The 46,287-nt window shown below is 61.6% G+C and carries 50 protein-coding genes, 1 other RNA gene and 2 pseudogenes; 25 read left to right on the plus strand and 28 right to left on the minus strand.

The features are described 5' to 3' along the window. Positions 1-469 (plus strand): annotated as a pseudogene (locus tag MOV63_RS19715) (hypothetical protein); the annotation flags it as partial. An 89-nt stretch (positions 470-558) separates the two neighbouring features. Here the strand turns inward: MOV63_RS19715 and MOV63_RS19720 are convergent. From MOV63_RS19720 to MOV63_RS19730, 3 genes are all read right to left on the minus strand, one after another. Then, on the minus strand, positions 559-831 hold the full coding sequence (locus tag MOV63_RS19720) for a DUF2312 domain-containing protein (protein WP_007752220.1): 273 nt from the start codon (positions 829-831) through the stop codon (positions 559-561). An 86-nt stretch (positions 832-917) separates the two neighbouring features. Continuing rightward, the gene (locus tag MOV63_RS19725; RefSeq protein ID WP_046601579.1) at positions 918-1,241 is read right to left on the minus strand and encodes a DUF1244 domain-containing protein; all 324 of its coding nucleotides are present in this window, start codon (positions 1,239-1,241) and stop codon (positions 918-920) included. 24 nt (positions 1,242-1,265) lie between these two features. Beyond that, positions 1,266-2,057 (minus strand): N-formylglutamate amidohydrolase, encoded by a 792-nt coding sequence (locus tag MOV63_RS19730; RefSeq protein ID WP_247036092.1) that lies wholly within the window; start codon positions 2,055-2,057, stop codon positions 1,266-1,268. A gap of 290 nt (positions 2,058-2,347) precedes the next feature. Between MOV63_RS19730 and MOV63_RS19735 the strand changes: the two are divergent. Beyond that, a pseudogene (locus MOV63_RS19735) lies at positions 2,348-2,740 on the plus strand (DUF1036 domain-containing protein); the annotation flags it as partial. After that, positions 2,740-4,179: a pyruvate kinase gene (gene pyk / locus MOV63_RS19740; RefSeq protein WP_038545015.1), complete on the plus strand. Its 1,440-nt coding sequence runs from the start codon at positions 2,740-2,742 to the stop codon at positions 4,177-4,179. The pseudogene MOV63_RS19735 and the gene pyk, both read left to right, overlap by 1 nt. A gap of 69 nt (positions 4,180-4,248) precedes the next feature. Here pyk and MOV63_RS19745 read toward each other — a convergent pair whose 3' ends face one another. From MOV63_RS19745 to MOV63_RS19775, 7 genes are all read right to left on the minus strand, one after another. After that, a complete protein-coding gene (locus tag MOV63_RS19745) occupies positions 4,249-4,992 on the minus strand; it encodes a hypothetical protein (protein WP_247036094.1) in 744 nt (247 codons plus the stop codon). 74 nt (positions 4,993-5,066) lie between these two features. After that, positions 5,067-6,107, minus strand: coding sequence for an alpha/beta fold hydrolase (locus tag MOV63_RS19750; protein WP_247036096.1), 1,041 nt, complete (start codon positions 6,105-6,107; stop codon positions 5,067-5,069). A 19-nt stretch (positions 6,108-6,126) separates the two neighbouring features. After that, positions 6,127-6,747: a hypothetical protein gene (locus MOV63_RS19755; protein WP_038545008.1), complete on the minus strand. Its 621-nt coding sequence runs from the start codon at positions 6,745-6,747 to the stop codon at positions 6,127-6,129. 100 nt (positions 6,748-6,847) lie between these two features. Further along, positions 6,848-6,973: a type B 50S ribosomal protein L36 gene (gene ykgO, locus MOV63_RS19760; protein ID WP_007607121.1), complete on the minus strand. Its 126-nt coding sequence runs from the start codon at positions 6,971-6,973 to the stop codon at positions 6,848-6,850. 123 nt (positions 6,974-7,096) lie between these two features. Continuing rightward, positions 7,097-8,176 carry a 5-(carboxyamino)imidazole ribonucleotide synthase gene (locus MOV63_RS19765; protein ID WP_247036098.1) on the minus strand — a complete coding sequence of 360 codons (1,080 nt, stop codon included), beginning with the start codon at positions 8,174-8,176 and terminating at the stop codon, positions 7,097-7,099. After that, complete coding sequence (gene purE, locus MOV63_RS19770) at positions 8,173-8,670, minus strand: 5-(carboxyamino)imidazole ribonucleotide mutase (RefSeq protein WP_007757842.1); 498 nt, start codon at positions 8,668-8,670, stop codon at positions 8,173-8,175. Before purE ends, MOV63_RS19765 begins: the two co-directional genes overlap by 4 nt. A 10-nt stretch (positions 8,671-8,680) precedes the next feature. Next, the gene (locus tag MOV63_RS19775; protein ID WP_038545001.1) at positions 8,681-8,884 is read right to left on the minus strand and encodes a YdcH family protein; all 204 of its coding nucleotides are present in this window, start codon (positions 8,882-8,884) and stop codon (positions 8,681-8,683) included. 230 nt (positions 8,885-9,114) lie between these two features. Between MOV63_RS19775 and MOV63_RS19780 the strand changes: the two genes are divergently transcribed. Further along, a complete protein-coding gene (locus tag MOV63_RS19780; RefSeq protein WP_038544999.1) occupies positions 9,115-9,291 on the plus strand; it encodes a YdcH family protein in 177 nt (58 codons plus the stop codon). Between the two features lie 152 nt (positions 9,292-9,443). On the opposite strand, the gene MOV63_RS19785 is transcribed toward MOV63_RS19780, so the two are convergent. Beyond that, entirely contained in the window at positions 9,444-9,704 is a 261-nt protein-coding gene (locus tag MOV63_RS19785) for a helix-turn-helix transcriptional regulator (protein ID WP_038544997.1), read from the minus strand. A gap of 113 nt (positions 9,705-9,817) precedes the next feature. Then, entirely contained in the window at positions 9,818-10,588 is a 771-nt protein-coding gene (locus tag MOV63_RS19790; protein WP_247036100.1) for a sulfite exporter TauE/SafE family protein, read from the minus strand. A gap of 117 nt (positions 10,589-10,705) precedes the next feature. Between MOV63_RS19790 and MOV63_RS19795 the strand changes: the two genes are divergently transcribed. Both MOV63_RS19795 and MOV63_RS19800 read left to right on the plus strand, forming a co-directional pair. Further along, positions 10,706-11,359, plus strand: a complete 654-nt coding sequence (locus MOV63_RS19795) for a thiamine phosphate synthase (RefSeq protein ID WP_247036103.1) — start codon at positions 10,706-10,708, stop codon at positions 11,357-11,359. Continuing rightward, the gene (locus MOV63_RS19800; RefSeq protein WP_405029356.1) at positions 11,359-12,504 is read left to right on the plus strand and encodes a tetratricopeptide repeat protein; all 1,146 of its coding nucleotides are present in this window, start codon (positions 11,359-11,361) and stop codon (positions 12,502-12,504) included. The genes MOV63_RS19795 and MOV63_RS19800 overlap by 1 nt, the downstream gene beginning before the upstream one ends. 110 nt (positions 12,505-12,614) lie before the next feature. Here MOV63_RS19800 and MOV63_RS19805 read toward each other — a convergent pair whose 3' ends face one another. Beyond that, positions 12,615-12,950 carry a hypothetical protein gene (locus MOV63_RS19805; RefSeq protein ID WP_247036106.1) on the minus strand — a complete coding sequence of 112 codons (336 nt, stop codon included), beginning with the start codon at positions 12,948-12,950 and terminating at the stop codon, positions 12,615-12,617. 198 nt (positions 12,951-13,148) lie between these two features. Here MOV63_RS19805 and MOV63_RS19810 point away from each other — a divergent pair, with 198 nt between their 5' ends. The 4 genes from MOV63_RS19810 to MOV63_RS19825 all read left to right on the plus strand — a co-directional run bounded on the left by MOV63_RS19810 (position 13,149) and on the right by MOV63_RS19825 (position 16,453). After that, positions 13,149-13,949 (plus strand): inositol monophosphatase family protein, encoded by an 801-nt coding sequence (locus tag MOV63_RS19810; protein ID WP_247036107.1) that lies wholly within the window; start codon positions 13,149-13,151, stop codon positions 13,947-13,949. Positions 13,950-14,085: 136 nt separating this feature from the next. Then, on the plus strand, positions 14,086-15,138 hold the full coding sequence (locus tag MOV63_RS19815) for a flagellar motor protein MotA (RefSeq protein ID WP_247036109.1): 1,053 nt from the start codon (positions 14,086-14,088) through the stop codon (positions 15,136-15,138). Between the two features lie 3 nt (positions 15,139-15,141). After that, the gene (locus MOV63_RS19820) at positions 15,142-16,173 is read left to right on the plus strand and encodes a peptidoglycan -binding protein (protein ID WP_247036111.1); all 1,032 of its coding nucleotides are present in this window, start codon (positions 15,142-15,144) and stop codon (positions 16,171-16,173) included. Positions 16,174-16,234: 61 nt separating this feature from the next. Next, a complete protein-coding gene (locus MOV63_RS19825) occupies positions 16,235-16,453 on the plus strand; it encodes a hypothetical protein (protein ID WP_247036114.1) in 219 nt (72 codons plus the stop codon). On the opposite strand, the gene MOV63_RS19830 is transcribed toward MOV63_RS19825, so the two are convergent. Together MOV63_RS19830 and MOV63_RS19835 are read right to left on the minus strand one after the other, a co-directional pair. Then, positions 16,437-17,720, minus strand: coding sequence for a glucoamylase family protein (locus MOV63_RS19830; RefSeq protein ID WP_247036116.1), 1,284 nt, complete (start codon positions 17,718-17,720; stop codon positions 16,437-16,439). The two genes, MOV63_RS19825 and MOV63_RS19830, sit on opposite strands and share 17 nt — an antisense overlap. A gap of 119 nt (positions 17,721-17,839) precedes the next feature. Further along, positions 17,840-19,636, minus strand: a complete 1,797-nt coding sequence (locus MOV63_RS19835; protein ID WP_247036118.1) for an ABC transporter transmembrane domain-containing protein — start codon at positions 19,634-19,636, stop codon at positions 17,840-17,842. A gap of 187 nt (positions 19,637-19,823) precedes the next feature. Between MOV63_RS19835 and rpmE the strand changes: the two genes are divergently transcribed. Together rpmE and MOV63_RS19845 are read left to right on the plus strand one after the other, a co-directional pair. Continuing rightward, positions 19,824-20,045 carry a 50S ribosomal protein L31 gene (gene rpmE / locus MOV63_RS19840; protein WP_007775493.1) on the plus strand — a complete coding sequence of 74 codons (222 nt, stop codon included), beginning with the start codon at positions 19,824-19,826 and terminating at the stop codon, positions 20,043-20,045. 85 nt (positions 20,046-20,130) lie between these two features. Further along, positions 20,131-20,781 (plus strand): AAA family ATPase, encoded by a 651-nt coding sequence (locus MOV63_RS19845; RefSeq protein ID WP_247036120.1) that lies wholly within the window; start codon positions 20,131-20,133, stop codon positions 20,779-20,781. A 68-nt stretch (positions 20,782-20,849) separates the two neighbouring features. On the opposite strand, the gene MOV63_RS19850 is transcribed toward MOV63_RS19845, so the two are convergent. From MOV63_RS19850 to MOV63_RS19860, 3 genes are all read right to left on the minus strand, one after another. Continuing rightward, on the minus strand, positions 20,850-21,362 hold the full coding sequence (locus tag MOV63_RS19850; RefSeq protein WP_038544967.1) for a DUF1465 family protein: 513 nt from the start codon (positions 21,360-21,362) through the stop codon (positions 20,850-20,852). 465 nt (positions 21,363-21,827) lie between these two features. After that, entirely contained in the window at positions 21,828-22,019 is a 192-nt protein-coding gene (locus MOV63_RS19855) for a DUF1192 domain-containing protein (RefSeq protein WP_247036121.1), read from the minus strand. Next, positions 22,016-23,314, minus strand: coding sequence for an MFS transporter (locus tag MOV63_RS19860; RefSeq protein ID WP_247036123.1), 1,299 nt, complete (start codon positions 23,312-23,314; stop codon positions 22,016-22,018). Before MOV63_RS19860 ends, MOV63_RS19855 begins: the two co-directional genes overlap by 4 nt. A gap of 189 nt (positions 23,315-23,503) precedes the next feature. Here MOV63_RS19860 and MOV63_RS19865 point away from each other — a divergent pair, with 189 nt between their 5' ends. Beyond that, entirely contained in the window at positions 23,504-23,671 is a 168-nt protein-coding gene (locus tag MOV63_RS19865) for a hypothetical protein (protein WP_167551677.1), read from the plus strand. 21 nt (positions 23,672-23,692) lie between these two features. Here the strand turns inward: MOV63_RS19865 and MOV63_RS19870 are convergent, their stop codons facing one another. From MOV63_RS19870 to MOV63_RS19890, 5 genes are all read right to left on the minus strand, one after another. Beyond that, entirely contained in the window at positions 23,693-24,610 is a 918-nt protein-coding gene (locus MOV63_RS19870) for a PhzF family phenazine biosynthesis protein (protein WP_247036126.1), read from the minus strand. A gap of 112 nt (positions 24,611-24,722) precedes the next feature. After that, the gene (locus MOV63_RS19875; protein ID WP_247036128.1) at positions 24,723-25,169 is read right to left on the minus strand and encodes a hypothetical protein; all 447 of its coding nucleotides are present in this window, start codon (positions 25,167-25,169) and stop codon (positions 24,723-24,725) included. A 130-nt stretch (positions 25,170-25,299) separates the two neighbouring features. After that, a complete protein-coding gene (locus tag MOV63_RS19880; protein WP_247036130.1) occupies positions 25,300-26,331 on the minus strand; it encodes a class I fructose-bisphosphate aldolase in 1,032 nt (343 codons plus the stop codon). Between the two features lie 185 nt (positions 26,332-26,516). Next, the gene (locus MOV63_RS19885) at positions 26,517-27,722 is read right to left on the minus strand and encodes a phosphoglycerate kinase (protein WP_247036132.1); all 1,206 of its coding nucleotides are present in this window, start codon (positions 27,720-27,722) and stop codon (positions 26,517-26,519) included. A 170-nt stretch (positions 27,723-27,892) separates the two neighbouring features. After that, the gene (locus tag MOV63_RS19890; protein WP_247036134.1) at positions 27,893-29,740 is read right to left on the minus strand and encodes a potassium/proton antiporter; all 1,848 of its coding nucleotides are present in this window, start codon (positions 29,738-29,740) and stop codon (positions 27,893-27,895) included. A gap of 1,105 nt (positions 29,741-30,845) precedes the next feature. Between MOV63_RS19890 and MOV63_RS19895 the strand changes: the two genes are divergently transcribed. Both MOV63_RS19895 and MOV63_RS19900 read left to right on the plus strand, forming a co-directional pair. Beyond that, positions 30,846-31,751, plus strand: coding sequence for a retron St85 family effector protein (locus MOV63_RS19895; RefSeq protein ID WP_247036145.1), 906 nt, complete (start codon positions 30,846-30,848; stop codon positions 31,749-31,751). 1 nt (position 31,752) lies between these two features. Continuing rightward, the gene (locus MOV63_RS19900) at positions 31,753-32,718 is read left to right on the plus strand and encodes a retron St85 family RNA-directed DNA polymerase (protein ID WP_247036150.1); all 966 of its coding nucleotides are present in this window, start codon (positions 31,753-31,755) and stop codon (positions 32,716-32,718) included. 264 nt (positions 32,719-32,982) lie between these two features. Here the strand turns inward: MOV63_RS19900 and gap are convergent, their stop codons facing one another. Together gap and tkt are read right to left on the minus strand one after the other, a co-directional pair. Continuing rightward, the gene (gene gap / locus MOV63_RS19905) at positions 32,983-33,993 is read right to left on the minus strand and encodes a type I glyceraldehyde-3-phosphate dehydrogenase (protein ID WP_247036151.1); all 1,011 of its coding nucleotides are present in this window, start codon (positions 33,991-33,993) and stop codon (positions 32,983-32,985) included. Between the two features lie 45 nt (positions 33,994-34,038). Beyond that, entirely contained in the window at positions 34,039-36,021 is a 1,983-nt protein-coding gene (tkt, locus tag MOV63_RS19910) for a transketolase (RefSeq protein ID WP_247036152.1), read from the minus strand. Positions 36,022-36,363: 342 nt separating this feature from the next. Here tkt and MOV63_RS19915 point away from each other — a divergent pair, with 342 nt between their 5' ends. From MOV63_RS19915 to MOV63_RS19955, 9 genes are all read left to right on the plus strand, one after another. Further along, a complete protein-coding gene (locus tag MOV63_RS19915; protein ID WP_038544942.1) occupies positions 36,364-36,636 on the plus strand; it encodes a DUF4164 domain-containing protein in 273 nt (90 codons plus the stop codon). 25 nt (positions 36,637-36,661) lie between these two features. After that, entirely contained in the window at positions 36,662-37,039 is a 378-nt protein-coding gene (locus MOV63_RS19920; protein ID WP_038544939.1) for a cell division protein ZapA, read from the plus strand. A 64-nt stretch (positions 37,040-37,103) separates the two neighbouring features. Beyond that, positions 37,104-37,262, plus strand: a non-coding RNA gene (gene ssrS, locus MOV63_RS19925) — 6S RNA. A gap of 508 nt (positions 37,263-37,770) precedes the next feature. Further along, a complete protein-coding gene (locus tag MOV63_RS19930) occupies positions 37,771-39,270 on the plus strand; it encodes an ATP-binding protein (RefSeq protein ID WP_247036154.1) in 1,500 nt (499 codons plus the stop codon). Beyond that, on the plus strand, positions 39,267-39,710 hold the full coding sequence (locus tag MOV63_RS19935; protein ID WP_007751932.1) for a response regulator: 444 nt from the start codon (positions 39,267-39,269) through the stop codon (positions 39,708-39,710). Before MOV63_RS19930 ends, MOV63_RS19935 begins: the two co-directional genes overlap by 4 nt. A gap of 9 nt (positions 39,711-39,719) precedes the next feature. Beyond that, the gene (locus MOV63_RS19940) at positions 39,720-40,748 is read left to right on the plus strand and encodes a sensor histidine kinase (RefSeq protein ID WP_247036156.1); all 1,029 of its coding nucleotides are present in this window, start codon (positions 39,720-39,722) and stop codon (positions 40,746-40,748) included. Between the two features lie 263 nt (positions 40,749-41,011). Then, positions 41,012-42,295: a hemolysin family protein gene (locus tag MOV63_RS19945; RefSeq protein WP_247036157.1), complete on the plus strand. Its 1,284-nt coding sequence runs from the start codon at positions 41,012-41,014 to the stop codon at positions 42,293-42,295. Continuing rightward, positions 42,292-42,894 carry a 5-formyltetrahydrofolate cyclo-ligase gene (locus MOV63_RS19950; protein ID WP_247036159.1) on the plus strand — a complete coding sequence of 201 codons (603 nt, stop codon included), beginning with the start codon at positions 42,292-42,294 and terminating at the stop codon, positions 42,892-42,894. The genes MOV63_RS19945 and MOV63_RS19950 overlap by 4 nt, the downstream gene beginning before the upstream one ends. A gap of 2 nt (positions 42,895-42,896) precedes the next feature. Further along, on the plus strand, positions 42,897-43,721 hold the full coding sequence (locus MOV63_RS19955; protein WP_247036161.1) for a TIGR00282 family metallophosphoesterase: 825 nt from the start codon (positions 42,897-42,899) through the stop codon (positions 43,719-43,721). A 58-nt stretch (positions 43,722-43,779) separates the two neighbouring features. Here the strand turns inward: MOV63_RS19955 and MOV63_RS33065 are convergent, their stop codons facing one another. The 3 genes from MOV63_RS33065 to MOV63_RS19965 all read right to left on the minus strand — a co-directional run bounded on the left by MOV63_RS33065 (position 43,780) and on the right by MOV63_RS19965 (position 45,128). After that, a complete protein-coding gene (locus MOV63_RS33065; protein ID WP_366518618.1) occupies positions 43,780-44,070 on the minus strand; it encodes a PIN domain-containing protein in 291 nt (96 codons plus the stop codon). After that, entirely contained in the window at positions 44,051-44,212 is a 162-nt protein-coding gene (locus MOV63_RS19960; protein ID WP_247036163.1) for a hypothetical protein, read from the minus strand. Before MOV63_RS19960 ends, MOV63_RS33065 begins: the two co-directional genes overlap by 20 nt. Before the next feature lie 313 nt (positions 44,213-44,525). Continuing rightward, positions 44,526-45,128 (minus strand): hypothetical protein, encoded by a 603-nt coding sequence (locus MOV63_RS19965; protein ID WP_247036165.1) that lies wholly within the window; start codon positions 45,126-45,128, stop codon positions 44,526-44,528. Between the two features lie 204 nt (positions 45,129-45,332). Here MOV63_RS19965 and MOV63_RS19970 point away from each other — a divergent pair. Continuing rightward, positions 45,333-46,287: DEAD/DEAH box helicase (locus MOV63_RS19970; protein WP_247036167.1), on the plus strand; the 955-nt coding region annotated here is incomplete at its 3' end.

Here is a 46,287-nt window from a genome sequence, read left to right on the forward strand (position 1 = left end):
GGTTACCTCGGCCCAGCCGGCTCCGACCCAGCCAGCACAGACCCAGCCAGCACCGGCCCAGCCTGCTGCGGCAATGGCGGCGGCTCCGATGCCGGTCCAGAAGCCCGTCGAAACGGCGTCGGTTTCTCCGAAAGTGATCCATTCCAACAAGGGCGCGCAGTTCGGCGATGGTTTCGATACGCCGCGCAGCCCGGTCTCCGCTTCGACAAGCGCGCTTCCGATCCCTGCAAAGGGTGGCCGTACGTCCGCGCCGCAGGCTGCAAGCGGCGGCCCGCTGACGGGCGACGTTCTGGCGAAATGGGCCCTCAACAACAATCGTGCCGGCGCGGCCGCCTCGATGAAGGCACCGCGCGTCGTCAGCCGCACCCTCAACAACGAATATTCGGCAGGTTATTCCGGTGGAGGCTTCAGGCCGGTTGCCGCCACGGTAGCGATCGACCCGAACCGTTTCAGCGGCCCGAACAACTGATCGCCGGATTGATCGAAGACCATAAAAAAACCCGCCGAAATGGCGGGTTTTTTCATGCTTGGTGCCTGGCCTGCATGTCTTGCGAAAGATCAGGCGGCATCCTGGTCGGCTGGGGCTTCGATCATGCCGAGTGCCTGGAGGTAAGTATCGAGGATCAGATCCTCTTCCATGCGCTCCTGATCGTCCTTCTTGCGAAGGGCGATGACCTTCTTCATGATCTTGGTGTCGTAGCCCATGCCCTTGGCTTCGCCGTAGACATCCTTGATGTCGTCGGCGATGGTCTTCTTTTCTTCTTCCAGTCGTTCGATACGCTCGATAAATGCGCGAAGCTGGTCGCGGGCGACGCCATGAGCATCAGACATCGGGGCCTCCTGATCGTGTAGATTTCAATGAATGGTCGTCAACTGCCGAAAAGCCGCCGCAAGGTCAAGCGCAATCGGCAAATCGATCAGCCATGGACGGGCTTGTTCACGTCGAATGCGGCTTTTTGTGCATCCGAGGCCTCCGCCTGGTGCAGATTTTTCCAATCCTCATAGGACATGCCGTAGACGATCTCGCGGGATGCGTCCTTGGAGAGGTCGATGCCGGCACCGTTGGCGGCATCGCGATACCAGTTCGACAGACAGTTGCGGCAGAAGCCGGCGAGGTTCATCAGGTCGATGTTCTGCACGTCGGTACGCTCGCGCAGGTGCTGGACGAGACGGCGGAAGGCGGCGGCCTCGAATTCGGTCTGCTGTTCTCTGGTCAATTCTATTGGCGTGAGTTCGCTCATGGCGCATCTCCGAGTGTCGTCGCGTCAGACCGGATAGGGGCCGGTGCGCGAGGGAAAGATCCTGTATTCATGCAATGTGGGGTCGGCGTTGAGCGTCTTGAAGACTGGCGCCAGCCTTTCCGCCCAGGCGGCGATGCCGGTCTCGTCGCCGATCAGGTCCTGGCGGACCTCGAGAAGCGCGTGCGGAATTCCCGACACCATGCAGTGCCGGTACATGGTGTCGCCTTTCAGCGCACCGTCATAGGGCTCGTTGTCGCCGACGACGATGTCGCCGGGTTCACCAAGCAGGTGCAGGAGGGGCGTCACGGCGCGATCGTCGCTGTCCCAGAGCACAGCTGCGTGCCAGGGGCGGACGACGCCCTTCCAGAACGGGGTGAAGGAATGCAGCGACAGGACGAGCGGCGCGCGGCCGGAGGCGCCTGCCTTGGCGATGGTGCGCTCGACGGCCCGGTGATAGGGCCGGTGATAGGTATCGAGGCGGAAATCCCATTCTTCCTGCGTGATCGGATGATTGCCGGGGATGATCGCCCCGTCAGAAATCTTCATGATCAGGGTCGGATCGTCCTCGCCGCGGTTCGGATCGATCAGCAGGCGGGAAAAACAGCCGAGCACGGCCGGCACGTTCAGCATCGCCGCCAGCTGGCGGGTCAGCCCCTCGACACCGATGTCGAAGGCGATATGGCGATGGAAGGCGCTCTCCGGAAGACCGAGGCTGCCATGGGAAGCGGGCAGGCGGTTCATCGCATGGTCGGCGAGCAGCACCATGCCGCTGTCATAATCGCCTTCTATGATCTCGAAAGGAATGAAGTCCTGCATCGCCGTCGAAAATGAAGTGGTTGCGAAAGGTGGGTCGAGAGACGGGTGTTGATGACATGGGGAAAGTCGCGACGCAAGCCGTGCTGGCATCGCGATCAGCATGGGTTGAGGTCGTGAGACGGACTAATCGATTAGAGTTACGTTGACTTTCCGACTCCGCCGCGCGAAGAAAGTGCTTCACGAATAACCATGGAGTCCTGACGGAAACCGTGTCGAAAAAATCCCCAAAAGCTTATCTTCGCTCCCTCGTTTCCGCTCCGGCGCTTGCCGCCATGGTCGCCTCCGGTATTCCGCTTTTCGCGGCGACTGCCGCGCATGCGGATTTCCGCGTTTGCAACGCCACGCAGAACCTCGTTGGCGTGGCGATTGGCTACCGCGCCACCGAAGGCTGGACCACGGAAGGCTGGTGGCAGGTTCCGGCCTCCACCTGCGCAACGCTGATCGAAGGCGAACTGCAGTCGCGCTACTACTATCTTTATGCCGAGGATGCAGCTCGAGGAGGCCGATGGACCGGCAATGTGAACATGTGCGTTGCGGAGAACGAGTTCAAGATCGTCGGCGTCAACGATTGTTTTGCCCGTGGCTTCCAGCGCATGGGCTTCAAGGAATATGACACGGGCCGTCAGGGAAGTTGGATGGTCCAGCTTTCGGATACGCCTGGCACACAAGAAGGCCACAACTGATGAGGCGCAACCGCAAAGTAAAGATCCTCGCCACCCTCGGACCCGCTTCGTCCGAAGAGGAGATGATCCAGAAGCTGCACGAAGCGGGGGCCGATCTCTTCCGCATCAACATGAGCCATGCGAGCCACGACCTGATGCGCACGCTGATCAAGCGCATCCGATCCGTCGAAGAGCGCAGCGGCCGGCCGATCGGCATTCTCGCCGACCTTCAGGGGCCGAAGCTGCGCGTTGGCAAGTTCGCGGCCGGCAAGGTGACGCTGACCCCCGGACAGACCTTCACGCTCGACAGCCGTGACGAACCCGGCGACGAGACCCGCGTATTCCTGCCGCATCCGGAAATTCTCGAATCTGTGAAAGTGGGCCATCGCCTGCTGATCGACGACGGCAAGCTGGCGCTGAAGGCCGAGAAGTCCGACGGCAAGAGCATCGTCTGCAAGGTCGTCGCCGGCACCAGCATTTCCGACCGCAAGGGCGTCAGCCTGCCCGATACCCTGCTCGGCGTCGGCGCGCTGACCGAAAAGGATCGCATCGACCTCGATGCGGTTCTGGCGACCGACGATGTCGACTGGGTGGCGCTTTCCTTCGTCCAGCGTCCCGACGACCTTGCCGAAGTGCGCAAGATCGCCCGCGGCCGTGTCGGCATCATGTCGAAGATCGAAAAGCCCCAGGCGCTGGAGCGCATCGACGAAATCATCGAGCTTTCCGACGCGGTCATGGTGGCGCGCGGCGATCTCGGCGTGGAAATGCCGATCGAGGCCGTTCCGGGCATCCAGAAGCAGCTGACTCGCTTGTGTCGGCGCGCCGGCAAGCCGGTCGTCGTCGCCACTCAGATGCTGGAATCGATGATCACCGCCCCGGTGCCGACCCGCGCCGAAGTGTCAGACGTATCGATCGCCGTTTTCGAAGGCGCCGATGCGATCATGCTTTCCGCCGAATCGGCCTCCGGCCAGTATCCTGTCGAGGCGGTCTCGATGATGGCGTCGATCGCCAGCACGGTCGAGCAGGATCCGCTCTATCCGAGCATCATCTATGCCCAGCGTGCGACACCGGAAGCGACCGGCGCCGACGCCATTTCGCTGGCCGCTCGCCAGATCGCCGAAACCTTGAAGCTGGCGGCTATCGTCACCTACACCTCGTCGGGCACGACCGGCTTGCGCGCATCCCGCGAGCGCCCGCAGGTGCCGATCATCGCGCTGTCGCCGATCGTCCAGACGGCACGGCGGCTTTCGGTCGGCTGGGGCATGCATTGCGTCGTCACCAGCGACGCGACTGATCTCGACGACATGGTCAACCGTGCCTGCCGGATCGTCGTGTCGGAAGGATTCGGCAAGCCCGGCGACCGGATCATCATCTCGGCCGGCGTGCCGCTCGGCACGCCCGGCGCCACCAACATGCTGCGCATCGCCTATATCGGCTCGGACGGCCAGAGCGGCATCTGAGGCGCTAGGCCCGGACAAACGAAAACCGCCGGAGCGATCCGGCGGTTTTTTATTGCGCACTTCCATTGGTCAGATGGTGATGCCGACCGTTGGCAGGGCGGAGATCGTGCCGGTCAGCGTGTCGACCGAGGCGTCGAGGTTCTGGGTGCCGGGGACGGTGGCTGTGCTGTTCTGTTCGCGCAGCCTGCGGGCGGCCTCTTCCAGAAGTGCCTTGATCTGGCGGGCCACCGTGCTGAATTCCATCGCGGTCTTGATGTCGTCCAGCGACAGTTTTGGCGCCTCCCGCGGTGTCTCGTCCATCTCCTCGAGATAGGCCTGCTCGGCGTACGATACCGGCTCGTCGCCCTCCGCCGACGCGTCGTCCGTCGTATCTGCGGCCGCAGCCTCCTCGCTCGCATCGAGCATAGGATCGGCCGTCTCTGCTCCGGACGGAGCATTGGCGGAAACGGAGGATGTGGCGCCGTTGCCGGCTCCGGTCAGCGCCTCGGTGAACTCTCGTGCAGCGCCGGCGACCATGACGCCGAGCTGGGCCGCCTGCTTGGCGACCACTTCCGGATCGAACCCCCAGCGCCGCATGAATTCGAGTTGCTGCTTGGCGTCGTCGAGCTTCTGTTTGGCGCGGGCCTTTGCCTGCTCTTCCGCCTCGTCCGTCGCCTGGTTCAGCGACGTCAGGCGATGGACGAGGCGATCGTAAGGCGCGTCCTTGGGGCTGGAGGGATCGGACGACGCCGGTGCGGCGTTCGTCGCGGTCGACGCGCTATCCGGCTTTGCGGACCGTGCGGAATAGTCCCTGCCAATGCTGCCGATTTCCATCTCGTCTCTCCGATTCCGTTTACTCGGACGTTGGGACGGGCAGCTTGCTTGGGGCTGGCTTATCGGAGCCGGGCTCAGGTTTTTTCGATCGAGAGATCCATTTCCGGGGCCGAGTCCTCCGCTGCCGGCGCGATCCGTGCTTCCGCGATGCGGGCCGCGGCCTTCAGGTCGCGGGGGAGGCCGGAAAGCTTTTCGATCGCGGCAATCACCACGTCGGTTGCCACGTAGTCGGGCTTATGACCGAGATTGCGGATCGAGACGAGTTCGGAGCCGGCGATATCATCGGCAAGCCCGCGTGAGTGGATTTCCTCCGCAACGATCGCGTCGCTGTCGCCGGTAATAATCACCGTTGGTGTGGTTATCTCGCTGTATCTCGGCGCGACGCGCGTGACGTAGCCGTTGAGATTGGCGACATCGATAGCATTGCTGCGAAACACTTTCGGGCGCAGGACCAGATACGGCGCCCCGTCGCGAAGATAGGTCTCGGGGGAGGGGTTGGGGTGAAAGACCGAGCGAGTGGCGGTTTTCATCACCACGAGGCCGGCTGGCAGGGCGAGAAGATGGCTGAACAATCGGCCGATAACCGGGCGGGCGGTGAGATTGTAGTACCAGTCGATCCGACCGGGCCAGGGATGGGTGGCAGGCGCCAGAAAGAGCAGGCCGGCGGTCTTTTCCGGATGGTAAAGGGCGAAGCTCGCGGCGATCGCACCGCCGAAGGAATGGCCCGATATGATCGCTTTGTCGATGCCGCGCTTTTCCATCAGCCTTGCGATCGCCGCCGCCTGGCCGTCCGGGAAGCCGTTTTCAGGACCTCCGCGTTCGGAATAACCATGGCCCGGCCGGTCGACGAAGAGCATTTCGGCGCGGCCTTCGAGCGCCCCTCGGAAGGCCGCCTCCTGATCGCGGAAATTGCCGCTTGCGCCATGGATGAAGACGATCGCCGGCAAGTCGGCGCCTGCCGGTTTCGGCATATGCAGCGAGTTCATGGAAAAGCCGCCGACATCGATCAGTTCGCCGGTGTTCGGGAACGCGATCTCGATCGCCTTCGCCTTCCAGGCGGTGAAGCAGAAAGCGGTGGCAACAATGCCGGCGATGGCAAGGGGCAAGATCATCATCGACGGGCTGCCGTAGGGCTCAGGTCCGGTTGCCGGCGAGCTTTTCGGAAAGCTTGGTGACCACTTCCTGGGCATCGCGGTCGGCGGGGTAGATGGCCAGATAATCCTGCCATGCCTTCAGCGCAAGCTCGTCCTTGCCAGCTTCCGTCAGGATACCGGCCATGCCGGCAAGCGCTCCGAAATGGCGCGGCTCGCGCTTCAGCACTTCGGCGATGTCGGCCATGGATTTGCGGGCGTCGCCCATCGTGTAATGCAGCGTGGCGCGGCGGTTCCAGCCCTCGGCGAAGGCGGGATCGAGGACCGTCACCTGATCGAGGAAATCAAGTGCCGCGGCATTGCGCTTTTCCTTGATGGCGGTCGCAGACCACTGCATCAGCAGGTTGACGGTGGCGCTGCCCGAATCGTTCAAGTCGGCGATGATCTGGCTAGCGATACCGCGTGCCTTTTCCGGATTGCGTTCGCGCTTCAGGGCATCGAACAAAGCATCCACGGGCCGGCCCGGTTTCTGGGCGACGGCCGGAACGACGGGAGCGGCGGCAGGCGGGGCTGCGGGCGGCTTGGGTGTCGCGGTCTGGGCGAGAGCGGACGAAGCGGCAAGGCTCGCGGCGAGAATCAGGGTACTGAAACGAAAATAGCGCATGCGGATAAGGTAATCCGCCTGCGCCGAAGGTCAAACCCGATTTGTCGTGTTACCGACAATTTGATCGGCTGCGGTCAAAGACCGGAACCGAACGCCGATATCAGCCCTGACGAGCCTTGAAGCGCGGGTTCATCTTGTTGATGATGTAAACGCGGCCCTTGCGGCGAACCAGACGGTTATCGCGGTGACGAGCCTTCAGCGCCTTAAGCGAGTTCTTGATCTTCATTTTCCTGGTCCAGCAGTCTGTGGGCGCGAAGCCGCATGTCTATCAATCAAAAGCGCGCCGCCAAGATTCTTCGAGGGGCGCGCTCTCAGTTGGGCGTGCAGATAACCCGAGCCAATCTGCATGTCAACCTTGTGACGACGTTTTCAGGCCCTTCAATTCGGTCACATGGCCCATTTTCCGGCCCGGTCGGGATTCCGTCTTGCCATAGAGATGGACCAGAACCTCATCGCGGGAGAGCCAGGCGGGTACGTCCAGAATGTCGTCGCCGATGAGGTTGGTCATCACGCAGTCGGAATGGCGGACGGGGTTGCCGAGGGCCAAGCCTGCGACAGCACGGATATGCTGCTCGAACTGCGACACGACGCAGGCGGCTTCGGTCCAGTGGCCGGAATTGTGGACGCGCGGGGCGATCTCGTTGGCGATCAGCGTGCCATCCGCCGTCACGAAGAACTCCATGCCGATGACGCCCACATAATCCAGCGCCGCGAGCAGCTTCTCGGCCGATTCGCGGGCGGTCTTCGCCGTCGCTTCGGTGATCCTGGCGGGCAGGGTGGAGGTGTGGAGAATGCCGTCGCGGTGTATGTTCTCAGCCGGATCGTAGCAGGCGACCGTGCCGTCCTTGGCTCGGGCGGCGATAATCGACACTTCGCGCTCGAAGGGCACGAAACTTTCCAGAATCAGCGGCACGCCGCCGAGCGCATCGAAGGCGCCGGACGGTTTGTCCTCGGCGGAGCGGAAGACGCGCTGGCCCTTGCCGTCATAACCCATCCGGCGGGTCTTCAGGACGCCCTGGCCGCCGAAATCGGCGAGCGCCTTTTCGAGGTCGGACTGGCTGTCGACGGCATGGAATCGGGCGGTCTCGATGCCGCAGGAATTCAGGAAGCGCTTTTCGGTCAGCCGGTCCTGGGAGATGTCGAGTGCCTTGGCCGGTGGATAGACCGGCACCGAGCGCTGCAGCGCCTCGGCGGCGGTGACCGGCACGTTTTCGAATTCGTAGGTGACGACGTCGCAGCGGCTGGCGAGTTCGGCAAGCGCTGCCGGATCGTCATAGGCGGCAGTGATCTGGGCATTGGCGACCTGGGCTGCCGGGCAGTCGGCCTGCGGTTCGAGGACGATCGTGCGGAAGTTCAGCCGGGCTGCGGCCATGGCCAGCATGCGGCCGAGCTGGCCGCCGCCGATGATGCCGATCGTGTGGACAGTCATGGAGCCTCGTCGATTGGGTAGTCGGCAACGGCTGCACTCTGGCGGGCGCGCCATTCGTCGAGCCGGTCGGCAATCTCGTCATCGTTGAGGGCGAGAACCGCGGCTGCCAGAAGGGCGGCGTTAATGGCGCCGGCCCGGCCGATGGCGAGAGTGCCGACCGGAATGCCGGCCGGCATCTGGACGATCGACAGCAGGCTGTCCTGGCCGGACAGTGCCTTCGACTGAACCGGCACGCCGAAAACCGGCAGCGGCGTCATGGCGGCGGTCATGCCGGGCAGGTGTGCCGCACCGCCGGCACCGGCGATGATGACCTGGAACCCTTCGGCGCGGGCGCCCTTGGCGAACTGCATCATCCGCTCCGGCGTGCGGTGCGCCGAGATGATACGGGCCTCGTAGCCGATATCGAGCGCTTCCAGCGTATCGGCGGCGTTCTTCATGGTCTCCCAGTCGGACTGGCTACCCATGATGATGGCGACGGCAGGTCTTTCAGACATGGCGGGACCCTTACGCGATGATGTCCGGAACAAGCTGGTCTTCGAGCTGAGTCATCTTGTCTTTCAGCGACAGTTTCTTCTTCTTCATGCGCTGCACGCGAAGAGCGTCGCAGCCGACCTGGATCATGGCATTGATGGCGGCGTCGTAATCCTCGTGTTCCTGTCGAAGTTTCGCGAGCACCAGCCGGACATCCGCCTGTTCCTGATCTGCCATATTCCAGTCCCCATTCTCACGCCCGGCATTTCAGCGGTCGCCGGCATTCTCCGCAAGCCTCTACCACCAAACCGCGTTAACGGGAAGTTAGACAAGGTCACGAATTTGCCTCCTTGAAACCATGATTTCACCTTCGACAAAGCCAGCCGATCGTGTCACACTTCCTTCGTAAACCTGAAGCCTCGGCATTAGGGAATGCCGTGGTAGGTACTAAGGAAGGAACATGCCACATGACCGTCCAGGCTCATATCGCATCGCTTGAAAAGAAGCATGGTGCTTTGGAGGAGGAGCTCCAGGCAATTCTCGCGTCACCCTCCGCCGACGACCGTGAAATAGCCGATCTCAAGCGGCGTAAGCTGCGCATCAAGGACCAAATGCAGCGCATAAAGGCATCCACGCGTCATTAGTTCCTCAGTAGAAGAACCCGCCGCTCGCCCATTGTTTCATCAGTTAGAGGCACATAATCAAAGCGGCAAAATAATCCAGAAATATCAATGACAAGGTTCTGGTCGCGGTGCAGGGGACCACAAAATCCAAAGAGATTAAAAAGCCCCGGTCGTCACGACCAGAACTGATCGAGCCACAGGTTCAGCCTGTCGAAGCCCTTGCTGTTGACGGAATAGATGCGCCGCGTGCCTTCCGCCGTCACATTCACCAGATTGCTGTCCAGAAGCGCCTTCAAGTGCTGCGACACCGCGGGCCGGCTGATTGGCAGGCCCTGCGCAAGTTCGTTTACGGTTTTTGGGGCGCGCCGCAATTCCTCCAGCAGATACCGCCGGTTAGGATCAGCTATGGCTGCAAAGGGGTCAACGGTTGTCATGCGTTGAACTTACGGTAAACGCCCGGTGACGGCAAGATTTATTGTGCATCGCAACAATATGGATTGCCTTATTTTGCGTTGCTTTTTAGCGACGCCGCGCCTGCATTGCCGGATCAGAACGGCAGGCCGTCCCACAGCAGTTTCAATCCCGCACAGAATGCCAGACCGTAAGTCATCGGATAGAAGGTCTCCGCCTTCAGATGCTTGACGATGGCCGCGCCGAGCATGGTCGCGATCAGAGCCACCGGCAGTAGCGTCGCGGATATGGTGAGGTTCTCCGCGTCGAGCGCGCCCAGCAGGAAATAAGGGATGACCTTGACGGCGTTGACGATCGCAAAGAAGCGGATGCTGGCGCCGGTGTAGGATTTCGGATCGAGCCGCATCGGCAGGACGTAGATCTGGAAAGGCGGTCCGCCGGCATGGGCGACGAAGCTCGCGTAACCGGACAAGGCGCCCCAGAACGTGGCGGCGGCCGGGCGGTGCGGCAGGGGAGCCGCCGGCCGGTTGGAGCGAGGACCGTAGACCTGCCAGAAATAACGCACAGTAAACAGGAGCGTCGCCGCGGCGATGACGAGGCGCAGCGCATTGTCGGAGACATAGGCCGAGGTCGCCCAGCCGAGCGCGATGCCGATGATGCCGCCGGGCAGGATCATCAGCAGCGTTCTGGGATCGTTGAAGTTCCGCCAGGACCATAATGCGACGATGTCCATGACGATCAGGATCGGCAGGAAGATCGCCGCCGCCTTGACCGGGTCCACGGCGAGCGACATCAGCGGCACGCCGAGCAACCCGATGGCGCCGCCAATGCCTCCTTTCGAGAGGCCGACAAGCAGAACGGCGGGGATGGCGAAGGTGAAGAACGCGAAGCTAAGCGTATCGGGCATGAAGACTCAGGCGGGTGATGAGGGAATGGTTGATCCGGCAGGCGGTCCGGTCTATCGAATTTGCGGACAGAAAACGAGTGCGGATTTCATAAACCGATCCGCCGAACGGGAAGAAACATGACCGGACAGGAAGACCGCTGCCGCTTGGTGCTGATCGTGCCGCAATATGACGATGCCGATCAGCAGGCCAAGGATCTCGAAGCAGCGCTTGCCGGCGGCGATGTCGCCTCGGTGATCGTGCCGCAATATGGCCTCGACGACCAGGCCTTCCAGAAGCGCGCGGAGGCACTGGTCGAACTGATCCAGGCGGCGGGTGCTGCCGCGCTGATCTCCGGGGACAGCCGAGTGGCCGGGCGCATCAAGGCGGATGGCCTGCATCTTGGCGGAGACCTCACCGAGCTGGGGGAAGCGATCGAGAAATTCGTGCCGAAGATGATCGTTGGCACCGGCGGGGCGGGCGACCGGCATCAGGCGCTTGCGATCGGCGAACATCGTCCCGACTATATCTTCTTCGGCAAGCTCGACGGTGATATCAAGCCGGAAGCACATCCGAAAAACCTCGCGCTCGGCGAATGGTGGGCATCGATGATCGAGATTCCCTGCATCGTCATGGGCGGCACCGATACCTCCTCGGCGCTTGCCGTCGCGGAGACCGGCGCGGAGTTCGTGGCGCTCAGGGAAGCGGTATTTTCCAACCCCCAGGGCCCCGGCGCCGCGGTCGCCGAAGTCAACGCAATTCTGGACGAAAAAGCGCCACGGTTTGGGGCTTGATGGAGCCCATGCCGTCGAACCGCCTTTCCCGCGTGATTCTCAAAGGGCTGCTGGCGACGTTCATCGCTTCGGCGGCAATGCCTTGCCTTGCGCTGGCGCAGGCGAATTCCAGGGCCGTGACCCGGCCGGTGGAGCCCAATTTCCAGCCGATGAAAAAGGGTCGGGTCGAGATCCAGCCGGTTCCGGGCTCAGCAAAGGGAACCAAGGAGCCAGATGGCCAGCCGAGCGGGATCATTCCCTCGGGCGGCGTCGAACTCTACCAGCGGATGGGTGCAGCCCTGCCGCCCGCGCCGCCTGAAAAAGCCTATACCGGCACTGTGGACGATGCCTACGGGGCCTACCAGCGCGGAATGTATGTGACGGCGCTCGACAAGGCGCTGACCCGGGCCGGGGCCGGCGATGCTGCGGCCCAGACCCTGGTCGCGGAAATGATGACCAAGGGTCTCGGCATCAAGCGGGATGCGAAGACGGCGGCATACTGGTATCAGAAGGCGGCGGAGGGCGGGGACCCGGCGGCGATGTTCCAGTATGCGCTGCTGCTGATGACCGGCCGGGATGTGCCACGCGACAAGCGGCAAGCCGACGATTTCATGCGCAAGGCGGCAGAGGCCGGCAATGCCTCGGCGCAGTTCAACTGGGCGCAGATCCTGGTTTCCGAAAATCCCGGCGACAAAGGCCTGCGTCTGGCACTGCCCTTCTACGAAAAATCCGCAAGGCAAGGCGTTGCCGATAGCCAATATGCTGTGGCGCAAGTCTATGTAGCGCTGAAGGACCTGCCGACGGAAAAGAAGGCGCGGGCCCGCGAATGGCTGGAGCGTGCCGCAGATGCCGGTTTCGACACCGCGCAGCTCGACATGGGCCTCTGGATGGTCAACGGCATCGCTGGAGAGCGCAACTACGAAAAGGGTTTCGAATGGCTACGGATCGCGGCCCATCGCGGCAATGTCGTGGCCCAGAACAAGCTCGCCCATCTCTATATCAACGCGCTCGGCACCCGGCCCAATCCGGTCGAGGCGGCAAAATGGTACGTGTTGTCACGCCGCGCCGGCCTGCAGGACCCTGAGCTTGAAGACTTCTATCTCGGGATCAACGAGGAAACTCAGCGCCAGGCGATCGACGCGGCGAACAAGTTCCGGCGTGGGTGAGGCCTGCTCCGGCAAAGCCGGAGCAATCGATCCAGTGAATCGATTGCAGGGCCGAACGCGCTGAGCCAAAGCGAAGCGCCGGGAGACAGTGCGGCAAATAGCCGGCCCGATCAATTCGCCGACAAAGCGTGGCCGACGATCATCGCGTGACCTCCCGCCAAAACGACAATCACGAAGATCCAGAGGGCCATATAGAGTACCGGCTTATCGGCAGCCCTGCGGTCGAAGCGTCGGGTCAGCGCAAAGATCGCCGTCGAGACGAGTGCGGCGGCCGGGATGATCGACAGCGCGAAGGGGGCCGGTGCATAACGGTCGGGTGTGCCGTCGAGGCGGAAATGCACGGCAAGGTCTGCACCTGGCGTTATCATGAACCAGGCTGCGAGCGATGCCGCGGCCATGGTGGCAAGCAGCGCGAGGCTCAAGGTCAGCGGCAGCGTAGCCTTCATCCTGCTTCCTCCGTGATACAGCCGGGACAAGATGGACCCAGTTTTGCAGACGCGGTCAGCGGCGGCAATGCCCGCGTTTCGGCGGACGACTTGAATTTCGTGCTGTTTTATGGTCTTGAAGCCGCCAATCAAAAAATCGCTCATAAAACGCCGTCCCGTCCAGACGACAAGTCGGGACAACCCCCAAGGATTTCCCGCATGGCCCGCTCCGCCCTTCTCAACGTCATGGTTCAGGCTGCCCTCAAGGCAGGCAAGTCGCTCTCCAGGGATTTCGGCGAGGTGCAGAACCTGCAGGTTTCGGTGAAGGGCCCCAGTGATTTCGTGTCTCAGGCGGATCTGAAGGCGGAAAAGATCGTCCGCGACGAGCTGCTGAAATCGCGTCCGACCTACGGTTTCCTCGGCGAGGAAAGCGAGGAGCTGAAGGGCACCGACGGCGCGCACCGCTGGATCGTCGATCCGCTCGACGGCACCACCAACTTCCTGCACGGCATCCCGCAGTTCGCAGTCTCCGTTGCGCTCGAGCGTAACGGCGAAGTGGTTGCCGGCGTCGTGTTCAACCCGGCGACGGACGAGCTGTTCACCGCCGAAAAGGGCGGCGGCGCCTTCATGAACGATCGCCGCATCCGGGTCGCTGCCCGCCGGGTGCTGTCCGATTGCGTGATCGGCTGCGGCATGCCGCATCTCGGCCGTGGCAATCACGGCAAGTTCCTCGTCGAACTGCGCCACGTCATGGGCGAAGTGGCCGGCATGCGCCGCTTCGGCGCGGCGGCTCTCGACCTTGCCTATGTCGCCGCCGGCAGGCTCGACGGTTTCTGGGAAACCGAGCTTTCGCCGTGGGACATGGCGGCCGGCCTGATCCTCATCCGCGAGGCCGGCGGGTTCGTCTCCGACATGAAGGGCACGACCGATATCTTCGGCAGCGGCAATGTCGTGGCCGGCAACGAGCTGATCCAGAAGGCGCTGATCGACGTGGTCAACCGGCCCATTCCGACCCGCTGAGGCATTTTTGCGCCACCGCCCGGCTTAGCGCTGCAGTACTGAATAGCTGACTGTTTTCCTAAGCTTCTGCACTTCAATTCGTCGCATTTTTCAACTAGCCTCCGGGCCGGCAGACTACCGGAGGCGAAGGCTTATTATGGCGAATGCGACAGTGGACGATTTGGACGCGTCTGAAACGAACCGCGGCGGTTATGCCTATAAACTGTCCAATCCAGCATCGTTCCTGTGGACGATGCTGATCTTCCTGATCATCGTCGGTTTCGTCGCGTCGATCCTCTACCGCCAGGCTGCGCATGCCTTCCAGACCAATCCGGGCCTGAACGGCCTCATTCTGGGCGTTCTCCTGATCGGCGTGATCCTGGTCTTCAACCAGGTGATCGCTCTGATGCCGGAAGTGCGCTGGTTCAATTCCTTTCGCGCCGCCGGTAGCGCCGACAAGGTCGGCCGCGAACCGCGGCTGCTGGCGCCGATGCGCACCCTGATCGGCAGCCGCCGCAAGATGGCGCTTTCGACCAATGCCTTCCGCTCCATCCTCGACACGATTGGCACGCGCCTCGACGAATCACGTGACACGTCACGCTATCTCATCGGCCTGCTCGTCTTTCTCGGCCTTCTCGGCACGTTCTGGGGCCTTATCCAAACCATCGGCTCGATCAGCAATGTGATCGGAGCGCTCGATCCGAGTTCCGGCAGTTCCAACGACGTGCTGGCCGCCATCAAGAGCGGCCTCGCCCAACCGCTCGCCGGCATGGGCACGGCGTTCTCGTCCTCGCTGCTCGGCCTTTCCGGATCACTGATCCTGGGCTTCCTCGACCTGCAGGCCGGCCGCGCCCAGAATCGCTTCTACACGGAACTCGAAAACTGGCTCTCTTCGGTGACCGACCTCGGATCGGACATGCCGCCGGTCGTCGCCGAAACCCTCGCGAGCGGTTCCTCGGAAGATTTGAGGGCGCTGACGGAACAGCTGCGCGCGCTCGCATCCGCCCAGACCAAGGGTCCTGTCGACGCCCATCAGAACGAGCGGTCGCTGTCGGCCATGGCCAATCTTGCCGAAGGCATCCAGGGCCTCGTCAAGAACATGCGCAACGAACAACAGATGCTGCGCGACTGGATCGAGGCGCAGCAGGAGGAATCGAAGGCCTTGCGCCGCACGCTCGACCGGCTTTCCGACAAGATCGGGGGGAAGTAAGCGATGGCGCTTGGCAAGAGCCGCCGCCGGGAGCGGGGCGTCGACTATTGGCCGGGTTTCGTGGATGCGCTGTCCACGCTGCTGCTCGCCATCATGTTCCTGCTCACGGTATTCGTGCTGGCGCAGTTCCTGCTCAGCCGCGAAATCACCGGCCGGGACGAGGTGCTGAACCGGCTGAACAGCCAGATCGCCGAGCTGACGGAGCTGCTGGCGCTCGAAAAAGGCAATAACCAGGATGTCGAGGACCAGCTTGCCAACCTGCAGTCGTCGCTTGCCACGGCCGAGGCAGACCGCTCGCGTCTGCAGCAGCTTCTGAGCCAGGGCACCGGCAATAGCAGCGCCGCCAATGCCCGCATCGGCGACCTCACTAACCAGCTCAACCAGGAGCAACAGTTGAGTGCCCGCGCGGCAAGCCAGGTCGAGCTGCTCAACCAGCAGATCGCCGCGCTGAGGGCCCAGATCGCGGCAGTCGAGCAGGCGCTGCAGGCCTCGGAAGCAAAGGATGCCTCGTCGCAGGCACAGATCTCCGATCTTGGCCGGCGCCTCAACGTCGCGCTGGCGCAGCGCGTCCAGGAACTGAACCGCTACCGCTCCGACTTCTTCGGTCGGCTGCGGGAGATCCTGTCGGACCGCGAGAACATCCGCATCGTCGGCGACCGTTTCGTGTTCCAGTCGGAAGTGCTCTTTCCGGTCGGCGGCAACGAACTCGATCCGGCCGGCCGGGTCGAGATGGACAAGCTTGCGGCGGCGCTGCTCGACCTTGCCAAGGAGATACCGGCCGAGATCAACTGGGTGCTGCGCGTCGATGGTCACACCGACAATTCGCCGCTTACCGGCACTGGCCGTTATCGCGACAACTGGGAGCTTTCCTCGGCCCGTGCCACGTCGGTGGTCAAATACCTGATCTCCAAGGGCGTGCCAGCCAACCGGCTCGTTGCTGCCGGTTTCGGCGAGTTCCAGCCGCTCGCCCAAGGCGACACACCCGACGCCCGCTCCCAGAACCGTCGCATCGAGCTGAAGCTCACCGAGCGGTAAATTTGGCCATTTTCGTATCGATGGAAGTCGCCACGCCTGACGCGATGGGAAAGAACAACTGATGGCCGAAGACAAGCCGGATATGAGCGTCCTTCTGAAGGAGGTCGCGGAAAGCCCGAAACGCGACAACAGCGTCTATCACAAGGCGATGGCCGAGGCGCGCCAGGCGTTCGAAGAGGCCGAGGCGGCTCTCGGCGGGCCGGTCGAGGTGCGGACCAAGACCAAGATCAAGCGCAACGGCGACTATGTGGTGAAGTGGACGTTCAGGCGCCTGGACTAGGTATTTCCGCTGCGATGGAATGGGTGGTCGACGTGAACCCCAGCCGCTCCAGACCGCGACGCACCTCGGGCGCGTTCATGAACAGCCGCCACAGCAGGCCGGATCGATAATTTTCGACCATCGCGATGATCGGACCCTGGTCGATGGCAAGGTATGTGCCGGCCACCCAGTCTGTCTTCGGCACGAAGGCGTCGACAAAGCCGAATGCGCCGAGCAGCTTGCCATCGCCATACCGAAGCAATGCGCGCATGGCGCTTTCTGCCTCGGCGGGCAGGAAGGGGAAACTGGACAGGGCGGCGGTCGGGGCGATGACGCCGCGGTCGAATGTCGGCGAATGGGCGCCATACCCTTGCGGTCCGTCGGATGCGCTGAGGCCCCAGACGCCGGCATTCGCGTAATCGGGCACGGCCAGGCAATAATCGTGGTTGATGCGCGTATGGGCCACGGCCTGGCTGTGGTAGTCGCTGCAATAGCGGTCGCTCAGGCCTCTCGGGTCCAGCGTGCAGAACGAATAATGCGAGATGAAGAGCGGACCACCATAGGGCTCGCCAAGCGGAAGTTCCGTCCCAAGATAGGTCTCGCCGTTGCGCATGGCGCCAGACCGGGCCCAGCCGGCATGGTAACTCTCCGGCTTGATCGGATGGGTATTGGAGCCGGCCGCCAGGACATAACAGGACAAGGCCTCGTTCCAGCCGCGGATCGGCAGGTTCATGGCCCAGCCGTAGTTCGGGCTCCAGTGCCAGTAGAGGGCTTCATCCTTGCCGCGGGTGAACCAGTTCCATTCCACCTCGTCGAACAGTCGCGTGATATCTGTCCGCAATTTCTCTTCCCGAGCGGTCCCACCGGCGAAATATTCCCGCGCGCAGATCAGGCCCTGCATCAGCAGCGTCGTTTCGACGAGGTCGCCGCCGTCGTCCCGTCCGGAGAAGCGGATGACGTCGTTCGTCGAGCCGTCGATGAAATGCGCGAATGCCCCGCGGAAAGTTGGGGAGTGCCTCAGATGATCGATGATGGTCGATATGCGTGCCAGTGCCTGCGAACGGGTGATCCACTGGCGTTCGCAGGCGACGATGATGGCGAGGACCCCAAAGCCGACGCCGCTGACCGATACGATACCGGGAGAAGGCGCGCCCGAAACGAAGCACTTGTCGAACGGCAGCCCCGATTCGGGATGAGCCCCGTCCCAGAAGAAGCGAAAGGTTTGGGACTGTATCTTGTCGAGGCAATCGTCGAGGGATGGGCTGGGCGGCAATTGACTGAAATTCATGATCTCAAGCTTCTGGCGGCAATGGTATCTGCGATACTAGCGGTTCTACAGCAGGTAGGCACTCGGCGCGCCCGGTTCACTTCCAGCTTAAGCCAAGTGAAACACGTTGGCGTGAAGGATCAGAGCGCCGTGGCGCTCTGCCGTTCGATGTCGTGGAACTGCAGCCGTGCGAGCTTGGCATAGAGGCCACCCTCGGTGATCAGGCTTTGATGGGTGCCTTCCTCGACGATCCGCCCGTCTTCCAGCACGAGGATGCGGTCGGCTTTGAGAACTGTTGCCAGCCGATGGGCGATGACCAGCGTGGTGCGGTTCTCCATCAGCCCGTCAAGCGCTTTCTGGACCAGCGTTTCACTTTCCGCATCGAGTGCCGATGTCGCCTCATCGAGCAGCAGGACCGGTGCGTCCTTGAGGATGGCACGGGCGATGGCGATGCGCTGGCGCTGGCCGCCGGAAAGGGTGATGCCGCGCTCGCCGGCCATGGTGTCGTAGCCGTTGTCGAGCCGCGAGATGAACTCATCTGCCTGGGCGGCTTTTGCCGCGGCGCGGACCGCCTCGCGGCTGGCATCCGGAGCGCTGAAGGCGATGTTGTCATGGATGGAGGCGGCGAAGATGGTCACGTCCTGGGGCACGATGGCGAGGCGGGAACGCAGTTCGGCGAGCCTTGCCTGGCGCAGGTCGATGCCGTCGAGCTTCACCGACCCGGCGGAGGGATCATAAAAGCGCAGCAGCAGCGAGAAGATCGTGCTCTTGCCGGCGCCGGACGGCCCGACGATTGCAACCGTCTCGCCGGAGTTCACCTTGAAGGACAGGGAATTCAATGTGATGGCGCTGACGCGGGCGGGGTAGGCGAAGGAGACCGCCTCGAACTCGACTTCGCCACGCGGCGGGGAGGGGAGTGCGATGGGGTTCTCAGTGTCGCGAATGGCCGGGACTTCCTGTAGCAGTTCGGTCAGGCGCTCGGCGGCGCCGCCGGCTGCGGAAAGCTCGCCCCAGACTTCGGAGAGTTGGCCGAGGGAACTTGCGGCGATCACCGAATAGAGCACGAACTGGCCGAGCGTGCCGGCGGTCATGGTGCCGGCCAGCACGCTCTGGGCGCCGTACCAGAGCACGCCGACGATGCTGCCGAAAACAAGCAGGATGCCGAAGCCGGTCAAAAGCGCGCGGGCCTTGATGGCGGTGCGGGCGGCGTCATAGGCGCTTTCCACCGTGCCGCCGTACCGGCCGTTTGCGGTCGCCTCGCCGCCGAAAGCCTGTACGGTACGGGTGGCACCGATCACTTCGGATGCGAAGGCGGAAGTCTGGGCAAGCGTGTCCTGGGCGGCGCGGGAGCGTTTTCTGACCGAGCGGCCGAAACCGACCAGCGGAAAGACGATCAGCGGGATGGCGCCGAGCACCAGCGCAGAGAGGCGCGGGCTGGTATAGATCATCATTCCCATCGCGCCGAGACAGAGGATGGTGTTGCGCAGAGCCTGCGAGGCGGAGGAGCCGAAGGCGGACTTGATCTGTGTCGTGTCGGCGGTCAACCGCGAGACGATCTCGCCGGACTGGTTGACGTCGAAGAAGGACGGCGACAGCGACGTCACATGCGAGAAAACCTCGCGGCGCAGGTCGGCGACGACCCGTTCGCCTATGGTGATGACGTAATAGTAGCGCATGGCGCTGGCGACGGCGAGGAGGGCCGCCAAGGCCAGCAGCATGCCGAAATAGTTGTTGATGAAATGGCCGTCGGACGAGGCAAAACCGTGGTCGACCATGCGGCGCACGGCGAGCGGCAGAGCGAGCGTCGTAGCTGCGGCGAGCGCCAGGAAAACGATTGCCGCGGCGACCATCGAACGATACCGGGCAAGATAGGGAAGGAGCCTTGCGAGCGGTCTTAAGGCTTTGCCTCTCGGCTGGTTTTCTCGGGCGTCTGCCACGTCATCTCCATAGGCCTGAAAGGCTCATTTCTCGGCCTTGCGGGTACTTGTACTTCCGACGACCTTCCTGTATAGGCTCCGCATCGAATTGGGAAGCCGTGACCAGACCGGTCTGCGGCTTCATTTATTAAAGAGGCCTCTCGCTCGCAATTGCGACAAATGGACCTCGCAGAGCAGGAATATCGACATGAAGGCTGGCATCCATCCGCAGTATCACGTGATCAAAGTGGTCATGACCGACGGCACCGAGTACGAAACCCGCTCTACCTGGGGTTCGGAAGGTGCAACCATGAACCTGGAAATCGACCCCAAGTCCCATCCGGCTTGGACGGGCGGCAACCAGCAGATGCTGGACCGCGGCGGCCGCGTTTCCAAGTTCAACAAGCGTTTCGGCGGCCTCGGCCTCTAATACGCTTCTTGACGGTAGAGTTACGAAGAGCCTGGCGGAAGCCGGGCTTTTTTCGTTTCGCGGTGTTCTGGCGGAGGAGGAGCCGTTGCAAGAACAATCCGATATTCCGGCCACATCCCGCCGGATCGTGATCACGGGGAATGGCGGGTCCGGCAAGACCTGGCTGGCGCTAAGGCTGGCAGAGCCGCTTGGCCTGCCGCTCGTTCACCTCGACGACGTGCATTGGGAGCCGGGTCGCTACGGAATTGCGCGCGACCGGGCCGTCGTGCACGAGGATGTCCGGTCGATCGCAGCGGGTGAAGCCTGGCTGATCGAAGGCGTCTACGGCCTCTACGTCGGCATCGCCCTGCCGAGGACAACGACGTTGATCTGGCTTGATCTGAGTGAAGACGAGTGCGTGGAGAATATCATGCGCCGCGGCATCCAGGGCGGCGAGAGCCAGGCGTCATTCGACGGGCTGGTCAAATGGGTGTCGGAATACAGAACCCGAAAGAACAATTGGAATTCATTCGAGGGTCATCTGAAGCTTTATGAAAGCTTCTCAAGCCAGAAGGCGCGGCTGACGAGCCGGGACGAGATCGATGCCTATGCGGAGAGCCTTCTGCCGATGCCAACCGATAAACATGATTGGCTGAAAGCGGCGGCACAGCGGAGCCACCTCACGGCCGATGCGCTCGATGCCGTCATCGAGGCAGTGGAGCGTGCCGAGATGGACCCGAACATTCGAAGGCGTTGACAGAAATGAAAAGGGCCTACGCTTGGCGTCGGCCCTTCGTTTGATCCTATCAAATAGCGCGACGGCAATCAGTTGCCGAAGGCGGTGCGCAGCAGGCTGAGCTGGGCGCGGACGCTGTTTTCGTTGTCCGGGAGAACGGCGGGGTCGGCCGGGCGGTAGATCTCGCGATCGAGAATGGCGACCCGGTTCTGGAGGCGCAACGAACGCTCGACGAGGTCACGGAAACCTTCCGGCAGGTCGAGCCAGCCCGGGGCATTGCGGTCGACGTTGAAGCCGTCGAGACGGACCTTGCTCTTTTCCGACATGACCTGCTCGCGGCTCATCTCGCCATTGTTGACGGCGCGCTGCAGAAGCAGCCAGGAGGCCATCTGCATGAGGCGGGTGGTCAGCCGCATGGACTCGGCCGCATAGAGAACCGATGCCATGCGCGGCAGAACCTTCGAAGCAGCGCGGCCCGTACCGTCGAGATAGCTCGCGGTCTCCTCGACCAGCGACATACCTTCGGAGTAGAGCGCCTTGAACTGCGAAGACGCAGCGGCACGGCCTGCAAAACTTACGGTATTCAATCCCTGTTCGGACATCGAAATCATCCTGCTCAACGCAATCACATTCAGGCAATGACAACGGCGGATAAAAGTTCCCATGCCGTTCTGACTGATCTGAACATGATACTTATAATGGAAATCCGCAAGGCGTTTCTTAAGGAAAGGTTAATACCCACAAGAAGTGGTAAACAGCCGCCATGTTCCTGAAATGAGACGCATTTTGGCGTCCAATACAACAGTTTGTTTCTGTGGGAAAGCCGGTTGAAACCCTTGCCTCCGCGGTATCGAGGGCAAGGAGCCGGGGCCGGGCCGGCGCGGCCATAAAAAAAAGAGCCGCGGAAAGGCGGCTCTCAAGGTAAAACAGGGAGAAATCAGACCATTCGCCGAATGGTGAAACTGTCTGAGTCCAGGAAGCCTGAACGCTTTTATATTGTTCGATGATGCTTAATATAGTCTTAACATTAAGGGGAAATACTTAAAATAATTGGCGAGCGGCAGCGTTCAGGAACGGAACAGACTGTCGGCCGCGCGCCGGCCTGCGGCCTTTTTCTCCTTCTCGGCCTCGATCCGGTCGATCTCCTGCCTCAGCAGGCCGATTCGCGATTCGAGTTCATCCACGGACAGCATGGAGAGGTCGCAGCCGAGTTCGTGGGTTGTCGGTTTCTTCGGCCGTTCATCGTCGATAATGCTCATGACGTCTCCTTTCCGGCATTCGTGTCTGGCCTGGCATTCTCCGGCGTCGAACCGCCGGTCTTGGCGCGCGGGTCGAGCGACAGGCTCTCGGGCGTGGCAAGCGGCGAGGTCGAGGCCGGTGCGGTCGTGTAGGCGTCGCGCTCGGCGATGGGAACCGGCGCTCGCTGCCGGCTGCGAATGATAGCATAGGCGGCGACCAGAAGATGCGCCCCGGTCGTCACCGCAAACAGTGCATGCGGGCCCGCCCAGGTCATTACCGGGCCGCCGAGCGTCGGGCCGATGATGGTTCCGATCCCATAAAGCAGAAGCAGGCCGCCCGAGACTTTTACGAAGTCCTCGGGAGCGGCAAAGTCATTGGCATGCGCGACCGCGATCGGATAGAGCGCGTTGGCGGCGGCGCCGTAGATCGCTACCAGCACGACGATCTGATAGGTGCCGGTCGGGTGGATGACCAGGATCGCCAGGCCCGCCAGTGCTGCCGCGGCCGAAAGGCCGGCAAGGACGTGGCGGCGGTCCATCCTGTCGGACAGCCGGCCTGCCGGAAACTGCATGATCGCACCGGCAAAGAGGGTGATGCTGACCATCGCCGCCACCGCGCCCTGGTCGAGGCCGGCGCGAGTGGCGAAGACGGCGCCGAGCGTGCCGTAGGCGCCGTTGGCGGTGCCGATCAGCAGGATGCCGATGCAGGAGATCGGGGAATTGCGGAAGAGGCCGCGCAGATCCAGGCGTGCGCGTTTCAGCGGTTGCGGCGAGGCGGCCTTGGACAGAGTGGTGGGCAGAGCAGCGAGGCTGTAGAAAATGCCGCAGATCATGAACAGCGTTGGTGTCGAAATATCCGCGAACGGCACCATCAACTGGCCGCCGACGACGCCGAAAAGAGTGATCGAGATATAGAACGAAAAGATAGTTCCGCGGCTTTCGCTGGTGGCGCGCTCGTTCAGCCAGCTTTCGATGATCATCGAGGTGCCGGCGGTGCAGAAACCGGTGATGGCGCGCAGGACCAGCCAGGTGTTCTGGTCGACCATCAGCCCGGTCAGCAGCACGTTCAGGCAGATCAGCGACAGGAAGCCGGAAAAGGCGCGGACGTGGCCGATGCGGCGCACCACGTTCGGCGCCACGAAGCAGCCGATCACGAAGCCGGAGGCCCATGTAGTGCCGAGCAGGCCGAGCACTTCGTTGGAATAACCTTCCTGCGCGCCCCGCACCGGCAGAAGCAGGCTCTGCAGGCCGTTGCCGAGGAAAAGGAGAAGCGTACCGCAAAGGAGGGCGAGGATTGGAAGGAGGTTTCGTCTCATCTTTGCTACTGTCAGCTCTTTGCGCGAATGCGATCAATCACGGGACCGCAGGCAAGCATTGTTGCATGCGAATGAACCGGGCGTTAACGAAAGCGAAGCGGACTATCTATTCCCCGTATCCCTCCGCATCTATCTGTGGTGAAGCGCAAAAATGTCCAGCCTGTGGCGGATGAGATCGGCAAAGCTTAAATGACAAAGCCAATCGCGGTTCTTCTGATCCTCGCCATGCTCGTGCAGATCATCAAGCCGCTCAATCTTCCAGGCTTAAGGCGCCGGAGCGATTTCTGGAGGCTCGCCGTCGTCGCCTTCGCTGTCTGGAGCATTGCGCTGATCCTGCGCGAATTCACGACTCTCTAGAGCCTTTAACCCGGAAAGGCTCTAGACATCGATCGAGCCGCGCATGACGGACACGCAGCGGCCGGTGATGGTGACGTCGGTGACGGTTCCGGCTGCCTTCGCCACATCGAGTTCGATGATGCTGCGGCGGCCCATCTCGACACCCTGCTCAATCGTCAGATGCACCCTGGCATCCGTCTCCGGCGCACGCGTCACCAGGAAGGCGGAGAGGGCGGCAGACGCGCTGCCGGTCGCCGGATCCTCCATGATGTTGTCGAGCGGCGCGAACATGCGGGCGCGGAAGTTCCAGTGCTTTTCCGGGTTGCGGACATAAAGGAAGATGGGGAAGTCGCCTTCGGGACCCTCGTGCTTTGCTGCTGCCGCGTGGAAGACGGTGATGTTCGGCCGGGCGGCGGCAAGTGCTTCGAGACCGTCTAGTTCGGCGATCGCGAAGGCGAGGCCAACCGAGGCGAAGACCGGCTTGTGGGCGGTGGTGCGCACATGTTTCGCATCGATCGAAACGCAGCCGGCGATCAGGCCAGGCTCGATCTCCGAGCCGATTTCCAGCGGCCGCGGCGCGCGGATCGTGGCGCCGATCACGCCGGTCGGTTCACGCAGCAACCGGACTTCGACCAGGCCGGCAATCTCCTCGAAACGGAGCGTATCGGCGACCGGCTTGCCGAAAAGGTCGGCGCGCTGGCCAAGCACATAGGCGGTGCCGACATTGGGGTGGCCGGCAAAGGGAATTTCCATCGTCGGGGTGAAGATGCGTACCCGCGCGCTGTTTTCAGGGTTTTCCGGCGGCAGGACAAAGGTGCTTTCGGCGTAACCGAATTCGATGGCGATGTTCTGCATCTGCCGGTCGGTGAGCCCACGCGCATCCGGCACCACGGCGAGCGGATTGCCGGCGAAACGTTCGCTCGTGAAAACATCGACGGTGATGAAATCGGCGGTCGGCATGGCGAAAATTCTCCGGGAGCGATGCCGGATTTAAAGCCTCATCAACCGCCATGACCAGCCAATGTTTTTGATCGGCATCATCACGGAAATGAAACCGGCCAGCGTCATCGGTTCAGGCAAGGCCGTGGTCCCGCATCGCTTTCTCCTCGTCGCCGGTGATATAGGCGAAAATTCTGGGGGTGCCGTCGGCGATCGTCACCAGATAGAAGTTGGTGAACCGAACATTGCCGGCTTCACCCGCCTTGTTGACGTAGGAAAAATCCCAGCCGATTTCGGCAAGCGCATGAAGATCGTTGAGGCAGGTGATCTTCACGCCGGTTATGTCCATCCGCTTGCCGCCGACCTCGCGATATCGGGCAAAGCCCTGCGGGATCACTTCGCGGAATGCCGCATCATTGGCTCCGCCGAACACAGCCTGCGGTGTCGAGCCGACGAAATAGGCGGCGAAGAACGCTGCGATGCCCGCGATATTCACCGACGCCGCATCCTTGAGGGCATCATTGCTGGTCCGGCCGTACTCGTCGAAAAGCCTGCGGACCCTGGTTTCCATTTCCATCATGGCAACCTCCATTCACGCAATGAACGCCGCTTCGCCCTTTCGGTTCAATTGGAATTTGAGGTGGCGACACAACAGAAAGGCCGCTCCGTTGCCGAAGCGGCCTTCTTCCTCCTCCTTGAAAAGGCGCTCCTCAAGCAGCCTTTTCGAGATCCTTCTTCCAGCTTCCCTTGGCGGCGAGGCTGTTCATCTCGGCGCGATGGGTGAAGGCGCGCTGGCCGGCTGCGACATTCTCGGACTTGCCGCCCCAGGCCTTGAGGGCTTGGTCCTGCAGGGCGCGGCCGTAGGAAAAGGTCAGCCCCCAGGGCAGGTCGTAGCCGGAGTTCATCGCCGAAAGATGGGCGGTCGCTTCTTCCGACGACTGACCGCCGGAGAGGAAGGCGATGCCCGGAACCGCGGGCGGAACGGTTGCCTTCAGAACCTTGACGGTCCGTTCGGCCACTTCCTCGACCGAGGCCTTGCGGGCTTTCTTGCCGTCGATGATCATGTTCGGCTTCAGGATCATGCCTTCGAGCTTGACGCGGGCGTCATAGAGGTCGGCGAAGACGGTGCGCAGGACCCATTCGGTCACTTCGGCGCAGGTATCGATGCTGTGGGTCGCCGGTTCGCCATCCATCAGCACTTCCGGCTCGACGATCGGTACGATGCCGGCCTGCTGGCAGAGCGCTGCGTAGCGGGCGAGCGCCTGCGAATTGGCCTTGATCGAGCCCCAGGTCGGCAGCGTCTGCTCGGTGGAGATGGCGATCACGCCGCGCCATTTGGCGAAACGGGCACCGGCTTCATAATATTTGGCGAGCCGCTCGCCGAGTCCGTCGAGACCCTCGGTGATGGTTTCGCCCGGGAACGCGGCCATCGGCTTGGCGCCGGTATCGACCTTGATACCCGGGATCGACCCGGCGGCCTTGATGATATCGACAAAAGGGGTGCCGTCAGCGGCCTTCTGGTAGAGGGTTTCCTCGTAGAGGATGACGCCCGAGATGCACTTCTTCATGGCGTCGTCGGAGCGGAACAGCATTTCCCGGTAGTCGCGGCGGCTTGTTTCGGTCGATTCGAGATTGATGCTGTCGAAGCGCTTCTTGATGGTGGAGGTCGATTCGTCGGCGGCCAGGAGGCCCTTGCCGTCGGCGACCATCTTCACGGCGATGTCTTCAAGACGTTCAGTCATTTTCGGTTCTCCCAAAGCTCATGAAATGCGGATAACAGAAGTTATTTTAAAGGGAAATCCTACGGTAAGCTATTGAAACGATTGAAATGCTTTCAATCGTTTAAAACATCTAAAATTTTTTAAACCAGTTAACTCGGGAGCGCGCCGCCCTATATGGCACGCGCTCCGTTTCGGAAAATGACAGATCAGGCGGCCTTGATCAGCACCGAGACGCCCGGCAGATCCTTGCCTTCCATCCATTCCAGGAATGCGCCGCCGGCGGTCGAGACGTAGGAGAAGTCGTCGGCAGCGCCAGCATGGTTGAGGGCGGCGACCGTATCGCCGCCGCCTGCAACCGACGTAAGCTTGCCGGCTTTCGTCTGGGCTGCGGCATGCCTTGCGGCAGCGACCGTCGCCTTGTCGAAAGGCTCGATCTCGAAGGCGCCGAGCGGGCCGTTCCAGACGAGCGTCGAGGCCTTGGAGATCCATTCGTTGACGGCTGCCACCGACTTCGGCCCGACGTCGAGCATCATGGCGTCAGCCGGAATCTTGTCGATATCGACCACTTCATTGGCGGCACCTGCCTTGAACTCGCGGGCGACGACGCCGTCGACCGGCAGCACGATGGCGCAATTGGAGGCTTCGGCTTCCGCCATGATCTTGCGGGCCGTGTCGGCAAGGTCATGCTCGCAGAGCGACTTGCCGACATCGATGCCCTGTGCCGCGATGAACGTGTTGGCCATGCCGCCGCCGATCACCAGCGCGTCGACCCGTTTCACGAGGTTCTGCAGCAGGTCGATCTTGGTCGAAACCTTGGCGCCGCCGACGATCGCAACGACCGGGCGGGCCGGATTGCCGAGGCCCTTTTCGAGCGCTTCGAGTTCTTCCTGCATGGTGCGGCCGGCATAGGCGGGCAGGTGATGGGCGAGGCCCTCGGTCGAGGCATGGGCGCGGTGGGCTGCGGAGAAGGCGTCGTTGACGAAGATATCGCCGTTCTTGGCGAGCGCCTCGGTGAAGCCGGGGTCGTTCTTTTCCTCACCCTTGTGGAAACGGGTGTTTTCGAGCAGCAGGATATCGCCGTTCTTCATGCCGGCGATGGCCTGTTCGGCTTCCGGACCGATGCAATCGGAGGCGAAGAGGATCTTGTGGCCGAGGACCTGGTTGACGGCAGAAACGATCAGCGACAGCGACATGTCGGCGACCGGCTCGCCCTTCGGACGGCCGAAATGGGCAAGCAGGATGACCTTGGCGCCCTTCTTCGAGAGTTCCAGAATGGTCGGGGCGACGCGTTCGATGCGGGTCGCGTCGGTGACCTTGCCGTCGGCAGCGACGGGAACGTTGAGATCGACGCGCACGAGCACGCGCTTGGCTGCGATATCGGTGAGGTCGTCAAGGGTTTTGAAGGCCGGCATGATGCTAATCCATTTACTCGGAAAGTTCGTAGCGGACCTTACTATGCCTGACCGGCGACGCAAGACGATTGGTCGCAGCCATCCATATTCCGTCTGCGGCAGATAAGCCGCACGCCGATTCTACCGCGACAATGCAGCGGGTGGAGGATTTTATTTGAGCGTTCGCGACTCTACGCCGGGCCATCGGGCGGCACGGCGCCCGGTTTCACGGGGAGGTGCTTGCCTCGGTATTTGCGGATCAGATCGCGGACGCGGTGGGCGATCTCGCGCATGTTGATGAAGATCGGCAGATTGGTCGCCGGCTCCACGGGTTCCAGCGAGATGCCGATGCTGCGCACATGTTCGTGCTCGTCGAGTTCGCGCACGATCAGGATGATCGAGCCGAAGCGGATGCGGTCGGCATAATCCGCGCGGCCGCCGAGCCGCGAGGTCACCAGGTCGCCGACGGTCATGTTCTGTTCGTTGGCGGAGAGCAGGCCGGGGCCGTAGGCGGCATCGAGCTCCTTGGCGGGCCTCGTCGGCGAGATCGCAAACGCGCCGAAAAATTCTGCATCGTCCTCGTCGACCGGCACCTGGCTTGCGAAGATGCGGTCGAGCAGTTTCGAATAGGCGGGCGAGATGAACAGGTAGACCTGGTCGTTCTCCTTCAGCCGGCCGGCATATTGGTAACGCATGCTGCGGCCGTCGCGGATGACCAGCGACGGCATGGCCCAGCGGGGGATGCGCTCGCCCTGCAGGATCGGGCTGTCCTTCATGACGCGGTAGGAGATCAGCTCGTGATGGGCGGTGCCCGGCAGGTCGAGCTCGATCTTGTCGACGGCGCCGATGCGCGGCGGAATGATGAGGCCGAGCTTGTGGGCGACTGGCTTGATCGTCCAGCCCTGGACGAGGAGGGAGACCAGCACGATGATGAAAGTGGTGTTGAAGAAGAGCTGGCCGTTCTCGACGCCGCTCAAGACCGGCATGATCGCAAGCAGGATGGAGACCGCGCCGCGCAGGCCGACCCAGGCGAGGAAGCTGGTCTCCTGCTGGGTGAAATCATAGGGCAGCAGGCTGAGCCACACGGCGATCGGCCGAGCGACGAAGATCAGGAAGAGCGCCAGCCCGATCGCCGGCAAGAGGATAGCCGGGAATTGCGAAGGCGTCGCGAGCAGGCCGAGCACCAGGAACATGATGATCTGCGCAAGCCAGGTCAGCCCTTCGTTGAAGCGGATGATCTGTGGCTTGGCGAACATCTTGCGATTGCCGGAATAGATGCCGGCGACATAGACCGCCAGGAAGCCGCTGCCGCCCATGGCGCCGGTGAAGGAAAACACCAGCAGCGCCAGCGTCAGCACGAAGATCGGCGCGAGGCCCCGGTCGGATGTGAAGCGGTTCAGCACCCAGACGATCATCATGCCGCCGAACAGGCCGCAGATGACGCCGAGCCCCATTTCCTCGACGAACAGGAAAAGGAAATGCAGGTCGAGGCCGGAAAGTCCCTGGCCGGTCGCCAGAAGCTCGGCAAGCGCGATGGTCAGGAAGATCGCCATCGGGTCGTTGGTGCCGGACTCGACTTCGAGCGTCGAGCGCACCTTGTCGCGGATGTTGATGCCGCTGACGCGCAGCAGGAAGAAGACGGCGGCGGCATCCGTCGAGGCGACGATCGAGCCGAGCAGCAGGCCTTCGAGCCAGTTGAAGTTCAGAAGGATCATCGCCCCGAGGGCGAAGATGCCGGTCGTCAGCAGCACCCCAACCGACGCAAGCGTGATCGCCGGAGCCGCGGCAAGGCGGAACGAGTGGATAGGGGTCATGAAACCGGAATCGAACAGTACGATCGCCAGCGCCAGCGAGCCCAGCATGAAGGTGAAGGAATAGTTCTCGAATCGGATGCCGAGGCCATCGACGCCGGCGAGCAGGCCGATCGACAGGAAGATCAGCAGGAGGGGAGCACCGAAGCGGAAGGCGAGGAGGCTCGAAAGGGCAGCCGCCAGCACCAGGACCGTGCCGACCAGCAGGACGATATAAAAAGCCTCCACCTAAAGTCCCTTCCTTCGCACCTCTCGCCGACACCATCCCCGTCCGCAGCCCCGGACCGGAACTGTGCCACGCCGCAACGCGGCCATGCAAGAATGGGGCAGATCCCGGCCGAGGGCCAGGCGAATCGACTGATCGATTAGGCGGGAACAATTCCGGCAAGAGAAGGGCAGGGGATAAAAAAGACGGACCAGTGCCTTGGTGCCGGCGGCTTTTCACTTTTTTGCCAAGCGTCCTGTCCCAAAACCGATACCCACTTTTGGGGGCGCTGGATTATCGGAGAGCCCACACGAATGCGGAACCTCGATAGATTTTAAATAGGTGGCTCCGCATTCGCGTGGCCTTCGGCGTTCTTTCGAGGCTTCCGGCCCCTACAGGTGATCATCTCGCCTCGCTGCGTGGCTTTATTCGCGATCTCCTTTCGGGAAATCCTGCCACTTGCACGGCTCAACCGAACCGGACATGGCTGTCCGGGGGAGGCTTGATAGGAATGGCCGTCTTGCGACACACACTCCATGGCTTTCACCTCTTCCACCATCCCCGCACGTTACGGTTTTGATGAAAGCGCCGGCCTCCGCCTGCCCGCGAACGTCTCGCGAAACACTCCGGCGACGGAAGCGGGGGGATTGTAGGCATGGGTTGGAGGGGTGGGGATGATGGAGGGTGAAAAAAATGGCGGTGAGGCGTGCGGCGGGACTTAGCTTCGCGGTCTTAGGAGTGAATGTCACCGATGCCCCTTTCGTCCCCAAACAAATCTTTGATGGCATTGCCATTTCGGCCTCTGGAGCGGCGGTAGCTATCTCAGCCTACCGTAGCGACAAATCTGTTTACTTCGGTTGAATTTCTTAGGCTGTCGTGCTTAGGTGGCGCTGCTCAGGTAAGGAGTCGATACTAGAGCATGCAACACTTACGCGAAGAGCAGATTTTCTGCTTGGTCGGGCGTTTCGCCGGACCTCACATCACTGGTAACTCTTTTGTTGCGTGGAAGGTTTCGACGTCTTGTCGTCTTCAGACCGCTTCCGCTCGACAAGACGTCGAAACCTTCCACGTCTTCAAAGGTAAGTGCTAAGAGATCGCTCCATTCCCGAGTTGGTTGAGCGAGTGGACATGTCAACGGTACGTGTCCACTCGCCAACGCCTCTCCTATTCCTCTGCGGCGGACCCGTGGACGTTAGGGCAGTCAAGCCGCCGTCGTTGCGTGAGGCGTTTACGCGAGTGCTTCATGAAAAAGCATACCGGCGCTATACGATGCTGCTCGCGGAGCAGTTGAACGCTTTTTTTCCAAAGGGCAATTATCAGGACATTCTGACCTTCGAGGCGCATATTGCGCAAATATCAGAACTTATTGTCCTGTTCTCTGAAAGCTTCGGAAGCGCCGCAGAGCTGGGTGCATTTGCGATGGTGCCAGACATCGCCCATCGCCTGTTAGTAGTCATTGATGATGAGCACTATAGCGCAAGTTCATTTATCTCTCTCGGACCAATCAGAGCCCTGGAAAACGAGTTTGGCAGAACCTCAATATGCGTTCTCCATCGCAACGACATAGGAATCCCAAACATTCGGCAGGTCGGAGACGTAAAGATTGACGTTCTCTCTACCCAGATGCAGGCCGCTATACGAGCAAGAGAGCAGACATCAAGGGAGCGCACGACATTTGACCCTAGACGACCAGGGCATATCATCAAGTTTGTGGTTGGGCTCATTCAAAACTATGGTGCGCTAACGATTGATGAAATCGCGTTTCACCTCGATTGCCTCGGGCTCGCCACCCCCTTGGACACTTTGAAAAACTACCTTCTCTGCGCTGAGTTCGCTGACTGGATCATGCAGGATAAGCGGGGTATTGAGACGTATTTTTCGGCCTTGGATCGAAACAAGGCCCTCCAGTTCGAGTCCCGCAAGGATCGGGAAAAGCTGGATAAGATTCGATGGCAAGCAGCCGTCATGGAGCACTGGAAGACCACCGATGGGACCCGTTTCAGCAGTATCCAAGCTGCAATGGCGAGGGGTTGACATGGTTAGCTTGCTTAGGGCCATGGCGATTGAAACAGGGCTATCTGAGGTGGTCGTTCAGCGGATTATGCAGTCCGCCCCTCATCGCTACAAACAGTACAAGATTGACAAGCGTAGTGGGGGAAAGCGGCTAATCTCGCAACCTGCAACCGAGGTCAAGCTCTTACAGCGGGCATTTGTCGAGCTGTATCTCAGCAAGTTGCCGGTCCATCCTGCGGCAATGGCATATCGACCAAACCTGTCGATTTTTGATAATGCGACTGCCCATGCCGGTTCCGGCTCAATCTTAAAGATGGATTTCAAGGATTTCTTTCCATCGATCCGTAAAGCGAACTGGATGAGCTACTGTGCGGAGTTTTCCATCCTGGAGAACCATTCAGAACGCGAGCTGGCGGCGTCTCTCTTGTTTCAGCGCCCCAGGAGCTCCAACGCTATGCAGCTCGCGATTGGCGCGCCGTCCTCACCAGCGCTTTCCAATGTTCTAATGTTTCAGTTCGATGAAATTATCAGCGCCGGAGTGGCAAAGGATAAGGTCATTTATACCAGATATGCCGACGACCTTACCTTCTCCGCTGACCGATCCTGGAATCTGGTTGACGTAGAGAAGACAGTTAAGAGGGCGTTGCGGGAGATTGCTTATCCAAGGCTCCAACTTCACCCCGACAAAACTACTCACGTCACGAAGAAGTTCAGTCGAAGCGTTACTGGTTTGATCCTTGCGAATGACGGGCGCGTCACCATCGGCAAGAGACGGAAGCGTGCAATTCATGCTGCAACCCACGCGGCATCGCAGGGGCGCCTGGACGATCGACAACTTCAAAAGCTAGCCGGAATGCTTGCCTTCGTTCACTCCGTCGAACCTGGTTTCATAGACGTGCTTGAGCGCAGGTATGGTTTGGAGACGATCATGCGACTGCAGACCATTGGCGCAAAAGACCGCCGTAATTTACGGCCCCCGGATGCTTAATGCTGATTTTGATCAGGAGTAGACCACCGAGGAGCTGCACTGTAGCTGCGCAGGCAGCCGGTATCTGACCGCTACTTTGGGTTCGCTAGTGGCGCAATGGGTTCCATCAGTGCTTCATGGCCGGTGGCATTGCTATCGAATTCCCTGCTTTTATCGAAGTTGGCAGCCCCCATCACCACCATGCCCACAAACAAAAACCCCCTCCCTTTTCAGGGAGGAGGTCCATATCTTGCCGATGCCGCCCGAAGGCAGCGTCTGTGATGCTCAGATGAGCTTGGCAAGCGCGACCGACGTGTCGGCCATGCGGTTCGAGAAGCCCCATTCGTTGTCGTACCAGGAGAGGATGCGCACGAAATTGCCTTCGAGCACCTTGGTCTGGTCGATCGCGAAGATCGAGGAATGGCTGTCGTGGTTGAAGTCGCGGCTGACGAGCGGTTCTTCGGTGTAGCCGAGGATGCCCTTCAGGGCGCCGTTGGACGCGGACTTGATCGCTTCGTTGACTTCGGCAACCGTGGTCGTCTTCTTGGCGACGAACTTGAAGTCGACGACCGAGACGTTCGGGGTCGGCACGCGGATCGAGGTGCCGTCGAGCCTGCCCTTGAGGTGCGGAAGCACCAGGCCGACGGCCTTGGCGGCGCCGGTGGAGGTCGGGATCATCGAGAGGGCGGCTGCACGGGCGCGATAGAGGTCCTTGTGCATCGTGTCGAGCGTCGGCTGGTCGCCCGTGTAGGAATGGATCGTCGTCATGAAGCCGTGGTCGATGCCGACGGCGTCGTCGAGGACCTTGACGACCGGAACCAGGCAGTTGGTGGTGCAGGACGCGTTGGAGATGACCAGGTGTTCCCGGGTCAGCTGGTCGTGGTTGACGCCGAAGACGACGGTGAGGTCGGCGCCGTCGGCAGGCGCCGAGACGATGACGCGCTTGGCGCCGGCGGTCAGGTGGGCCGCGGCCTTGTCGCGGGCGGTGAAGATGCCCGTGCATTCGAGCGCGATATCGACGCCGAGTTCGCGGTGCGGCAGGGTCGCCGGGTCCTTGATCGCGGTCACCTTGATCGGCTTGCCGCCGCCGACGATGATCGTGTCACCGCTGACTTCGACGCTTGCCGGGAATTTGCCGTGGATCGAGTCGTAACGCAGCAGGTGGGCGTTGGTCTCGACCGGGCCCAGGTCGTTGATGGCGACGACCTCGATATCGGTGCGACCGGATTCGACGATCGCGCGCAGCACGTTACGGCCGATGCGGCCGAAACCGTTGATGGCAACCTTGACAGTCATTTCACATACTCCCGCTTTTAGCTTGTCTTGGAAATTTCAGTTGGATCAGGCGAGCTCTTTTTCGGCTGCGGCAACAACCGCTTCCGCGGTGATGCCGAAGTGTTTGAAGAGATCCTTGGCAGGGCCCGAGGCGCCGAAGGACTTCATGCCGATGAAGGTGCCCTTCGGGCCGATGAAGTGGTCCCAGCCTTCGCGCACGCCGGCTTCGACCGCAATCTTGACCGGCGAGTTGCCGACGACCGCGGTCTGGTAGGATTCCGGCTGGTCGAAGAAGAGTTCGACGCAGGGGACGGAAACGACGCGCGTCGCAATGCCCTTGCCATCGAGGACGGCTTGCGCCTTCAGCGCCAGCTCGACTTCCGAACCCGACGCGAAGATCGTCACCTTGGCGTCGGCCGCGGAGACGAGTTCGTAGGCGCCCTGGGCGCAGAGGTTCTTCTCCTCATAGGTCTTGCGGGCCGGCGCCAGGTTCTGGCGGGTCAGCGCCAGGCCGGACGGGCGGTGTTTTTCCTTGAGCGCCAGCTGCCAGCATTCCGCCGTCTCGGTCTCGTCGGCCGGGCGGAAGATCAAGAGGTTCGGGATGGCGCGCAGCGCTGCGACCTGTTCGACCGGCTGATGGGTCGGGCCGTCTTCGCCGACGCCGATCGAATCATGCGTCCAGACGTGCACGACGCGGATGCCCATCAGGGCTGCGAGGCGGACGGACGGCCGGCAGTAATCCGAGAAGATCAGGAAGCCGCCGGAATAGGGGATCAGGCCGCCATGCAGCGAGACGCCGTTCATGGCCGCGGCCATCGCATGTTCGCGGATGCCCCAGTGCATGTAGCGGCCGGAGAAATCGGTCGGGGTGATCGACTTCATCTGGCTGGTCTTGGTGTTGTTCGACGGCGTCAGGTCGGCCGAACCGCCAAGCGTTTCGATGACGATGCCGTTGATGACTTCGAGCGCGTCCTCGGATGCCTTGCGGGTGGCAACCGTCGGGTTGTTCTCGGCGATCTTCTTCTTAAAGGCGTCGATGGCGCTGTCGAAATTGCCCGGCAAGTCGCCGGCGAACCGGCGCACGAACTCGGCCTTCTTCTCGGCAGCGGTGGCGGCGAGGCGATCTTCCCAGTCCTTGCGCACCGTCGTCGAGCGCAGGCCGGCAAGGCGCCAGGCATCGAGAACGTCGGCCGGAACGGTGAAGGCTTCCGCCTCCCAGTTCAGCGCCTTGCGGGCTGCGGCGATTTCCTCGGCGCCGAGCGGCGAACCGTGAACCTTGTGGGTGCCCTGCTTGTTGGGGGCGCCGAAGCCGATGATCGTTTTGCAGGCGATGAAGGTCGGGCGGTCGGACTTCTGGGCGGCTTCGATCGCAGCCGAAATCTGATCGACATCATGGCCGTCGATCTCGATCGTGTTCCAGTGGGCGGACTTGAAGCGCATCACCTGGTCGGTCGAGTCCGACAGCGAGACGGCGCCGTCGATGGTGATCGAGTTGTTGTCCCAGAAGAGCACGAGCTTGTTGAGCTTCAGGTGGCCGGCAAGCGCGATGGCTTCCTGGCTGATGCCTTCCATCAGGCAGCCGTCGCCGCAGAGCGCGTAGGTGAAATGGTTCTGCAGGTCGGAGCCGAACTCCTCTTCCAGCTTGCGCTCGGCGATCGCCATGCCGACGGCATTGGCGATGCCCTGGCCGAGGGGACCGGTGGTCGTCTCGATGCCCGAGGCATGGCCGTATTCCGGATGGCCGGCGGTCTTGGAACCGAGCTGGCGGAACTGCTTGATGTCCTCCATCGTCATGTCCTCGTAACCGGTGAGGAACAGCAGCGAATAAAGCAGCATCGAACCGTGGCCGGCGGACAGCACGAAACGGTCGCGGTCCGGCCAGAGCGAGTTCTTCGGATCGAATTTCAGGTAGCGGGTGAACAGAACCGTCGCGATGTCGGCAGCGCCCATCGGCAGGCCGGGATGGCCGGAATTGGCCTTCTCTACAGCATCCATGGCGAGGAATCGGATCGCGTTCGCCATCCGGTTATGTTTGTCGAGAGAGGTCATGGCTAATCCGCTTTTTACGGGTGTCGGTCACGGTCCGCGTTGGACCACTTGAAGAGTGGCCCAGGGACCACCTAAGAGCGGGTGATCCTTAGCAGGTGCAACGCGCAAGTCAACAAAAGCGCCGTCGCGCCGAGGCCATCATGACGAACTTTCCTGCAGCTGCCGGAATTCTGTGCAGCATGTGGCGAGGGGCAGAAACATAGTTGACGATCCACAGTTAGGACATGTTTGAAGGGTCTCGATTGATTGACCGGCTTGCAGGCGGTGAATAGTCTTCCGGCCTTGTTGGAGAGGTCGATCGTATCGATTCGGCTCATTTCGTGTATCGACAGGAAGCTTCGCATGCCGTCGGAAAAGACGATCGACATGGTGATTTCGGAACTTAAGGCGGCGATCGGCGGTCTTGAGAGCGCCGTCGATGCGCGCATCGAGCGCCAGCGCGAGACCCAGGACGTGGAGGGCGAGGTCCGCCGGGTGCACGCGGACCGGGCGCGGCTCGCGCAGGAGCTCGACCAGTCGCAATTCCGCGCCAATCGACTGGAAGAAGTAAACCGGGAAGTCTCGAGGCGTCTCGTGACGGCGATGGAAACCATCCGCGCCGTGCTCGATCGCTGATGCGCCAGGATCAAAAGGGAATGCCATGGCCCAGGTAACGGTGATGATCGACGGCAAGGCCTATCGCATGGCCTGCGAGGAAGGACAGGAAAGCCACCTGACCGAACTTGCCGATCGATTCGACCGCTACGTAGGGCACCTCAAAAGCCAGTTCGGCGAGATCGGCGATCTGCGCATCACCGTGATGGCCGGCATCATGATCATGGACGAGTTGTCTGAGATGACCCGCAAGCTTGGTCTGCTCGAGACCGAGGTCGCGGCACTCAAATCCAACCGCGACGGCGCGCTTGAAACCCAGCAGCGCAACGAGCAGCACGTGGTCTCGGCGCTCGGCGAGCTCGCCTCGCGGCTCGACGGGCTGACCGCCAAGCTCAACGGCCGCACGCCCGCTCCGGTGAACTGAACGAAGTCGATAATAAAGACTTGCCGCCACTGGTGCGGACCGGCAATCACACATATATTGCCGATGCGATCTGCGCCTCACGACAGGAACCACAATCCCTGGGGCCATACTCGATCCAAAGGGAGCTGTCCCTGGCCAGGCCCGTGGGCTTGGACACACGGCGCCCACCTACGTTTGTAGGCACCCAGGATCGTAAACATCCATCGGTTGCCGCGGATCGCACTTCTCCCTTTTTGACCTGATTGTTTCCGGCTTCCGGCGACAGTGAAGTCGCAGCCGCATGCAAGGCAAAGACCGCCTGGCTTAAACACTCAGCTGCATTCCGGACTGCAGCCGAGAGGCGGGACTGCTGGTTGGGGGGTCTTTCCCGCGCGGTCATCCTTATTGAATATCCGCGATTCGCATATTGACCGGATGATCTATTCTCGCATCTGTTTGGCACGTGCAGGACGGGCGAAATCGGGTCCGGACTGATCGGCTTGGCTGTCGATTGTTCATCCGGCGGCGACAACTGCGAATGCCGGGCCAGATCTATATTTAAGAATTCTCAAATTTATCCACCATATCGTGGACTTGGCGCCGCGTGGTCACGGTTTGGACGAGACTCTTAATCCTCTTTTCAAACGAGGTGGATCTTCTCGACGTGCACCAATCTATTCTTCGGCCTTCGCTTGACAACGGGGGCCGCGCCCCCAAGTTCTTGCCGTCCCGTTCACTCGCCGGCCGTATCGATGCCCTTTTTGAAATCCACCTTCGCCCGATCTTCGCTGTTGATGCTTCTGGTCGGGGGCGCCATCCTGTTGGCGATCGTGCTGTCCTCCTTCCTCCTGGCACGGACGACGCAGGTCTATTTTGAGGACGTGGTGAAGCTGCGCGAGCTTAGAAGTGCTGCCGCGGACATGCAGCTTTTCCTCCGGGCAGCCGAATCCGGCCAGCGTGGTTTCGTGCTGACGCAGGATGCTGAATTCCTGATCCCCTATACGACCGCCAGCACGGTTATTCCGCGACTGCGCGAGCGACTGAAAAGGGCTGCCGGCAATCTGGACGCCATGCAAGTCCCATTTGCGCAACTCGACCCGCTGATCGACGACAAGCTCGCCGAGATGCAGTCGACGGTGGAGATGGTGCAGAAGGGAAATGCCATCGGGGCGATCGAAGTCATCCGCGGCGCCTATGGCCGGCAGCTGATGGAAGGCATCACGACAATCCTTGGCACGCTGCTCCGTGACACGGACGGGCGGATCGGGACCGGGGTCGACGACCTCAATGATTCGGCAACGGCGCTACAATGGATCACCATTGGCGGCGGCCTGATGATCATCCTCGTCATCGGCGGTGCGATCCTGATCGTCGGCCAGCACGTCCGCGAACTGCAACGGGCCCGCTCCGAAGTCGAGGAGCTCAATGCCGGGCTCGAGGAGCGCGTCAACGAGCGTTCCCAGGATCTGATCCAGGCGAACCGCGAAATCCAGCGTTATGCCTATATCGTCTCGCACGACCTGCGCGCGCCGCTGGTCAACATCATGGGTTTCACCAGCGAACTCGACGCGAGCCTCAAGTCGATCAGCACCTATGTGCTGGCCGACGGGACGCCGCTGTCGGAAACCGACGTGAACGATGCCCGTGTCGCAGTCGAGCAGGACCTGCCGGAGGCCATCGCCTTCATTCGCTCGTCCACCAAGAAGATGGATGGGCTGATCAACGCCATCCTGAAGATTTCCCGCGACGGGCGGCGCGAACTGAAGCCGGAGAGGATCGATCTCGGGGAACTCCTCGAGGCGACCGCCGCCAGCATCTACCACCAGGTCAGCGAAGCGGGCGGAGAGGTGAATATTTCGGTCGCTCAGGCGCGGGGCCTTGTTACCGACCGATTTTCGCTGGAACAGATTTTCGGCAATCTCTTCGACAATGCGGTGAAATACAAACATCCGGATCGGCCATTGAGCCTGTCGGTCAAGGCCATGCCGCTTGGCCGCGCCGCGATCAGGATCGAGGTTTCAGACAATGGCCGGGGTATCGCCCAGGAGGATCACGAGAGGGTTTTCGAGCTTTTCCGCCGCTCGGGCGTTCAGGACCAGCAGGGCGAGGGTATCGGTCTTGCGCATGTGCGCTCATTAGTTAGAAATTTAGGCGGTGAAATTACGGTGACGTCCACATTGGGCGGTGGGACGACGTTCGTCATCCGGTTGCCCACGGATCTGTCCCAGTATGTCAGGAGTAACGGCTCATGAAGGCTGCCGGTAAAGAAGTCACCATCGTGATGATCGAGGACGATGAAGGCCATGCGCGCCTGATCGAGAAGAACGTCCGTCGCGCCGGTGTCAACAACGAGATCGTTCCCTTCACGAACGGCAACGCTGCCCTTGATTTTATCCTCGGCGCGGATCGTTCCGGAAACTCGAATCAGGATCGCCATCTGCTGATCCTCCTCGACCTCAACCTGCCGGACATGTCGGGTATTGACATCCTGGAGAAGGTGAAGTCCAACCCACACTCCAAGCGTTTGCCGGTGGTCATCCTTACGACCACGGACGATGAGCGGGAGATCCAGCGCTGCTACGATCTCGGCGCCAACGTCTACATCACCAAACCGGTGGACTACGACAGTTTTGCGCATGCCATCCGACAGCTCGGGCTGTTCTTTGCCGTGATGCAGATACCCGGACAATAACGAGACGCGATGCCGCAAACCATACTCTATGTCGATGACGATCTCGCGCTTGCCAGATTGGCAGAACGCCATTTCGTGCGGGCTGGTTATCAGGTCGTCCACGCCGTTGATGCCGCATCGGCAATGGCGGCGGTGGAAAAAGGCGGTATCGACGCGATCGTCCTCGACCATTACCTGAAGACCGGAACCGGGCTCGATATCCTTCACAAGCTGAAAGATCAGGACTCGGTCGTTCCGGTGATCTACGTCACCGGTTCCAGCGACGCGACGATCGCCATCGATGCGTTGAAGAGCGGCGCATCCGACTATGTCATCAAGACGGTCGGTGAGGAATTCTGGCCGCTGATGGAAAGCGCGATCGCGCAGGGCATCGCCAATGCCGAATTGCGGCGGGCCAAGGACAAGGCCGAGCAGGAAATTCGCCTCGGCAAGGAACGCGCCGAGGTTCTGCTCGCCGAGGTTAATCACCGCGTGGCGAACAGCCTGGCGCTGGTCGCGGCACTCATCCGCCTACAGGTATCCAGCAGCAAGAGCGACGACGTGAAGGCCGCTCTTTCCGAGACGCAGGCGCGCATCAGCGCGATCGCCGGCATGCATCGCAGCCTCTACACATCCGACGACGTCCGGCATGTGGAGATGGACAAATATCTGGGCACGCTGGTGCGTGAGGTCCAGGGCTCCGTCAATGGCGATGGGGGACCGTCGATCCGCCTCGATGCCGAACCTTTGTCGCTGACCTCCGATCGCGCCGTCTCCGTCGGCATGATCGTCACGGAACTGCTCACCAACGCGCTGAAATATGCCTATCCGGCCGGCACCGAAGGTGAAGTGCGGGTGCTGCTCAAGCGCCAGGGCGAGGGCGATGCGCTTCTCGCCGTCGAGGATGACGGGATCGGCTGGCGCGAGGGCGATGTGCCGAAGGGAACCGGGCTCGGCAGCCGCATCGTCAAGTCCATGGCCGCGACGCTCGGGTCGACGATCCATTATGTGCCGTCTCTTGCCGGCACCCGCGCCGAACTGACGGTCAGCCTTCAATAGCTGCGCGACAGCGACCGGGTCACGGCTTCCGCGGCGCAAACCCCTCATTTTGTTCCAACCATTGCAATGCCCGCATGACGACCCTATGATTTACGGATGCGAGTGAAGGTGCATAGCTCCGAGAACCGGTCCTGGTTTTCCGAACTGTGCGCGAAGCATCGCGGACGAAGCGCCTCTGGCGTGGTCGTATGGATGCGGGCCGCTCCCTGGGGCGGCACGTTCGTTTCGCGTGCAGGCATATTGTTCCAATTAAAGAGCTTCTCTTGTTAACCGAAATACTCATCGTCATCGCCCTCACCGTTTTGAATGGTGTCCTCGCGATGTCGGAACTTGCCGTCGTCTCCTCCCGCCCCGTGCGGTTGCGGATCATGGCCGAGCAAGGCAATCGCGGTGCCGCCACAGCCATGCGGCTTGCGGAAGATCCCGGCCGCTTCCTCTCCTCCGTCCAAATCGGCATCACGCTGGTCGGCGTGCTGTCCGGTGCATTCTCGGGCGCCACGCTCGGCGCGCGATTGACCACCTGGTTCGAGGCGCAGGGCATGGCGGACAATCTCGCCGACTGGCTGGGCGTCGGCACCGTCGTTGTCATCATCACTTATCTGTCGCTGATCGTCGGCGAACTGGTGCCGAAGCAGATAGCGCTGCGGGCGCCGGAGGCGGTTGCCGCCCGTGTCGCGCCCGCCATGAAACTGCTGGCGACGGTCGGCGCGCCGATCGTCTGGTTCCTCGATATTTCCGGCCGAATCGTCCTCAGCCTGCTTGGCCAGAGGGGCGAGTCGGGCGACCGGGTCACCGACGAGGAAATCCGCACCGTGCTTGCCGAAGCCCAGAGCGCCGGCGTGATCGAGACGGAAGAATCCGCCATGATCTCCGGCGTCATGCGGCTTGCCGACCGCACCGCGCGCGGCCTGATGACGCCGCGGCGCGATGTCGAGGTCATCGATATCGAAGACAATTCGGATGAGATCCGCGAACAGCTGCGTGCCACGCAGCGTTCCCGCCTGCCGATCCGCAACGGCAGTTCCGACGAAATCCTCGGCACGCTGTTCGTCAAGGACGCTTACGATTTCATCGCCGGCGGCAAGATGCTGGATATCCGCGGCATCATGCGCGAGGCGCCCGTCGTCTCCGACCTCACCGGCGCGCTCGACGTCATCCAGGCGCTGCGCCGCGCGCCGGCCCATATGGTGCTCGTCTACGACGAATACGGTCATTTCGAAGGCATCATCACGTCGGGCGACATCCTTGAGGCGATCACCGGCGTGTTCCAGGAGGAAAACGACGAAGAACCTGCGATCGTATCGCGCGACGACGGTTCTTTCCTGATCGCCGGCTGGATGCCGGTCGACGAGTTCTCCGACCAGATGGGTTTTTCGCTCGGCGACGATCCCGGCTACGAGACGGTCGCGGGCTTCGTGCTCGACGAGATGAAACGCTTGCCGGAACTCGGCGAGAGTTTCACCAAGAACGGCTGGACCTTCGAGGTGATCGATCTCGACGGCCGCCGCATCGACAAGCTGCTGGTCAAGCGGTCGGACAAGGCATGACGGACGTCTTGAAGACCAAGGCGGAGCTTCGTACCGCGCGGCTTGCCGCACGGGATGCCATTCCCCCGGTCGAGCGCATCGAGAAGAGCCTTCTCATCGCATCGCATGGGGCCGAAGCAATCAGTCTCGACGCCGGCGCAATCGTCTCGGGCTTCCTGCCGATCCGCTCGGAAGTCGACGTGCGGCCGCTGATGGCGCATCTCAGGGACCGTAGCGCGCGGCTCTGCGTGCCGGTCATTCTCGACAAGAAGACGATCATCTTCCGCGAACTGGTGCGCGGCGCCGAACTGGTGCCGGGCGTGTTCGGCACGTTCGGCCCGGGGCCGGATGCGGCGGAACTCGAGCCGCAGGTGATGCTGGTGCCGCTGTCGGCCTTCGATGGCGGCGGGCACCGGATCGGCTATGGCGGCGGTTATTACGACCGGGCGATCCACCGCCTGCAGCAAAAAGGCCTGAACCCGACGCTGATCGGGATTGCCTTCGACTGCCAGGAAGTGGCATCAGTTCCTGCTGAACCTCACGATATCAGACTAGACGCTGTCCTGACGGAAAGCGGTTACCGGCCCTTCGAAGACATCGGCCGCGCACAGATTGGATAAGAATGCGCCTTTTGTTCCTGGGTGACATGGTGGGCAAGACCGGCCGCGTGGCGGTGTGGGGAAAGCTGCCGAGCCTCGTCGCCGACCTGAAGCTCGATTTCGTCATCGTCAACGGCGAGAATGCCGCCGGCGGTTTCGGCATTACCGAGGATATCTTCCTCGAGACGATCAATGCCGGCGCTGACGTGGTGACGACCGGCAACCATGTCTGGGACCAGAAGGAGGCGGTGAGCTTTGCCGGCCGCCACGAGCAATTCCTGCGGCCCGCCAACTATCCCGCCGGCACGCCGGGCAAGGGATCCGGCATTTTTTACGCCCGCAATGGCGCGCGCATTCTGGTCGCCAACATCATGGGCCGGGTGTTCATGCATCCCGAGCTCGACGATCCCTTCAAGAGCGCCGAAACGATCCTCGCCGCTGCGCCGCTGAAGGAACAGGCGGACGCGATCATCTTCGATTTTCACGCGGAAGCGACCAGCGAAAAGCAGTGCTTCGGGCATTTCGTCGACGGCCGCGCCAGCCTCGTGGTCGGCACCCATACGCATGTGCCGACCGCCGATTGCCAGATCCTCAACGGCGGCACCGGCTACATGTCGGATGCCGGCATGTGCGGCGACTACGACTCATCGCTCGGCATGGACAAGGACGAACCGCTCAACCGCTTCATCTCGAAAATGCCAAAGGGCCGTTTCGAGGCGGCGACCGGACCCGCGACCATCTGCGGCCTTGGCATCGAGATTTCCGATGCGACAGGCCTTGCGGAGAAGATCGAGCCGCTCCGGATCGGGCCGCGGCTTGCGGAGACCATCCCGTCCTTCTGGCGGTAACAGATGCGGACCATGGAAGTTGGGTATCTTCAGAACGCGCGACGTACGCCCGAAAATATCAGCATACAATCACTTCGAGATACTCGGGTGAGGCGAAATCCAGCATGACTGCATCGCGGGTTATTATGGGGACTTTCTTAATCCGTGCGGTGGCGATCAGGTAGCAATCTCCTGGGTCCTTATGCCCGGTATCCATCACAACAGCCGCCGCTTCGCAGGCGATCCGTTGTCTGATTGGAACAATTTTCGTCCCCGTCGCCGCGACGGCCCTCGAAAACCATTTGGACGGCGACTTCGCGTCCAGATTTGGCGGATCCCTGTGCGCTGGCTTACGGGAAGCGATCGTCAACTCCCAGGCCGTAATTGGCGATACGTAAAGCGTTCCCGCCGCTTGGTTGTCGGCGATTGCGATGAGAGCTGTCTTCCGACAGCGTCTCGACAGCTGTGACCAGCCAGTAAAACGTATGGGTATCGAGCAGCGCGCCCGGCAAGATCAGCTCTTCACGGAGGGCTTGCGCAACTTGGACGAGTCACCTTCGAGGGCTTGTTCAGCAATTGGCTTTGTGAGGTCGACGCTCTTCTTTATAGGCAGCTGCGACGACTTCATTGAATCAGCGCCACGCACTTCGACAAAGCGACCGCTGTGTGAATCGCGTACCACCCACCTGCCAGTCGATTCTCGTTTGAGTTCTGCCTTTGCCATAGCCCTTTATATAGCGCGAAATCGTCGCTAGTGCGAGTCCAGTAGAGGTGTTGATCAGAGATCCTGGTTGCATTGAGTGGAGACTACTATGCTTCCGACGTTCAGCTAAGTTTCTGCTGGCGCAAAAGCCATTCTTCGAACTCCGCAGTTGTTGTTACCTCTCCATCGAGCACCGCCTCGTACACAAGCGCGCTCGGGGCAGGCTTGCCGCCTTTCGGCGCGGTTGCGGCGAGGTCGGCCTTGATGGCGAGGATGGTTTTCCGCACCTCGTCGGTCAAGCGGGGCAGCAGCGTCTTCAGATGTTTCAGGTCGGGCTGGCGGTCCGGCTCGTCGATGAACCAGATGTCGAGATTCCAGTCTTCGCCCGTGTCCGTCCGGTAGGTGAGGCCAAGATAGAGGCCGTCCGGGTAGTTTTGCGGTTCGACGTTCCAGAGGCCGCTATCGTTGCGGTAGCGCACGGCGCCGACGCGGCTGTCGAGCATCAGCTCGCCGGCGATCTCGGCGACGGTTCGGCGGGCGGCTGGGTCGAGCCTTTCGCAGACCACGGTGATGTCGATATCGCGGCGGACGATGAGGCCGAGCGCCGAGCTTCCGACCCGCACCGGATTTCCGGCCAAGCTCAAGGCATTATCGAGGCCGAGGGCGCTGACGATCGTATCGGCCTGAGCCTGCAGTTCGGCCTGCTTTTTTAAAATGTCGGACATGGCCTTCTCCGCTTAGGTATTCCCCACTTAAGGGAGATTTACGTCAGATATTAAGCTTTTGGCGTCAATAGCGGCCTTGACCGATGCCTCCCGCAGACATGCTCTTTGACATTTGCCCTGCAAATAAGTAGGAACGGCGCAAGTTCGGCTGCGAGTGTTGCAGCCACAGCGCTTCGTGCGCGACAATCCGAAAGACAGATTTAGATGACCGATTACAACGGCGCCGTCCCGGCGATCGCCAAGGCGTTGGCGAAACGGGGCTATGTAACGCTGACCCCCGTCCAGAAATCCATGCTCGACCCGGCTCTCATCCATTCCGATGCGCTGGTTTCGGCGCAGACCGGCTCGGGCAAGACCGTTGCCTTCGGGCTTGCGATCGCGCCGACTCTGCTCGGCGACGCGGAAAAATTCGGCCCGGCGCGGCAGCCTTTGGCGCTCGTCATTGCGCCCACCCGCGAACTGGCGATGCAGGTCACCCGCGAGCTGGAATGGCTTTACGAGATGACCGGCGCGGTCATCACCAGCTGCGTCGGCGGCATGGACATCCGCAGCGAACGGCGCGCGCTGGAGCGCGGCGCCCATATCGTCGTCGGTACGCCCGGCCGTCTCTGCGACCATATCCGCCGCAACGCGCTCGACATGTCGGCCCTCAAGGTGGCCGTGCTCGACGAGGCGGACGAGATGCTCGATCTCGGTTTCCGTGAGGATCTGGAATTCATCCTGGAATCGGCGCCCGACGACCGCCGCACTCTGATGTTCTCGGCAACCGTTCCGGCCGCGATAGCCAAGCTTGCCAAGAGCTACCAGCGCGACGCGGTGCGCATCGCGACCTCGGCGGAAGAAAAGCAGCATGTCGATATCGAATACCGCGCGCTCGCCGTCGCATCGGCCGACCGCGAAAATGCGATCATCAACGTGCTCCGTTATTACGAGTCGACCAACGCGATCGTGTTCTGCTCGACGCGTGCTGCCGTCAATCATCTGACGGCGCGGTTCAACAACCGCAACTTCGCCGTCGTGGCGCTCTCCGGCGAGCTGACGCAGAACGAGCGGACCCATGCGCTGCAGGCGATGCGCGATGGCCGTGCCCGCGTCTGCATCGCGACCGACGTCGCCGCCCGCGGCATCGACCTGCCAGGTCTCGATCTCGTCATCCATG

The sequence above is a fragment of the Neorhizobium sp. SHOUNA12A genome (assembly GCF_023006505.1).
Taxonomy (GTDB): domain Bacteria; phylum Pseudomonadota; class Alphaproteobacteria; order Rhizobiales; family Rhizobiaceae; genus Neorhizobium.

Coding starts and splice junctions, on each gene's coding strand:
- MOV63_RS19720 (WP_007752220.1), bottom strand. CDS start 831: ATGTCTGATGCTCATGGCGTCGCCCGCGACCAGCTTCGCGCATTTATC.
- MOV63_RS19725 (WP_046601579.1), bottom strand. CDS start 1,241: ATGAGCGAACTCACGCCAATAGAATTGACCAGAGAACAGCAGACCGAA.
- MOV63_RS19730 (WP_247036092.1), bottom strand. CDS start 2,057: ATGCAGGACTTCATTCCTTTCGAGATCATAGAAGGCGATTATGACAGC.
- pyk (WP_038545015.1), top strand. CDS start 2,740: ATGAGGCGCAACCGCAAAGTAAAGATCCTCGCCACCCTCGGACCCGCT.
- MOV63_RS19745 (WP_247036094.1), bottom strand. CDS start 4,992: ATGGAAATCGGCAGCATTGGCAGGGACTATTCCGCACGGTCCGCAAAG.
- MOV63_RS19750 (WP_247036096.1), bottom strand. CDS start 6,107: ATGATGATCTTGCCCCTTGCCATCGCCGGCATTGTTGCCACCGCTTTC.
- MOV63_RS19755 (WP_038545008.1), bottom strand. CDS start 6,747: ATGCGCTATTTTCGTTTCAGTACCCTGATTCTCGCCGCGAGCCTTGCC.
- ykgO (WP_007607121.1), bottom strand. CDS start 6,973: ATGAAGATCAAGAACTCGCTTAAGGCGCTGAAGGCTCGTCACCGCGAT.
- MOV63_RS19765 (WP_247036098.1), bottom strand. CDS start 8,176: ATGACTGTCCACACGATCGGCATCATCGGCGGCGGCCAGCTCGGCCGC.
- purE (WP_007757842.1), bottom strand. CDS start 8,670: ATGTCTGAAAGACCTGCCGTCGCCATCATCATGGGTAGCCAGTCCGAC.
- MOV63_RS19775 (WP_038545001.1), bottom strand. CDS start 8,884: ATGGCAGATCAGGAACAGGCGGATGTCCGGCTGGTGCTCGCGAAACTT.
- MOV63_RS19780 (WP_038544999.1), top strand. CDS start 9,115: ATGACCGTCCAGGCTCATATCGCATCGCTTGAAAAGAAGCATGGTGCT.
- MOV63_RS19785 (WP_038544997.1), bottom strand. CDS start 9,704: ATGACAACCGTTGACCCCTTTGCAGCCATAGCTGATCCTAACCGGCGG.
- MOV63_RS19790 (WP_247036100.1), bottom strand. CDS start 10,588: ATGCCCGATACGCTTAGCTTCGCGTTCTTCACCTTCGCCATCCCCGCC.
- MOV63_RS19795 (WP_247036103.1), top strand. CDS start 10,706: ATGACCGGACAGGAAGACCGCTGCCGCTTGGTGCTGATCGTGCCGCAA.
- MOV63_RS19800 (WP_405029356.1), top strand. CDS start 11,359: ATGGAGCCCATGCCGTCGAACCGCCTTTCCCGCGTGATTCTCAAAGGG.
- MOV63_RS19805 (WP_247036106.1), bottom strand. CDS start 12,950: ATGAAGGCTACGCTGCCGCTGACCTTGAGCCTCGCGCTGCTTGCCACC.
- MOV63_RS19810 (WP_247036107.1), top strand. CDS start 13,149: ATGGCCCGCTCCGCCCTTCTCAACGTCATGGTTCAGGCTGCCCTCAAG.
- MOV63_RS19815 (WP_247036109.1), top strand. CDS start 14,086: ATGGCGAATGCGACAGTGGACGATTTGGACGCGTCTGAAACGAACCGC.
- MOV63_RS19820 (WP_247036111.1), top strand. CDS start 15,142: ATGGCGCTTGGCAAGAGCCGCCGCCGGGAGCGGGGCGTCGACTATTGG.
- MOV63_RS19825 (WP_247036114.1), top strand. CDS start 16,235: ATGGCCGAAGACAAGCCGGATATGAGCGTCCTTCTGAAGGAGGTCGCG.
- MOV63_RS19830 (WP_247036116.1), bottom strand. CDS start 17,720: ATGAATTTCAGTCAATTGCCGCCCAGCCCATCCCTCGACGATTGCCTC.
- rpmE (WP_007775493.1), top strand. CDS start 19,824: ATGAAGGCTGGCATCCATCCGCAGTATCACGTGATCAAAGTGGTCATG.
- MOV63_RS19850 (WP_038544967.1), bottom strand. CDS start 21,362: ATGTCCGAACAGGGATTGAATACCGTAAGTTTTGCAGGCCGTGCCGCT.
- MOV63_RS19855 (WP_247036121.1), bottom strand. CDS start 22,019: ATGAGCATTATCGACGATGAACGGCCGAAGAAACCGACAACCCACGAA.
- MOV63_RS19860 (WP_247036123.1), bottom strand. CDS start 23,314: ATGAGACGAAACCTCCTTCCAATCCTCGCCCTCCTTTGCGGTACGCTT.
- MOV63_RS19865 (WP_167551677.1), top strand. CDS start 23,504: ATGACAAAGCCAATCGCGGTTCTTCTGATCCTCGCCATGCTCGTGCAG.
- MOV63_RS19870 (WP_247036126.1), bottom strand. CDS start 24,610: ATGCCGACCGCCGATTTCATCACCGTCGATGTTTTCACGAGCGAACGT.
- MOV63_RS19875 (WP_247036128.1), bottom strand. CDS start 25,169: ATGATGGAAATGGAAACCAGGGTCCGCAGGCTTTTCGACGAGTACGGC.
- MOV63_RS19880 (WP_247036130.1), bottom strand. CDS start 26,331: ATGACTGAACGTCTTGAAGACATCGCCGTGAAGATGGTCGCCGACGGC.
- MOV63_RS19885 (WP_247036132.1), bottom strand. CDS start 27,722: ATGCCGGCCTTCAAAACCCTTGACGACCTCACCGATATCGCAGCCAAG.
- MOV63_RS19895 (WP_247036145.1), top strand. CDS start 30,846: ATGTCAACGGTACGTGTCCACTCGCCAACGCCTCTCCTATTCCTCTGC.
- MOV63_RS19900 (WP_247036150.1), top strand. CDS start 31,753: ATGGTTAGCTTGCTTAGGGCCATGGCGATTGAAACAGGGCTATCTGAG.
- gap (WP_247036151.1), bottom strand. CDS start 33,993: ATGACTGTCAAGGTTGCCATCAACGGTTTCGGCCGCATCGGCCGTAAC.
- tkt (WP_247036152.1), bottom strand. CDS start 36,021: ATGACCTCTCTCGACAAACATAACCGGATGGCGAACGCGATCCGATTC.
- MOV63_RS19915 (WP_038544942.1), top strand. CDS start 36,364: ATGCCGTCGGAAAAGACGATCGACATGGTGATTTCGGAACTTAAGGCG.
- MOV63_RS19920 (WP_038544939.1), top strand. CDS start 36,662: ATGGCCCAGGTAACGGTGATGATCGACGGCAAGGCCTATCGCATGGCC.
- MOV63_RS19930 (WP_247036154.1), top strand. CDS start 37,771: ATGCCCTTTTTGAAATCCACCTTCGCCCGATCTTCGCTGTTGATGCTT.
- MOV63_RS19935 (WP_007751932.1), top strand. CDS start 39,267: ATGAAGGCTGCCGGTAAAGAAGTCACCATCGTGATGATCGAGGACGAT.
- MOV63_RS19940 (WP_247036156.1), top strand. CDS start 39,720: ATGCCGCAAACCATACTCTATGTCGATGACGATCTCGCGCTTGCCAGA.
- MOV63_RS19950 (WP_247036159.1), top strand. CDS start 42,292: ATGACGGACGTCTTGAAGACCAAGGCGGAGCTTCGTACCGCGCGGCTT.
- MOV63_RS19955 (WP_247036161.1), top strand. CDS start 42,897: ATGCGCCTTTTGTTCCTGGGTGACATGGTGGGCAAGACCGGCCGCGTG.
- MOV63_RS19965 (WP_247036165.1), bottom strand. CDS start 45,128: ATGTCCGACATTTTAAAAAAGCAGGCCGAACTGCAGGCTCAGGCCGAT.